Here is a 57,671-nt window from a genome sequence, read left to right on the forward strand (position 1 = left end):
CCACCGTCGTCCCCGCCGCATCCGTGCGCCCGCCACGAGCATGCCCCGACTCGATCCGCCCGATCCCCGCCAGCAAACTCCACGACAACCCACACCCCGGCGTCGAGGACGCCAACGCCAACTCCGCATTCCGATACGCCGCCAACACCACCTCGGGAATCCCCAACGCGCCGCCCGCCGAGGGCAACCTCATCTCCTGCAGCGGGACCGGACCCGCGAACGGCGCCCCCGGAGTCACCGCCCGCAATCGCCGTGGCCCCTCCGCCGTCACCGGCAACAAGCCCACCACCCGCGACTCGGCACTCGCCGCCGCCAGCACCTCCGGTGCCCGCGGCGCCGGCTCACGCACCGGCGTCTGCACCCCCGAACCACTCACCACCGCACCAGCAACAACCAAAGCCGAGACCGTTATCGGAGCAGATACACGCATTCGGCCACACCCAATCCTCGACGTCGTGGGAGCGGCTGTCCGGGACATCCCCTGCCCTGGCCGCTCTGGACAACGTTGTCCAGGTTACCCACCAGTCAGGTCCTTATTCGGCATTTCTGGTTGATCATCGGTTACCGACGGTGAAACCGATGCCGGAGCGGGCTTTCGGCCGGAGCTTTTCTTGCGGGCGCCCTTTCCTCCGCTTTCCGACCGGATCTCGTGATCAGGGGATTCCACGGCCTCCATCCGGTCCAGAATCCCTTTCAGCTCATCCAATTCCCGGCGCAGGTAATCACGCGTGGCCACTTCACCGACCGCGATGCGCAATGCCGCCAGTTCGCGGGCCAGAAACTCGGTGTCCGCCTTGGTCTGAGCGGCCCGCACCCGGTCCTCCTCCAGGGCGACCCGGTCGCGGTTGTCCTGCCGGTTCTGCGCCAGCAGGATCAGCGGCGCCGCGTAGGCCGCCTGGGTGGAGAACGCCAGATTCAGCAGGATGAACGGGTACGGATCCCAGCGCAACGCGACCACGAAGACGTTCAACGCGATCCAAACCAGCACGACGATCGTTTGCACTGCGAGATACCGGCCGGTCCCTAGGAATCGCGCCACCCGCTCGCTGCTGCGGGCCAAGGCCTCGGCGTCCCATTCCAATCGGAACCTGCTCTCCACCGGCGTCTCCAGACGCTGGCGGGCCCTGCTGTGACCGAGCCGCACGCCCGGGTCGTTCTCGCTCACGGTCTGTCCTTTCGGGCGGGTGCGGGGCTCCGCGCGGTCACGCTCCGCCCCGCTCATCGGTCTCTTCCTGGTCGCGCCAGTCCTCCGGCAGCAGATGGTCGAGGACGTCGTCGACGCTGACCGCACCGAGCAGGTGGTTCTCCTCGTCCACCACCGGTCCGCAGACCAGGTTGTAGGTCGCGAAATACCGCGTCACGGCGGCCAAAGGGAGTTCAGGGCGCAGCGGCGAAAGATCGGTGTCGAGAATGCCGCCCACCAGGTGGGCGGGGGGTTCACGCAGCAATTGCTGGATGTGCACCGAACCCAGGTATCGGCCGGTCGGCGTCGCGGTGGGCGGACGGACCACGAACACCATGGAGGCCAGCGCGGGCGTCAGGTCCGGGTTGCGCACCCGCGCCAGGGCTTCGGCCACCGTCGTGGAGGGCGTCAGGATGACCGGTTTCGGCGTCATCAGACCGCCCGCGCTGTAGGGGGAGTGCTCGAGCAGCCTGCGCACCGGCTCGGACTCCTGCGGGTCCATCAGGGCGAGCAACGATTCGGCCTCGCCCTCGGGCAGCTCGCCCAGCAGGTCGGCGGCGTCGTCGGGGTCCATCGCCTCCAGCACGTCGGCGGCCCTGCGCACCTCCAGATGACCGAGCAGCTCGACCTGCTCGTCGTCGGGCAGCTCCTGCACCACGTCGGCCAGACGTTCGTCGTCCAGCGCGACGGCCACCTCGATCCGCCGTTTCTCCGGCAGCTCCCGCAGCTGCTGCGCCACGTCGGCCGCGCGCATGCCCTCGAACCCTTCGAGCAGTTGCGTGACGTCCTGTCCCGGCCTGCCGATCTCGTAGGGCGTCAGGCCGGAGACCCTGGTCCAGTCCACCACGTGCACCGTGCGCCTGCGGCCGAGCCGCCGGTGCCCGCGCACCGCGACCCTGCTGACCAGCCAGTCCCTCGAACGGGTCTGTTCGATACCGAGATCGACCACGTGGACGTCCACGCCCGTCAGATCCGGCAGGTCCGGGTCCTCGACCCGCACCACCGAGTCGACGATCTGCGCCAGCGCGAGCATCTCGCCCGGACGCTGGGTGAACCGCCGCAGGCTGACCGTGCCGGTGTTCAGCGTGACCACGCCGGGTTCGATCGCGGTGATCCGCAGGATCGGCACGAAAATACGCCGCCGGGTGGGCAATTCGACGACCAATCCGTGCACGCGGGGCTGCTGGCGGTCGGAGCGGACGGCCACGACGACGTCACGGATCCGGCCGATAGACTCGCCGTCCGGTCCCAGCACCGCCAAACCGGCCAGCCTGGCGACGTACACCCTGGTAGCTGCCATGCTGCCAGGCTAGATGTTCGCGGGCGGGTGTTCGCACCCCGCCACGATCGACGGGAGTGATCATGAAGCCGCGCCGTTCGGTGCTCGCCTGCCCGGGCAGCAACACGAAGATGATCGAGAAAGCCAAAACCCTGCCCGTCGACGAGGTGTTTCTCGATCTGGAGGACGCGGTCGCCCCGGTAGCGAAGGCCGAGGCGCGGGCGAACATCGTCGCGGCGCTGAACGACTCCGGGTGGGGAACGCAACTGCGCGTGGTCCGGGTCAACGACTGGACCACCGAATGGACCTACGCCGACGTCATTTCCGTGGTCGAAGGCGCGGGCGCGGCGCTGGACGCGATCCTGCTGCCCAAGGTGACCGACGCGGGGCAGGTGCGCGCGCTGGACCTGCTGCTCACCCAGCTGGAGAAGACCTGTGGGTTGGACGTCGGCCGGATCGGGATCGAGCCGCAGATCGAGAACGCGCTGGGGTTGCGCAACATCGACGCCATCGCCACCGCAAGTCCCCGGGTGCAGACCCTGGTCTTCGGCCCGGCGGACTTCATGGCCAGCATCAACATGCGCACCTGGTGGTCGGCGAACAGCCGGAGGGCTACGACACCGGCGACGCCTACCACCACATCCTGATGACCATCCTGCTCACTGCCCGCGCCCACGGTCTGCAGGCGATCGACGGCCCGTACCTGCAGATAAGGGATGTCGAGGGCTTCCGGCGGGCCGCCGCGCGCACGGCCGCGCTGGGTTTCGACGGCAAGTGGGTGCTGCACCCCGGCCAGATCGAGGCGGCGAACGAGATCTTCAGCCCCCGCCAAGCGGACTACGACCGCGCGGAGGAGATCCTCGACGCCTACGCCTTTCACACCTCGTCGGCCGGCGGCGCGCGCGGCGCGGTGATGCTCGGTGAGGAGATGATCGACGAGGCCAGCGCCAAAATGGCCCACGTGATCGCGGAAAAGGGCCGCGCGGCCGGAATGACGCGAACCACGCGTTTCACACCACCGCAGGATGCGCCGGAATAGCAGAATGGAACTATGACGAATCCCTTGGGGAACTCGAGCCGTGCGCGGCCAGGCCTCCCGACGCCACCGTCGGGCTGGCCGGTCGGCTCGTATCCGACCTATGTCGAGGCGCAGAAAGCGGTCGACTATTTGGCCGACAACCAGTTCCCGGTGCAGGACGTGACCATAGTCGGCGTCGACTTGATGCAGGTGGAGCGGGTTCTCTACCGGCTGACCTGGGGCAAGGTGATCGGCGGCGGCGTGGTCTCGGGCGCCTGGCTCGGATTGTTCCTCGGCCTGCTGCTCAGTCTGTTCACCACCAGCGGCGCGCTGGGTCCGCTGCTCGTCGGCCTGGTCGGCGGCGTGATCTTCGGCGTCATCTCGACCTCGATCCCGTACGCCGCGACCAGGGGGCAGCGCGATTTCGCGTCCACCATGCAACTGGTGGCGGGCCGCTACGACGTGCTGTGCGATCCGAAGTCGGCCGAGCAGGCGCGGGACATGCTCGCGCGGCTGGCGATCTGACGCATGGAAGTGCTGGAGACGGTCCGGACCGAGGTGCTGGGCCATTTCGGCGTGGACGCCGCGCAGGTGGACGCCGCGTCGGTCACTTTCCTGGGTCTGGAGCCGATCGAGATCCTGCGCATCGCCGAGGGCGATCTGGTGCACTACGTGACGCTGGGCGGCAGCAGGCATCCGATGGGCGATCCCGCGGCGGTGCACGCCGATCCGGTGCGCGGGCCGCGCGCGGAACTGGTGCTGACGTTGCGCTCCGGGGTCGGCGCCAGCTCGGGCCTGGCCAAGTCGCTCGGCGTGCTGGCCGCGGCGCCGGTCGTGGAAGGCGTTGTGCTGCAAGCGGACGCGCTGCTGGATCTGGGTGAGCCGATGTGGCGCGACGCACCGTTCACCGCGGTTCTGCTCGGCGACAGCGACATTCCGGCGGTGCCGCTGCCCGACCCGGCCGAGCCGGTGCGGTATTTCGCGGTGACGCCGGTGACCGCGACGGAGGCGGCGTGGGTCCGGGTCCGTGGTGCGCAGGCGCTGCGGGAGGCGTGGCAGGAAGCCGGGATCGACGTGCGCGACCCGAGACGCGGCGCCGCCAGTTTGTGATCCGCCGCGCGGCTAGAGCCACTTGTTGCGGCGGAAGGTGAAGAACAGGCCGGTGCAGATGGCGAGGATGAGCGCCCAGACCATGGGATAACCCCAGACCTGGTGCAGTTCGGGCATGTGGTCGAAGTTCATCCCGTAGATGCCCGCGATCATCGTCGGCACGGCGGCGATCGCCACCCACGCCGAAATCTTGCGCATGTCGGTGTTCTGCTGCACGCCGATCCGGGCCAGCGCGGCGCTGATCAGCGCGCTGAGCGCCTCGTCGAAGTCGTTGATCCGTTCCGCCACGGCGGCGTGATGCTCGGCGACGTCGCGCAGATAGCGCCGGACCTCCTTGGGCACCGGCAGATCCGGTTTGTGACCGAGCAGCTCCAGCGGTGCGGCGAGCGGATTCACCGCGCGCCGCAACTCGACCACCTCGCGCTTGAGCTGGTAGATCGACTCCACGGTGACCTTGCTGCGCGGGGTGAAGATCTCCTCTTCCATCTCGTCGATGTCGTTCTCGACGGACTGGGCCACGTCGATGTAGGAGTCCACCACCCGGTCGGCGATCGCGTGCAGGACCGCGCCGGGGCCCAAGGCCAGCTGCGCGGGGTCCTCCTCCAAGGCCTTGCGTACCTCGGCCAGCCCGGAATGCTCACCGTGCCGGACCGCGACCACGAAATCCGGACCGGTGAACACGATGATCTCGCCGGTCTCCACGATCTCGCTAACGCTGTCGATTTCGTGCGGGACGTAGCTGACCGTGCGCAGCACCAGCAGCAACGAGTCGTCGTATCGCTCCAGCTTGGGCCGCTGGTGGCGCTGTAAGGCGTGTTCGGTGGCCAGTTGGTGCAACCCGAACGTCTCGGCGATGTCGGCCATCTGCGCGGCATCCGGATCGTGCAGGCCGAGCCAGACGAAGCCGGTGTCCTCCTCGCGGGCTCGGGCGAGTGCCGCCTGGTGGGTGAACCGGCCGGGCAGGCGTTCGCCGTCCACGTACACCGCGCAGTCGACGATCGCCTGCGCCGTCGGCACCGGGATGAACCGCTGCTCGTGCTGCGCTGGTGACCGGCCGGATCCACGGAGTGAGGAAAGCGGGGAGAAGGACGGCACGGTGTCGATGCTACGTCGCCGCGGGCTGCCGGATGGTCGCCTGCGCGTGCGGGACGATGCCACCGCACTGTAAGACTTGAAAGCGTGCGCATCGACCTGCATACCCACTCGACCGCGTCCGACGGCACCGACACACCGGCCGAACTCGTGCGGAACGCGGCCGCGGCGGGCCTGGACGTCGTCGCGATCACCGATCACGACACCACGGCCGGATGGGCGGAAGCGGTCGACGCGCTGCCGAAGGGGATGACGCTGGTCCGCGGCATGGAGATGTCGTGTGTGGGCCTGGGCGAGGACGGCTGGCCGGTGCCCGTGCATTTGCTGGCGTACTTGTTCGACCCGACCCATCGCGGGTTCGCCGACGAACGCGAGCGGTTGCGCGCCGAACGGGTGGAACGGCTGCGCGCGATGGCCGAGCGGATGGCGGCCGACGGACTGCCGATCGACCCGGATGCGGTGCTGGCCTCGGCGGGTCCTTCGGCGGGACGCCCCCATCTGGCTCGCGCGCTGGTCGCCGCCGGTGTGGTGCCGAGCGTGGACGCGGCGTTCGACGAATTGCTCGCCCCGCACGGCCGCTACTACGCCGAGAAGGCCGACACTCCGCTGCGGCGTGCGGTGCAGATGATCGCCACGGCCGGCGGGGTCAGCGTCCTGGCGCACACCAGGGCCCGCAAGCGGGGCAGGCTGCTCGCCGTCGACGACATCCGGGAGCTGGCCGGCCTCGGGCTCGGCGGCTTGGAGATCGACCATCCCGACCACTCCGCGGCCGACCGCGCGCTGCTCACCGACCTCGCCGCCGAACTCGGCCTGCTCACCACCGGTTCGTCGGACTACCACGGCACCAACAAGACCATCCGGCTCGGCGAATTCACGACCGATCCCGCGCAATTCGAGAAGCTGGCCGGCAAGGCTTCCGGCGTGCCGGTGATCGCCTCGTGAGATTCGTGCGTGGACTCAGCGGCGTGGTCGCCGGGGGGACCGTGGTGGGCATGCTGATCGTGGTCGGCACCGCCGTCCTCGCCGACCGGCGCGGATTCCCCGGTCCGGGCGGCGAATCGGTCGCCTGGCATGTGGGGGCCGCGACGGTCGCCCTCGCGGCGCAGATCTACGCGGATCGGCATCGCGGTGTGGCCGCCTTGACCGCGTCCATAACGGTTTTCGTGGCTGCTGGATTATTGCTCTGGACCCAATGGTGGAGCTGACCCCAGCGCTTTGGTTGCGGGCGGATGAATTGTGCCCCAACATTTTTCTTTGTGACCGAATTCGAGACGGATGTACTGGTAATCGGCGGTGGTCCCGCCGGTGCCTGGGCGGCCGTCTCGGCCGCCGCGGCGGGCGCCACGGTCGTGCTCGTCGACAAGGCGCGCTCCGGGGCCTGCGGCCCGACCGCCTACGGCGCGATCTCGTTGTGGCACCTTCCGCCCGGCCCCGCCCGGGACGAGGCGGTGCGGCGCGGGCACGCGCACGGCGGTGGGCTGGGCGATCCGGACTGGATGCACCGGGTGCTGGAGGAGACCCAGCAGCGGATCGAGCAATCGGCTCGGTGGGGTTATCGCATCGCCGCTGACCCGGCGGGCCCGGCTCGGCGGCGGATCCATCTCGACGGCGCCCGCTACCTGCGGCGGATGCGCCGCTCGGTGCGGGAAGCCGGGGTGCGCGTCCTCGATCACCATCCGGCTCTGCAATTGCTCGTCGACCGTGACGGCGTGGTGGCGGGCGCCACCGGACTACGCCACCACGACGGCTTCCCGCGGTGGACCGTGCGCGCGGGCGCCGTCGTGGTGGCCACCGGGGGCTGCGCGTTCCTGTCCGGCGCCGCGGGCACCGACGTGGACACCGGCGACGGTCTGCTGCTCGCCGCGGAGGCCGGGGCCGAGTTGTCCGGCATGGAGTTCTCCTGCGCCTACAGCCTGATGCCGCCCGGGACGGCGAAGCAGGCCGCGATCCGGAGCCTCGCCTTGCGGTTCGCCCCGCTCTACGACGAATCCGGCGCCGAACTGTCCGGCCACCGCTCGGCGGCGCTCGTGGCCATCGCCGATGGTCGGCGGGTCTTCGCCGCCTTGGACGACGTGCCGGTCGACCGCCTCTCCCGGCCGGCACGCCAGGGCGTGGGCGGCCGCGCCGAGCGGGTGCCGCTGCGCGCCGTGCTGGAGGGCACCGTGCGCGGTACCGGGGGACTGCGTGCCACCGGACCGGATTGCGCCACGACCGTCCCTGGCCTGTTCGCCGCGGGCGATGTCGTCAGCCGCGAGGCGATCAGCGGCGCGGTGAGCGGATCCGGCTGGCTGGGCGGAGCGTGGGCGATCGCCTCCGGCGTCTGGGCGGGCACGGGCGCGGCGAAATTCGCCCGCACGGTGGATCGGCGGGCTCCGGTGCGCGAGGTCCCGGGGGCCGGGCTCAACGCCGTGGCTCGGATCGATCCGCGGGCGGTGATCGGCCTCGTCCAAGAGCACACCTTGCCGTTGCGGCGTAGCTACTGGCGCAGCGCGGGCAGCCTGCGCGACAGCATCGGCGAGCTCGACGGGATGTGGCCGGGCGCCGAATTCGACCTCGGCGGCAGCGGCGCCGACCTGCTGCGCGCTCGGCAGGCCGCGGCGCTGCTGGCGGTGGCGCGCTGGACGAAATACAGTGCGTTGTTGCGTGCGGAGAGTCGCGGCATGCACCGCCGGACCGATCATCCCGGCGCGTCCGACACTTGGCGGATGCGGCTGACGACAGGTGGCATGCGCGAGGTATGGGTGCGGACGGACGCGCCGCATCCGATACCGGAGCAGGCCCGCGATATCGTCGCTTGAGTCGCGGCCACGGCGTCTTGCCGGAGGCTTCCGGCAGCTGCGCCGGACTCACACCCTCGGAGCCCCGAGCAGTGCGATCGCTCACCGGGCCGCGCTCGTGAACGGGGAGTTTCCGCTTACCTGAAGGTAATTCCCGGCCCATACCGTTGGGTGATGGAGCGCGACACGGCCCAGGGGGTTACCGGTTTGGCAACTGGCCTACCGGACTGGCAGAATGTGTCGGATTCCTTACCTCCGCCACCGCCGGGTGAGGGAATCACGGAGGTCTCCGCCTCGCCGACGTACCGTCGCGACCCGCGAGATCGCACCGCATGTTCTGTCCGGGCCCACCCGTCCGGTTCTGTTTCGCGGATCAGTGCCGCGCCGCCCTCGAGATACCGGCAAGTCGTGTTCGCTCGCTCGCAGCCGCCTCGAAACATACCGGTCAGCGTGCCCGATGAGCCCAGTGAAACGACTTATACCCATTACCCAGTGGTAACCGTCCCCCGGTTTAGCCCGACCCGAGCAGGAGTGAAATCGTGTCACCTGTGACTGACGCACCGAATTCCACCGCAAGCCTGTCCGAAATCACCAACGACGAAATCTTCGCGGGACATCTCGGCGGCAAGCTCTCGGTCGAACTCAGTGCGCCGCTGGAGACCCAGCGTGACCTCTCGATCGCCTACACCCCGGGCGTAGCCCAGGTCAGCCGCGCGATCGCCGAGGACGCGGCGCTGGCCAAGCGCTACACCTGGACCGATCGGCTGGTGGTCGTGGTCAGTGACGGCACGGCCGTGCTCGGCCTCGGTGACATCGGCCCGCGTGCCTCGCTGCCGGTGATGGAGGGCAAGGCGGCGCTGTTCAAGAAGTTCGCCGGGCTGGATTCGATCCCGATCGTGTTGGACACCAAAGACGTCGACGCGATCGTCGAGACGCTGATCCGCCTGCGGCCGAGCTTCGGCGCGGTGAACCTGGAGGACATCTCCGCGCCGCGTTGCTTCGAGATCGAGAAGCGCGTCATCGAGGCGCTCGACTGCCCGGTGATGCACGACGACCAGCACGGCACCGCCATCGTGGTGCTCGCGGCGCTCAACGGCGCGGCCAAGGTGCAGGGACGTGGCATCGACGGCCTGAAGGTCGTGGTGTCCGGCGCGGGCGCCGCCGGTGTGGCGTGCACCAACATCCTGCTCGCGGCCGGTGTCCGCGACGTGACCGTGCTCGATTCGAAGGGCATCGTCAACTCCGAGCGTGGCGACCTCAACGAGGTGAAGGCCGAGCTGGCCACCCGCACCAACCCGCGCGGCCTCACCGGCGGCGCGGCCGAGGCACTGGCAGGCGCGGACGTGTTCCTCGGGCTGTCCGCCGGTCTGATCGCCGAGGAGCTCATCGCGTCGATGGCGCCGGAGTCGATCGTGTTCGCCATGTCCAACCCGGACCCGGAGATCCACCCGGAGGTGGCGCGCAAGTACGCGGCGATCGTGGCCACCGGCCGCAGCGATTTCCCGAACCAGATCAACAACGTGCTGGCGTTCCCGGGTGTCTTCAAGGGCGCTCTGGACGCGGGCGCCCGGCGGATCACCGAGGGCATGAAGATCGCCGCCGCCGACGCCATCCTCAGCGTCGTCGCCGACGAACTGGGTCCGGACAAGATCGTCCCCAGCCCGCTGGACCCGCGGGTCGCCCCGGCCGTCGCCGAAGCGGTCGCGGCCGCCGCCCGCGCTGAGGGCGTCGCGTAACGCTGGTTCTCCGCATCGACAGGGCGCTCCGTTCACTGGGAACGGGGCGCCCTTGTCGTGGGAGCGGAGTTCAGTTCGGCGTTGGGTGTCCCTACGGTGCGCGGCGAACGGCGCAACCGGCCCGTGCCCGGCGCACCGGCCCACACCGCGAAGGCCAGCAGCCCGTCCAGCAGCATTGCCAGCAGTGCTACCAGCAGCGCGCCCACCAGCACCCGGTCGTAGCGGTAGAGGCTGATGCCGTCGAAAATGTAGCGGCCGAGCCCGCCGAGGTTGACGTAGGCCGCGATCGTCGCGGTGGCCACCACTTGCAAGGTCGCGCCGCGCAGTCCGGTGAGCAGGATGGGCAGGGCGTTGGGCACTTCCACCCGGAACAGGATCTGCCGCTCGGTCATGCCCATGGCGCGGGAGGCGTCCACGACGTCGGGGGGCACGTTGGCGATTCCGGCGTACGCGCCCGCGAGCAGCGGGGGAATGCCGACGGTGACCAAGGCGAGCAGCGGCGGAATCAGCCCGAGGCCGAGCAGCAATACCAGGAAGGTGAGCAAGCCGAGGGTCGGCAGCGCGCGCATGGCATTGGCGAAACCGACCAGTACCGCCGCCCCGCGCCGGGTGTGGCCGATGAGCAAACCCAGCGGTACCGCGATGACCGCCGAGACGGCCACGGCCAGAAAGCTGTACCAGAGGTGCTGGACGATGCGGGTCCCGATGCCGGACGGACCGCTCCAGTTGGCGGAGTCGGTGAAGTAGTGCCAGGCGTCGAGGAACAGGTTCACGATGCGGCGCCTTTCGCTTGGACGGCCTGGGCGTCCGCGCGCACCCACGGCGTCGACCAGCGGCCCAGCGCGTACACGACCCGGTCGGCGATCAGCGCCAAAGCGAGCGTGACGAGGATGCCCGCGACGATCTCGTCCGGATAGTCGCGCTGGTAGCCCTGGGTGAACAGCTTGCCGAGCCCGCCGACGCCGATCAGCGCGCCCACCGACACCATCGCGATATTGGTGACCACCACCACCCGCAGGCTGGACACGAAGACCGGCACGGCCAGCGGCATGTCCACGGTGAGCGTGCGGCGCAGCGGGCCGTAGCCGACCGCGTCGGCCGCGTCGAGCACGGCGACGGGCACCGAATCGAGTGCGGCCGGGACCGCGATCACCAGCAGTGCCGTGGAATAGACGGTGAGCGCGATGATCACGTTCAGCGGATCGATGGCCGAGATCCCCACCAGCGGAGGAATGATCACGAACAACGCCAGCGAGGGGACGGTGTAGGCCAGGCTCGCGGCGGTCACCGTGATCCGGCGCAGCCACGACACCCGCCGCACCAGCGCACCGACGGGAATCGCGATCACCGCGGCCAGCAGCAGCGGCACCAGCGCGAGGTAGAGATGGGTGGCGGTGAAACCCATGATCTCCGGGAAGTTCTCCACGAGATAGCGCATTGCCGCTCAGCGCACCTGTTCTTCGAAGAAGTGCCGGTTGCGTGCGGCGTCTTCCCGCGTGCGTTGCCGGGCCAACTGCTCGAGCACGTCGGTGGCCAGCACGCCGCCGCGTACGGCGCCGGAGTCGTCCACGGCCACGCCGACTCCGGCGGGTGAGGAGATCGCGGCGTCGAGTGCCTGGCGCAGGTCGCCTGCCGGAGTGAACAGCGAGCCGCCCGCCGACATGCTGTCGGCCAGGGCGCGGCCCGCGCGGAAGCCTTCGACTCCGGTGACGTCCATCCAGCCGACCGGCTTGTTCGCCGCGTCCACCACGAGCACCCACTCGCCCGCGTCCAGCCGCAGCCCCTCGACTTCTTCCGCCACGGCCGTCCGGATCTCGTGCAGTGGAACGTCGGTCGCGGGCCGGAAGGACAACCCGCGGTAACCGCGGTCGCGGCCGACGAAGTCGGCGACGAAATCGGTGGCGGGCTGCGCGAGCACGCGCTGCGGCGGGTCGTACTGCTGGAGCACCCCGCCGCGGCCGAACACCGCCACCCGATCGCCGAGCGTGATCGCCTCGTCGATGTCGTGCGTCACGAACACGATGGTCTTGTGCAATTCCGCTTGCAGTCTTTGCATTTCCACCTGCAATTCGGCGCGCACCACCGGATCGACGGCGCTGAACGGTTCGTCCATCAGCAGGATCGGCGGGTCCGCGGCCAGAGCCCGGGCGACTCCGACGCGTTGCTGCTGGCCGCCCGAAAGCTGTGCCGGGTACCGCCGGGCCAGCGAGCGATCGAGGCCGACTCGGTCGAGCACCTCGAGCGCCGCGGCGCGGGCGGCACGCCGCGAGTCACCGCGCAGCACCGGAACGGTCGCGACGTTGTCCAGCACCGTCCGGTGCGGCAGCAGCCCGCCGCTCTGGATGACGTACCCGATCCCGAGGCGGAGCCGGACCGGATCGACGGTCGAGATGCCCTGTCCGCCAACGGTGATCGTCCCCGAACTCGGCATGATCATGCGGTTGATCATCCGCATCGAAGTCGTCTTCCCGCAGCCGGAAGGACCGACGAAGACGGTGAACGACCCGGATTCGATCCGCAGATCCAGGTCGGTGACGGCATGGGTGCCGTCCGGATAGGTCTTGCTGATACCGGAGAATTCGATATCGGACAATGAATCTCTCCTCTAGCCCACCGGCTTGTTCAGCCCCTTGGCGGCGACCCACGCCGCGGCGGCGGCCTTGGGCTCGGTCTTTCCTGCGCCGGACACGGCCTCGTTCAGCTCGAGCAGCTCGGCGGTGGTCAGCTGCGCCGACACCGCGTTCAGCGCCGCGAGCACCTTGTCCGACTTCTTGCTCGCGTTGAGCAGCGGCACCACGTTCTGGGCGGGGAAATTGTGCTTCGGGTCTTCCAGCACCACGAGGTCGTGCTGCGAGATGGCCGGTGAGGTGGTGAAGATGTCGGCCGCGGTCACCTGGCCCTCGACCAGCGCGCGCACCGTGGCGGGACCGCCGCCGTCGGCGATCGGCACGAAGTTGTTCGCGGCGATGTCCAGGCCGTAGTTCTTCTTCAGGCCGGGCAGGCCGCCGGCCCGCTCCTGGAATTCGGCGGGCGCACCGAATTTCACCTCGGCCGAGTGCGCGGCCAGGTCCGCGATCGTGCGCAGGTTCCAGCGCTGCGCGGTGGCGCGGGTGACCACGACGGCGTCCGAATCCTCGCCGGGCGCGGGCGTGCCGATCAGGAGATCGGCGCCGAGTGCCTTGCCGAGCGCGCTCTCCACATCGGCGGCGCTGGTGGCGGTGGCGTTCTTGTCCAGGTACTGCAGCAGGTTGCCGGTGTAGTCGGGGATCACCGAGATGGCGCATTGCCGCAAGGCGGGAACGTAGGCTTCGCGACTGCCGATGTTCAGCTTGGTCTCGACGCGGAAACCGTTGGCGCGCAACACTTCCGCGTACACCTCGGCGACGGTCTCGGACTCGGGGAAATTCGCCGAACCGACGATCAGCCCGTCCCCCGAGCAACTGCCGCCGGTGGCGAGCGGATCGGAATCGCCACAAGCCGACAGGGCCATCGCGACGGCGAGTGCCGTCGCGACGGCGAGGACACGCGCGGCGCGCAGTGCGACGCGCACGGCGGGCCGCCGCGCGGCGGCATGGGGGGTGCGGGTGGATTTCACGAGAGTCCTTCCGACAGGACGGCGGGCGCGGTCTCGGCACCGAGCGGCCGCCGGTACATTCTGGGTGTCCATACTGCCCGCTTCCGGATTCTTCCGTTGGCCGTGTCGATTCGTCGGAGAGTTGGTGTCGCCGCATGGTGTTGGCCGCGTCACAGCGGGTGCTGGCTCGGTTGCTGGTCGTCGCTTCCGTCGCCCTGGTCGCTTCCTGCGGGAACGACGAGCCGGGGCCGTCTATCACTGTCGGCGCGGGTGACTCGATCGAGTCGTCGGTGCTCGCCGAAATCTACGCGGGGGCACTGGCGCGCACCGGTGCGCGGACCGCCGTCGCCCGGAAGCTGGGCAGCCGTGCGGACTACCTCGCCGCCCTCGACGCGGACCGGGTCCAGGTGGTCGGCGAGCACACCGGCACGTTGCTGGCCCATTTCGACGAACACGCGACGGATCGGCTGCCGAAGAAGGTGGCCGAAGCGGTGAGCGCGGTACTGCCCGAAGGGCTGGTCGTCTCCGATCTCGCCGACGGCGCCGATCTGCGGCCGCGGGTGCTGCTCACCGAGCAGATGGCCGCGCAGGACAAGCTGCGTTCGGTGGGTGATCTCGCGCCACGCTGCGGCGGGCTGACCGCCGGCGTGGCGATCCCGCCCGGCCTGCTGCCGTCGGCCGGGCGCGACCGCGTCGACGGATGCGACTTCGCGGCCGTCGTGGCCTTCCCGGATCCGGCCGCGCTGCGCGCAGCGCTGCTGGAGGGCCGGGTACAGGCCGGTCTGCTCGACGGTCCCCCCGAGCTCGCGCCCGGCGCGACCGATGGATTGACCGTACTGACCGACGACGACTACGCCGTGCGCGCCGAGAACGTGCTGCCGCTGTTCCGCAAGGGGCTGCTCGACCAGCGGCAGATCAAGAAGCTGAACTACGTCGCGGGCGAACTGACGACGGACGAGTTGGCGGCCATGATCCGCAGCGTCCGGGACGAAGGCGCCGCGCCGGGCGAACTCGCGCGCGCCTGGCTGGACAAGCACTCTTTGTAGTCGGCCGACTGGAGCCCGGGCCGAGGGGCGCCGATGTGTCGGGAATCGAGCGATAGATGTCGCATCCGACACTGCCAGGTCTGTGACCTTCGGCATAGTGTGGCAGCTGGGCCCGATTAGGCCCATCGCGGACGTACGCCGTCCTGCGGTTTCGCAGCAGCAACGGCGCTGGAGAAGGTCGCCGACGTCGCCGACCTCCGGCGGGACCGACACCGAGAGGCCATCGAGAACTCACATCTCGATGGCCTCTCGTCGTGTACCGGCCGGCTCCTCGGGAACGCGATTACCGGAGCTCGGCAAATGTGCGGCTCGTCACGGGCCGGTCCACCTTGCCGACCGATCATTCCGCGCCGTATATTCCATACGGAATATTTAGCGTGGAGCATGTCGGCGTCCGGGGATACCGTGCCGGTCGGCGGGAGGCTCCCGGCGTCGATGGCCGAGCGGCCGGGACGATTCGGCAACGGAGGTGATCAAGCAATGGGGCAAGGGCAGGCGCATCCACCGGTGACGCCGTTGGCCATCGCCGTGCTCGCGCTGCTCGAGGAGCGGCCCATGCATCCGTATGAGATGTTCCAAACGCTGATCGCCCGGCGGGAGGACAGGCTGGTGAAGGTGCGGCCCGGCTCCCTGTACCACACCGTGTCACGGCTGGCCGACCAGGAATTGGTGCGCGCCGAGGGTGTCGACCGAGCGGGCAACCGGCCGGAACGCACCACCTACCGGATCACCGGGCGTGGGCGGGACGCGTTACGCAACCGGATCGCGGAGATCGTGCGGCGGCCGGTCCCGGAGTATCCGATCTTCCCGGTCGCGCTGGGCGAATTGCACAACCTGCCGAAGCCGGAGGCGCTCACGCTACTGCGCGAACGAATCGGCGTGCTGGAAACCGAACTGGCCGACACCGACATGCTGAGCGCGTGGGCCGAAGAGCACGTCGTCCCGCGCCGCTATTGGATAGCCCTGCCCTACCTGCGGGCGCTCCTCGCCGCCGAACTCACCTGGGTCAAGGAGTTCACCGCCGAATTGGCCAGCGGCGCACTCGAGTGGGAGGACTTCGACCCCGAGACCGGCGCACGCGCCGGAGCCGAGCCCGGCGCCGGCTCCGCGGTGTCGCCACCGGTGCCGCCCGGCGCCGCGGCGAACCCTATCCCGAGTTTTTCGGATAATCCGAGTTAGGAACGAAAGAGATGTCCACCCAACGTAATCCGTGGCCGGCGCTGCTCGCGCTGGTCGTCGGCTTCTTCATGATCCTGCTGGACATGACGATCGTCGCGGTCGCCAATCCCGCGATCATGACCAGCCTGCACGCCGACATCTCGCAGGTGATCTGGGTGACCAGCGCTTACCTGCTCACGTACGCGGTGCCGCTGCTGGTCACCGGGCGGTTGGGCGACCGGTTCGGCCCCAAGAACATCTATCTGATCGGCTTGGCGGTCTTCACCGCGGCATCGCTGTGGTGCGGCGTGTCGGGCACCATCGGCATGCTGATCGCTGCGCGCGCCGCGCAGGGCGTCGGCGCCGCACTGATGACGCCGCAGACCATGGCCGTGATCACCAGGACCTTCCCGCCGGACCGGCGCGGCGCGGCGATGGGCCTGTGGGGTGGCGTCGCGGGGTTGGCGACGCTGGTCGGCCCGATCCTCGGCGGTGTGCTGGTGGACGGTCTCGGCTGGGAGTGGATCTTCATCGTGAACGTGCCGGTCGGCGTCGTCGCCTTCGCGCTGGCGGTCTGGCTGGTGCCCGCGCTGCCCACCCACGAGCACAAGTTCGACATCCCCGGCGTGCTGCTCAGCGGCATCGGCATGTTCCTGCTGGTGTTCGGCATCCAGGAGGGCAACAGCTACGACTGGTCGTTGCGGATCTGGCTGTTGATCGCCGCGGGCGCGGTGGTGCTGGCGGTGTTCGTGGTCAACCAGGCCAGGAACAAGGGCGAGCCGTTGCTTCCGCTGAGCCTTTTCCGCGACCGCAACTTCGCGCTGTCCAATGCCGCGATCGCCGCGATGGGCGCGGCGGTGACCTCCCTGATGGTGCCGACGTACTTCTACCTGCAGGCGGTGCGGGAGATGTCGCCGACCGAGTCCGCGCTGGTCTTCGCGCCCATGGCGATCGTGACCGGTTTCTCGGCGCCGCTGGTCGGCAAGTTCGCCGACAAGCTGCATCCGCGGATCGTGCCCACCATCGGCTTCGGGCTGTTCGCGCTGTCGGTGTTCTGCTTCGCGGCGCTGATGGAGCCGGACTCGTCGCTGATCTGGTTCCTGCTCGCCGCGGCGCTGGCCGGCTTCGCCAACGCCTGCATCTGGGCTCCGCTGGCGGCGACCGCGACCCACAATCTGCCGGTCCAGCAGGCCGGTGCGGGCGCGGGCGTCTACAACACCACCCGTCAGGTGGGCTCGGTGCTCGGTAGCGCCGCGATCAGCGCACTGGTGGCGGCCCGGATGACGGCGAACGGACTGGGCGGCGGCCCGGTCGCCGAAGGCGGTGCGGGCCAGGGCCCGATCCCGGAGTTCGTCAAGGATTCCTTCAGTACCGCACTGAGCCAGGCCACGGTGCTTCCCGCCGCGATCCTGCTCATCGGCGTCGTCGCCTCGGTGTTGTTCATCCGCCACGGCGCGAGCACCGCGGCGCAACCGGAGAAGGAACGGGTCGAGGCCGACTCCGTAGCGAGCTGACATTCCGAACACTGTGCCCCGCAGAAGCATTCTTCTGCGGGGCATGTTCGCGGCGGAACCGGCTCGGCAGCAAGTGGGTGGCCATCGAAGGACGCGATCCGGCGGTGGTGCGAGGACCGCGCTCAGGCGACCTGCACGGTGACCGAGGGGTAGCCGGTGGCGCCATCGGGGATGACGTCGCGGCGTTCGGCGGTCTGGATTTCGCCCGCGCCGTCGGTGGCGCGGGCGCGGAGCGTGTGCGGGCCGGAGGTGGCGTCCCAGTCGAAGACCCATTGCCGCCAGGTGTCGACGGATTGTTCTTCGGAGAGGCGGGCCTGCTGCCAGGGGCCGTTGTCGATCTGGACTTCCACGGCGCGGATACCACGATGTTGTGCCCACGCGACTCCGGCGACCGGGATGCGGCCGGGCTGGAGGCGGCCGCGGGCGCGGGGAGTGTCGATGCGGGTGCCGGTCTTGATCGGGCCGCGTGCCGACCAGCCGCGGCGGGTCCAGTAGGCGGTGGCGCGGTCGAAGCGGGTGACCTCCAGTTCGGTCACCCACTTGGTCGCCGAGACGTAGCCGTAGAGGCCGGGCACGACCAGCCGGGCCGGGTAACCATGCTGGACCGGAAGAGGTTCGCCGTTCATGCCGATCGCGAGCAGGGCGTCGCGTCCATCGGTCAGCACCGCCAGCGGAGTGCCCGCGGTCCACCCGTCGGCGCTGTGCGAGAGCACCATGTCCGCGTCGGGGTGCGGACCCGCCTCCGCCAGCAGCTGATCGACGCGGTAGCCGAGCCAGCGCGCGTTCCCGATCAGGTCGCCGCCCACCGGATTCGACACGCAGGCCAGCGTGACCAGGTGCTCCTCCACCGGACGGCGGGCCAGTTCGGCCCAGTCGAGCCGGATCTCGCGGTCGACCATGCCGTGGATGCGCAGTGACCAGCCGTCCTTGGACACCTGCGGCACGATCAGCGCGGTATCGATCCGGTAGAAGTCGTCGTTCGGGGTCAGGTACGGCGTCAACCCGGGTACGCGGAGATCCACACCCGGCGCGACCGGCTCGGCGGGGGCGGTCGGTTCCGGCAATTGCACAGCGGCTCGCTCACCGGAGACATCTGTGCGGCGCGCGCCCAGCACGCGTCCGCCGACGCCGGTGACCACGGCCGATCCGCCTGCCACCAACAGCCCCTGCAAGACGCGCCTGCGCTCGGGGGCCGGGGATCGGCTGGTTTCGGCTACTGCCGACGGCGACGCTGCCGGTGCGGTCGCGTCCGTCGTCCCGGCCGAACCGGTTCGATGCTGTGGGTCGACGTCTTTCGTGTTTCCACCGGCTCCGGGCGCATTCGGAGCCGAACCGGCGCCTGCGCCGACCCCCGCATCGGAGGTTTCGCCGATGGGTGAAGCACGCCGGCGCCCACCTCCGTTCCTGCCGCCGGTGGGTGACGCCGATCCATCGGTCAGCGCTGCGGACTCGCCGGTCGACGGAGTCGCGCCGACCGGCGTGTCAGCGACAGATTCTGCTACCGCCGCGTCGATACGGCGGATCAGCGCACGCAGCGCGTAGATGCCGACGGCGACGCCGACGACGGTCGGCAACGCGGCGGTCAGACCGGCGCGTGCCACCGCCACCCATGCCGTGATCACCCCGAACACCGCGAACACCCACGACCCGGCCGCGCGAGTGGTCCGTTCGATCGCTCCCGCCACTCCGGCCACCACCACCGCGAGCACGCCCATGATCAGGTACAGCGCCGCTTTGTCGTTGGTGCCGAAGGTGGTGATGGCCCATTCCCGCAACTCGTCGGGCGTGTGGTCGACGACGGCCGAGCCGAGCAGGTGCAGCGGCGCGCTGTCGGGGCCGAGAAAGGCCGCGAGCAGTTCGGCCACGCCCAGCGTGAGGCCCGCCGAGACGATCCCGGCCACCACGCGCAATCGCAATCCGGCCATGGCAACGAGACTACTGCCGGTCGGTCGCTGACCGGGGCGTTCCCGTCGGCGGCGGGCACGGAACGAGCCGCGATACGCGAAAGGCGCTGTCCGCGAAGGTCCGCGGACAGCGCCTGCAGGCGATCAGCTCAGTTGTAGATGCTCGCCACGTCGTCGGCGTGCTGCTTCATCACGACCGCGCGCTTCAGCGACATCTTCGGGGTGAGCTCGCCGGTCTCCTGGGTCCAGTCGATGGTCAGCAGACGGATCTTCTTGATCTGCTCGGCGTGCGAGACCTTCTTGTTGGTCTCGGCCACCGCGGCGTTCACCTCGGCCAGCAGATCCGGGTGTTCGATCAGCTTCTCGATCGGGGTGTCGGCGGGCAGGCTGTTGCGTTCCTTCCAGCCGGGCAGCGACTCCGGATCCAGCGTGATCAGCGCGCCGATGAACGGCCGGCTGTCGCCCACCACCATCACCTGGCTGATCAGCGGGTGCGCCCGCAGCGAGTCCTCCAGCAGCGCGGGGGAGACGTTCTTGCCGCCGGCGGTGACGATGATCTCCTTCTTGCGGCCGGTGATGGTGATGAATCCATCGGCGTCGATGGCGCCGAGGTCACCGGTCTTGAACCAGCCGTCCTCGAAAGCGTCCTCGGTCGCGTCCGTGTTGCCCCAGTAGCCGTTGAACACGACGGAGCCGCGCAGCAGCAGTTCGCCGTCCTCGGCGATCTTGGCGGCGTGGCCCTCGATCGGCCGCCCGACCGAGCCGACCCGGATGTGCTCCGGGGTGTTGACCGAGATGGCCGCGGTGGTCTCGGTGAGGCCGTAGCCCTCGTAGATGGTCACGCCGACGCCACGGAAGAAGTGACCCAACCGCGCGCCGAGCGGGCCGCCGCCGGAGACGGCCGCCTCGCACTGGCCGCCGAGGGCGGCCCGCAGCTTGCTGTAGACCAGCTTGTCGAACAAAGCGTGCTTCAACTTCAGCCCGATGCCCGGTCCGCCGTTGTCGAGCGCCTCGCTCCACGCGATGGCGGTGTCGGCGGCGGCGTCGAAGATCTTGCCCTTGCCGCCGTCGTGCGCCTTCTGCTTGGCGCTGTTGAACACCTTCTCGAACACCCGGGGTACCGAGAGGATGAAGTGCGGCTGGTAGCTGCCGAACTGCTCGACCAGGGTGGACCAGTCGGCGGTGTGCGCCACGACCACCTTCGCGTCGAACGCGGCCAGCGCGACGGCGCGGGCGAACACGTGCGCCAGCGGCAGGAACATGAGGGTCTTCTTGCCCTCGGTGACGTACTTGTGCAGCGCGATCCGGTCGGACTTGGACTCCGCGTACAGGTTCGCGTGGGTCAGCATGACGCCCTTGGGGCGGCCCGTGGTGCCCGAGGTGTAGATCAGGGTGGCGGGCGACTGCGCGCCCACCTGGGCGCGGCGCTCGTGCACGATCTGGTCGTCCAGGTCGGCGCCGGCCGCGATCAGCTCGTCCAGCGCACCCTTGTCGATCTGCAGGGTCTGCCGCAGGTCCGGCAGCGACCCGGTCTCGATCTCGTCGATCACCTTGCGGTGCTTGTCGCTGTCGAGGATCAGCAGCTTGGTGGCAGAGTCCTGCAGGATCCACTTGGCCTGCTCGGCGGCGGAGCTGTCGTAGATCGCGACGGTGCAGCCGCCCGCAGTCCAGATCGCGAAGTCGAGGACGGCCCACTCGTAGCGAGTGGGAGCCATGATGGCGACGCGATCTCCGAGTTCGAGACCCGATGCGATCAGGCCTTTCGCCACGCCGGTGACGGTTTTCGCGAACTCAGCGGCGGTGACATCCCGCCAGCCGCCACTGCCGTTCGGCACGTTGAACAGCACCGCGTTCGGCGACTGCTCGGCGTGGCGGAAGATGTTGTCGGAATTGTTCGCGTCATCCGGAATGGTGTAGGAAGCCGGGACTTCGAACTCTCGCATCAGTGCCCTTCCACGTGGGTTTACTCGCCAGTAATCTACGACACCTGCGCCAGGGTCGTGAGGTCGACCACCGCCAATCGCCTCCGTACATCACCGCAGGCCGGGGACCCGCTCGAATTTCATCCTAGTTCGCGCAGGTCCGCCGGTTGAATCGCTTCGCGCAGGAACTCGGCGAGTTCGCGCAGCGCGGCCGCCGCGGGCGCCGCCAAGGCGGCCTGCAGCTGAGCGACGTGCCACAAGCCCTTGCTCTCGGAGAAGCGCACGTGTACCCCCGCCTCGCGCAGTGCGGTGACCAGCGCGACGCACTGCCGGTGCAGCAGCTCGCTGACGTCCACCTGCACGTAGGTGGGCGGCAAGCCGCGCAGCTCACCGGTCAGTGGCGCGTAGCCGGGGTCGGCCGGGTCGCCGTCACCCAGGTAGGCGGCCGCGCACGCACGGGACCACGGCTTGTTGATCACCAGATCGCGTTCCCGCTGCGGAATCTCGTTCGGATCGGCCCATGGCGCGATCAAGCCGAGCGCCGCCGGGGTCTGCCCGTGCCGGCCGAGCAGGCGCTGCGCCAGCGCGAGCGACAGACCGCCGCCCGCGGAATCACCGGAGACGGCGATCTGGTCCGGGCGCAGCCCCGAGTTCCCCACGAGTTCCAGGAACGCCGCTTCGGCGTCGTCGAGCGCCGCGGGGAAGGGGTGCTCCGGCGCGAGCCGGTAGTCCAGCACGTAGACCGGGTATCCGGTGTCCAGGGCCAGTCGGGCCGCCAGCGAGCGGTGAGTCGCAGGCGAACCGACCGCGTACCCGCCGCCGTGCAGATAGAGGACTGCGCCGTGCTCGGAGGTGCCCGCGAAACCGATCCGTTCGGCGGGCCTGCCGCCCAGGCGTACGGAGCGCACGACGGCGCCCGCGGGCAGCAGTTGCGCCCGCGAGCTCACGTCGAGCAGCCTGCGCTGCACCGCGAACGGCAGTCGTTTGTTCAGGGTGACCCGGAAGATCGGGTTGAGTACCGCCCGCGCGAGGGGCAGCGGAAGATCGATGTCTCGCACTCGTCGTTCCTCGGCTCAGGGCAGGAAGCGACGTTCGACGTTCGCCGCGATCCGCTGGTAGCCCGACGCGGTGACCCGGACGAACAGGTCGAGCAACTTGGCCTCCCAGCCGATCAGCACGCGGCCCTGCCCCTTGCGCACGCCCTCGACGATGGTCTGCGCCGCCATTTCCGGGGTGTGGATGGCCAGCTTCCGATCGAACATCGACGCGGCGGACTTGGCGTCGATGCCTTCGGCGTAGGTGGCGTTGCGGGCGACGGCGGTCTTGATGCCGCCGGGATGCACGCAGGTGACCTTGACCGGGTGCCGCGCGACCAGCATCTCCTGGCGCAGCGACTCGGTGAAGCCGCGCACCGCGAACTTCGCCGCGTTGTAGGCGCTCTGTCCGGGGATCGCGATCAGGCCGAACAGGCTCGACACGTTGACGATGTGGCCGTCGCCGGACTCGATGACCATCGGCAGGAACGCCTTGGTGCCGTTGACCACGCCCCAGAAATCGACGTCCATCACGCGCTCGAAGTCCTTGTACTCCGAGCGGAGGACCTCGCCGTGGTGGGCGATGCCCGCGTTGTTGTACACCTGGTGCACTGTGCCGAAGTGCGCTTTCACCGCGTCGGCGTAGAGGATCACCGCCTCGCGCTCGACCACGTTCAGGCGGTCGGACTTCACCTGCGCGCCGAGCTGCTCGCAGCGGCGCACGGTCTCGGCCAGGCCCTCGACATCGATGTCCGACAGTGCCAGCTCGGCGCCGCGCCGGGCCAGATTCACCGCCAGCGCCCGGCCGATCCCGGAACCCGCTCCGGTGATCACACATACCTTGTTCTCGAAGTAAGCGTCACTGCTCACGATGCCACTGCTTTCAGATCTTCTCGGGAGATGGAGATGTCGTACGCCGCCACGTCGAAATTTCTGGTGAGCCTACGGAATTCGAAAGTGAAGTCCGGCCACAGCGTGGTGTTGTTGCCGTGCTTGTCCAGGTACCAGCTCGAGCATCCGCCGGTGAGCCAGACGCTCCGGGCCAGCTTCGCCTGCAGGTCGGCGTTGTAGGCATCCTGCACGTCGCGGCGCACTTCCACGGTACGCAGGTCCAAACGGTCGATGGTGGCCAGCGCGTCGGCGATGTAGTTGATCTGCGATTCGATCATGTACACCATCGAGGTGTGCCCGAGCCCGACGTTCGGGCCGAGCAGGAAGAACATGTTGGGGAAGTTCGCGATCGAGGAGCCCTTGTAGCCCTGCTGGCCGATCTCGTCGAACACCTCCGACAGGGTGCGTCCGTCGCGGCCCGCGATCGTGTCGTAAGTCGGCGAGTCGGTGACGTGGAAGCCGGTCGCCACGATCAGCGCGTCGATCTCGCGCTCGGTGCCGTCCGCGGTGACGATCGAGTGCGCGCGCACCTCGGCGATGCCGTCGGTGACCACGTCGACGTTGGGCCGCGACAGTGCGGGGTAGTAGTCGTTGGAGATCAACATGCGCTTGCAGCCGATCCGGAAGTTCGGCGTGACCTTGGCGCGCAGCTGCGGATCGCGGATCTCGTAACGCAGCTTGGCCTTCGCGACGGCCTCGAACACCTGCATGAGGGCGGGCACCTTGGCCAGCCCGACCACCTGGGTCTCGCGCGCGGCGTAGATGGCCGCGCGGGACAGTCGCTGCAGGCCGGGCACGTGCTTGAAGGCGAGCCGCTCCGCCTTGGTGTACGGACGGTCCAGGCGCGGCAGTAGCCACGGCGCGGTGCGCTGGTAGACATCCAGGTGGCCGACCTTCGGGGCGATGGCGGGCACGATCTGGATGGCCGAGGCGCCGGTGCCGATGATGGCGACCCGCTTGCCGGTCAGGTCGGCGTCGTGGTTCCAGCGCGCGGAGTGGAAGATCTCGCCCTCGAACTCGTTGATGCCCTTGATGTCCGGCAGCGCGGGCTCGCACAGCGCGCCGACTGCCGAGACCACCGTGTTCGCGGTGAAGCTGCCCTGGCTGGACTCGATCTCCCACAGGGCGGTCTCGTTGTTCCAGCGCGCGCTGGTCACGTCGCAGTCGAAGATGTGCTTGTCGCGCACGTCGTAGCGCTTCGAGACGTCCTCGATGTAGCGCTGGATCTCGCCCTGCCGGGAGAACGACCGCGACCAGTCCGGGTTCAGCGCGAACGAGTACGAGTACAGGTGCGAGGGGACGTCGCAGGCCGCGCCGGGGTAGGTGTTGTCGCGCCAGGTGCCGCCGACGTCGCTGCCGCGCTCCAGCACGAGGAAATCGTGGCGACCCTGCTGGGTCAGCCGGATGGCCAGACCCAGACCCGCGAACCCGCTGCCGATGATGATCGTCCTGGCGTGGCGCGTGGGTCGGCCGGCGACAGCTTTGTCTGTGACCTTGCGACTCATATAACCGAGCCTACGGCCCTATTGAGCGCTAGTCAACAGTGTATTGACTGGCGTTCAGTAGGATTGGCGGGTGACCAGAACCCAGACAGACGCCCCCAAGCGCACGCGGCTGAGCCCGGACGAGCGCCGCGAGCAACTGATCACCTTGGGCGCGAAGATGCTGGGCGAGCGCTCCATCGAGGACATCTCCGTCAGCGAGATCGCCGCCCAGGCCGGCATCTCGCGCGGCCTGTTGTTCCACTACTTCCCGACCAAGCAGGACTTCCAGCTCGCGATCGTGCACCACGCCAACGCCGAACTGCTCGAGCGCGTCACCCCGGACCGCAGCCTCGGCATGTTCGAGATGCTGCGCGACTCCATCGAGCGCTACATCGAGTACGTCACCGAGAATCGCACGTCCTACCTCGCGCTCCTGCGCGGCCCCACCAGCGTGAGCCCCGAGCTGGCCCCGCTGGTCGATCAGACCCGCGACGCCATCATCGGCATCATCCTCGCCGAGACCCCGGTGCCGATCGCCGAGTCCGGCCACCCCCGCCTCATGCTCGCGATGCGCGGGTGGATCGCGTTCGTCGAGGAATCCACGCTCACGTGGCTGCGCTCCGAACCCATCTCCCGTGACGAGCTGATCGACCTGCTGGTCGAATCGTTGATCGCCATAGCGTTCTCGGTGGACCCGGATCTGGCTGCGGCGCTGCGAGGTTGAGCGGGCTCGCTCGCGTCCGCCGCGCCGGCCGTGTGCCGATCAGCCGTCCGCCGCGTTGTAGCGGACCAGGTGCCCGGCGAGTTCGGCGAGGTCTTCGTCGTCCCAGTCGCGGAACCGTTCGGCGAACGCCTCCCGGCGGCGCAGCTCGGCCTCCCGTGCCATGCGCCGCCCGGCGGGGGTGGCGCGCAGGATGTGGTTGCGGCGATTGGCCGGATCGACCTCCCGGGTGAGATATCCGAGCCGTTCCAGCGCCGCGACCTGCCTGCTCACCGTGGATTTGTCCAGCAGGAAGTGTTCGGCCAGTTCGGTGGCCAGGCAGCCGTCGCGTTCGATGACCAGGTCCAGGATGCTCGACGCGACCAGCGGCAGTTCCGGATGCAGTTCGGCGGCTCGGCCACGGGCTCGGCGGGCGAATGCGGTGAGCTCGCGCTGAATGGTGTGGATCGCGATCGAGCGAGTGGGGAATGCTGGAGATTGCCGCATGGTTGTATAGTACAACGAAGATAGTTGTATTTACCAACCTTTTGGGAGTCGTCTCGTGCACCAACTACGGCATGTCGCCGCGCATCTGCTCACCCCACTGCTGATGTGCCTCGGCATGGCACTGGCGTATCTGGGCGCGTTCCACCAGCCCGAGCCGAACCACCTGAAGGTGGCAATCGTGGGTGACGCACCGCAGGTCAAGGTGCTGGCTCAGACGCTGAAGGACCGGGCCGGAGACGCGCTGGAGGTTGTCACCCTGCCCGGCCGGGAGGAGGCGGTGCGGCAGTTGCGCGAGCGGACACTGGCCGGCGCCTATGTGCCGGAATCGCACGAAGCGCTGGTCGCCAAGGCTGGTTCCGACACCACAGCGATGGCGGCCGAGGCCGTCTTCGACCGGATCGCCGCCCAGCAGGGCGCACCGGTCGAGGTCACCGATATCGCTCCGCCGAGCACCGGTGATCCGACCGCGCAGGGCCTGTTCTTCCTGTTGGTGGCCTTGAGTATCGGCTCCTACGGCAGCGTCGCGGCGATCGGCGCGGCCGGGGCGGGACTGAGCATGGGCGTGCGCGCACTGCTGGGCCTGGTCACGTCGCTGGCGGTGAGCGTTATCGGACTCGGCGTGGCGGGGCCGGTATTCCATGTGGTCGACCACGACTACGCCGCCGTCTGGGCGATGTCGTGGCTGTATTCGGCCGGAATTCTCGCGGTGGGCATCGGGCTGCACACCTTCTTGCGGCGCTGGACCACGCTGACGATGATGGTGCTGTTCGTGATGCTCAACTTCACGACATCGGGCGGCGTGTACGGGCCGTGGCTGCAGAACGATTTCTTCGGCGCGCTGCATTCGTTCTGGAACGGAGCGGGTTTCGTCGAGGGCGCGCGCACCCTGTTGTACTTCGACGGCGGTGCGGGATTCGGCAACCGGGTGTTGAGCTTGGTGCTGTGGCTGGCGGCCGGTGCGGGACTGGTCCTGGTGGCGGGCGGCTACGAGCGCAGGCTGCGCACGGCCGCGCGCACCGAGACGGTCCGCGTCCCGGAACATGCGGCCGAGGAAGAGATCGAAGAAGCGGTCGGGGTCTGATGCACCCGAGTGTGGCGCTGCCCACACGCCGCACTTCGTATGCCCTTGTGCTGCCAATACCGCGCTGTTCCAGTGCCTTTCGATTTTGTGTCGGAAATCCCGGCGCATACCGTTGTGTGGTCGATGGTGTGGGACGGCGATGGAGGCCGCCGATGTTGGTCATCAATGAACGAACGACGGCGCCGCGATCCGAACAGCGCGTGCTCGACTGGATGCGCGCCTGGACCGGCCAGTACGTCATTGTAGGACTCGCGATCTCGGGGTGTTACCTACCCGACCGCGAGCGCAAGGACGAGACGCAAGAAGCCGATCTGGTGGTGATCACCCCCAGGGCCGCGGTCGTGGTCGAGGTCAAGGGCACTGTCCCGGAGGCGACGAGCGGTGTCCTGTCGGTGCAGGCCAACGGCCGCTGGCGGCTGTCCGGCTACGCGGGCGACCCGATCCACGTGCGCGACCACGACAGCAGCCCGTTCGACCAGGTGACGAACAACGTCTTCAACTTGAAGGCGCTGGTGCGCAAGCACAACGCGGAAGCCTTCGTCGACGGCCTGATCGTCGTGGTGCCGCCCAAGGACTCGAATCTCACGCTGAACATCGAGTCGCGCAGGCGCGGTTGCGCAGTGGTGCTGGGAGCCGGGCAGGCCGACCTGCGCGCCTGGTTCCACCGCACCGCGAGCCGCAAGCTCATCTGGACCGCCGAACGCACGCACGCCCTGCTCACCGATTTGAACCTGGGCGATCAGGTCACCGTCGACGACTTGGCGGCGGACGGTTTCCCGCCGGAGCAGAAGTTGCGGGCCGGGACGCTGGCGGCGCTGGAGAGCGTCACGCGGAAGACTCCTGAGCTCGAGGGCAGGACGTCCGCCGGAGCGGTCGACGGGTCCGCTGATACGGACGCATCACCGGTGGGTGCCGTGCCCGAGCCGTCGGACGCCGTTCTGGATGCAGCGCGGGTCACCGCATCGACACCAGCCGCTGGAAAGCCTGACGATGTCGACCACCAGGACTCGGAGGAAGATCGGCGTGTCACGCTGTCCGCGCCGGAGCGGACCGACGCCGCGGACGCTGAGACCGGGGAGCGCGCGGGTTCGGAGTCTGTTCCGCCGATGCGGTCGGGTTCGGCATTCGCTCGCGCGGACGCCGAGCCCGATGTGCCAGAAGATCATCATCCGGAGCCGCCTCGCTTCGAAGGCCGCCTCGCGGCGAGGTTCGCACAGGAAGACGCCGAGTCGAATTCCTCTGTGCCGGAACGCTTCGCGACCGGGTACGTGGCATCGATACCCCCCGCCGCAGCTGAGTCCACTTCACCGGAACGAACTGAACCTGAACTCCCGCCCGCCGAAGAGGATTTCGATCCGGCGGCGCAATCGGCCCCCGCACCGTCGTCGTTCACGGACAGTTGGTCGTCGTGGATCGAGCCCGCCCCCGCCCGCCCGGCCCTGGAACCTCAGCCGGGCCGGTCCCGCCCGCCGCGCCCACGCCCGGCTCCCGAACCTCAGCCGAGCCGGTCCCGCCCGCCGCGCCCACGCCCGGCCCCGGAACCTCAGCCGAGCCGGCCCGCAGCGTGGTCCACACCCACCCCCGAACCGCAGCCACTGCGCCGCCCCGCACCGACAGCGGTGCTAGAGCGTCCACGGACAGCGGTTCGCGACCAGATCACCGCACTGTCCGCACGTATCCCCGGCCGCAATTCCGAGAAGTCGAAGCCACGCGGCCACCGCTCACAACAGATCGCCGCGGTGGCACTGATCGTGCTCGTCATCGGGGTGATCTGGATCCTCGCGGCCTCCTGCTCGACGCCCACGGGCGGCGCTGTGCAACCGTCCCCAGCTCCCGTGCCCACCACCGAGGCAGTTCCGCCACCGCCGCCGGTCACGGAAACCCCAGGCCGCATGAACCTTTTGCCGTTGTGCACTCCGTTCACACCGAAGTGCTGACGACATAGGCGCATGCGGCGGGCCGCGACCGATGGGAGTTGAATTGGGAATCGACATCATTATTCAAAATCAGATCCACGAACGGATCGGCCTGGTATATGGAGACGCGGGAGATACGCTTGTCAAGTATCGAGAGAATGCTCCAGCAGGCTCGATACTCCGGGGTCTTCACGCGCACGCGGACACGATGTTCAACACAACTCAGCTGGCCATGCTGCTAGGTGAGATAGCAAATGACCTACCGAACAACGAACAAGAAGCGGAGATGTTCGCGGTATTGCGCGATGCCGCCGAAACTGCAATCCGCTGGAATGGGTATCTATGGTTCAGTGGGGACTGAAGTCGTGAACTTTCGGCACTGCTGCGGCCGGTCCTGCGCGAGCGCGTGGCTGCGAATTCGCGCATCCGGATACCCGGCATAACGGCAGGTAGTTTGCCGGCAGCAATTGCCGTCTCGACCAGGTGTAGGTGCATCCATACAGCCAGTCCGGCAGGCCAGCACCGCTGAACGAGCATGCCCTGGTGACGTTGTCCATGTCGAATGCGGCATTGTGCGCAGCCACCGGCAGGTCGCCGATCGCGGCGAGCACGTCGGGCAGTCGCTGTGCGAGGCCGGGCTGACCGGCGACGTCGTCTGGCGTGATCTTGTGGACGCGAACGATATACGGCGAGAATTCGTCGATCGGCGCCGGGGACCTGCACAGCCACGTTTGGGTGGCCGTATGCGGCCCCCGGCAGGTACGACTGGCGTAATCACGACGCGCCGGACAGCCATTTTCGAACGCGAGGGAACGCGGATTTCTTGCGTCGTGTTCGAAGGGGCGGGTTGAACCAGCCGGGCAACGGTTCTCGGGCGGCAAGCCAGGCCTGCGGCACCCCGGCGATCGGATCGGGGCGGGTACCGATGCCCGTGTAGGCGGCGACGATCCCGCCGACGATGGCGCTCGTGGTGTCGATATCTCCATCCGCCGCGATACAGGTGGCGATTGCGGCCGGGTAATCGGCCAAATGCGTTGCCGCGACCCACATCGTGAACGGGACCGTGTTCTGTGCGGTGACCAACGACCCGTTGCCGAGTTCCTGCGCCACCTCCTCAGCCGAGGCGCCGAGCAGGGTACGAGCACGGCGGATCAGTCGGCTGGTCTCACCGTCGTCGAGGCGGTCGAGGACGGTGGTGAGGAATTCCTCTGGTGTCGGCCGACTCCCGAGCAGACGGGCACGAGCGGCCTGACCGGCCGCGAGTGCCCTCGCGACCGCGCCGAGGACACCTTCGGGATGCAGATGTGTCACCTGCGCCGATCGCGCCGCTTCGGCGGTGATCTTCTCCGGATCGTCGGCGTAGAAGGCGCCCAGTGGGGCAACACGCATAGCCGCACCGTTGCCACAGGATCCCTGGCGATCGAACGCGGCTCCCGCTGCCTCCCGCCAGTGCACGCCGTTGCGGATTCGACGCAAGGTGTCGACCGCCAGGAAGCCGTAGTCGCGTCGCGGGTCGAACCGTCGCGCGAAGGCGGCGGCAAGTCGATCCTGGTCGATCCCACCGTGACTGGAGAGATGAGCAATTACCGTGCAGGCCATTTCGGTGTCGTCGGTCCACCCCTACTGTCGCGTAGGGAGTTTGCCTGGGCGGAGATCCGGAAATGACCGGCCCATGATGGGGAACTCCGCACCCAGCGCATCCCCTACGGACACGCCATCAAGAGAATCGAGCATCAAGTCGACGTGCATCGCGTCCGATGGTAGTCATGCCAGAGTGGGCGCGAACCATTGCGGCGGATGGGTTGAGCTTCGACCTGGCCGTGCGGAGATCGAGATCAGCGCACAATGCCGCAGTGCTGTACCGGTTCATCGCAGAAGAGGGGGTAGTCGGGTACGTCCGAATGGATTTCACACTCGGCTGCGCTCCTATCCGAGCGCGACGAGCCGTGCGCCGGGAACAAGCTATGCGCCGTCGTTGTCATCGCGCAGCGAATGGATCATGCTCCGCAGTATCCGGAACGCGTCTGCCTGCTCGGTTTCGGTCAGGCCGGCCAGCATTCTGACCTCGACGGACCGGACCGCTACGGTCGCCTTCTGGAGACTCCGTCGTCCGCGAGGCGTCAGCCGCGTGGGAAGAACCTTGCCCACAGGTGCCTCCGCGGGCCTGGTCACGTAGCCCTCGCGTTCCAGGGTCTGGAGCAGCACGTTCATCGTCTGCCGAGTCACGAACGCGCCGCGCGCGAGTTCGGAGTTCGACAAGCCCGGTCGTTGCGCCAGCAGTTCGAGGCAGGAGTAGTGCGTCACGCTCATCCCGAGCGGCCGCAGCACCTCCTCCATGGCTGCGCGGAGGGCGCTCGACGCCTCTTTCAGCAGGTAGCCCAGTGACGTCTCGAGGTCGACGCCGACACCGTCTTGACTCATGTCAGTATCCTGACATAGCTTGATCTGTGTCAGAAAACTGACACGTAAGGAAGGAGTATCGTCATGCCCGCCACCGGCCCCGACTTCATCTCGCTGCAAGCGCGCGACCTCGACGCCTCGCAGGCGTTCTACGAGCAGTACCTCGGCCTCGTCCGCTCGCAGACCGGACCTCCGCACGCCGTCGTCTTCGAGACGAAGCCGATCGCGTTCGCGCTCCGTGCCGTCGTTCCCGGCACTGATCTCGCATCCGCCGCTCAGCCCGGCATCGGCGCCGCGATCTGGCTCCACGCCACAGACGTCCAGGCCATTCACGATGCTCTCGTCGCCGACGGTCACACCATCGTCTCCGCGCCGATCGACGGCCCCTTCGGCCGGACATTCACCTTCGCCGACCCCGACAGCTACCAGATCACTCTCCACGACCGCGCCTGACAGGCCGAACGCCACCGGGCGATCACCTGCTTCGAAGACCGCGGTTGCGACCGTTGCTCGAGATGCTGCTCGGACCGGCGGCTTCGGATCGCGACCGCCCTCGTCTGCGGAAAGCCGCTTCACCTTGGGGTATTTGCGAATCTGCGCTGCTCATCGACGACGGCGGGAATGGTGTCGCTCTGTCACATCGTTGCTACCACTGGTAGCATGTAGGGTATGGGTGGTAGTAAGAAGTACTCGATCAGCCTCCCGGAGGAGCTCGCTGAGCAGGCCCGAGCCCATGTCGGTCCCGGCGGCTTCTCCGCCTATGTCGCCGAAGCGTTGGAGCAGCGTGTCGCGATGGACAAACTGGGGGAGTTGGTGGCCGACTTCGAGAAGGACGACGAGCCGTTGACTCGTGCGGAGATCGATCAGGCGCGGGTGGAGTTGGGCTTCGAGCGGCGGCGTCGGGGTTCGCGCGGATCGGCCGCCTGATGCCGGATGTGCTGTTCCTCGACAGCGAGGGGCTGTCCATGCTGTATCGGAAGGATCGCCGCATGCTCGCGTGGGTGCAGGCTGCGAAAGAGGACGGCGTACGAGTGGCCACCACGGCTATGACGACGGTGGAAGCCGACTACAGCAAGGTGCATGCTGCCCGCATCGCATGGACGTTGTCACAGATCGATGTTCACGCCGTGACGCGAGAGTTGGCCGCGCAGGCCGCTGCGCTGTTGCGCGAGCATGGCCTTGGTGGGCACAAATACGCGATCGACGCCGTTCTGGCTGCGTCGGCCCGCTCGGTTCGTGGGCTGGCGACGGTGGTGACGTCGGACCCCGAGGACATGACCTTGCTGTGTGGACCGGAGATCGAGATCGTCAAGGTCTGAGCTTGTGCGAGGCGTGAGCAGCGATCGGGAGAGCCAACGACGTGTCCCGCGGCCCTGAAACCTTGTTCGAACGTCCTAGAACTCAATCCCGCAGATACGAAACCGGCCCGGATCGCTCAAAGGAATGAGCGATCCGGGCCGGCGTCACAGCAGGAAACTAGCTCGTCGGTTCGAACGACTCCGCGATGATCTCCGCCTGTTCCACCGCGTGCACCTTGCTGGACCCCGAGGACGGGGCCGACATGGCTCGGCGGGAGATGCGGCGCAGCTTCGTGTTGGCGAAGCGGGCGGGGAGGGTTTCGGGGAGGTTGAGGCCGAAGAAGGGCCAGGCGCCCTGGTTGGCCGGTTCCTCCTGGACCCACGCCAGATCGGTGGCGTTGGGGTAGCCCTCCAGGGCCTCGTTCAGGCGGCGGACGGGCAGCGGGTAGAGCTGCTCGATCCGCACGATGGCCACGTCTTCGCGCTTCTGCTTGGCCTTTTCGGCGGCCAGCTCGTAGTAGAGCTTGCCGCTGGTCAGCAGGACGCGCTTGACCTTGCCGCGATCGCCGATGCCCTGCTCGTAGGCGGGTTCGTCGAAGACGGAGCGGAACTTGCTCTCGGTGAAGTCCTTCAGATCCGAGACCACGGCCTTGTTGCGCAGCATCGACTTCGGGGTGAAGACGATCAGCGGACGGCGGATGCCGTCGAGCGCGTGGCGGCGCAGCAGGTGGAAGTAGTTTGCCGGGGTGGACGGCACCGCGACGGTCATCGAGCCCTCCGCGCACAGCTGGAGGAAGCGCTCGATGCGGCCGGAGGTGTGGTCCGGGCCCTGGCCCTCGTGGCCGTGCGGCAGCAGCAGCACGACGTCGGAGAGCTGGCCCCACTTGGCCTCACCGGAGGAGATGAACTCGTCGATGATCGACTGCGCGCCGTTGACGAAGTCACCGAACTGCGCCTCCCACAACACCAGCGCGTTGGGGTTGCCCAGCGAGTAGCCGTATTCGAAGCCGACGGCGGCGAACTCGCTCAGCGCCGAGTCGTGCACCGCGAACCAGCCCGGGTTCTCACTGCCGATGTTGTGCAGCGGGGTGTACTCGTCGGCGGTCTTGCGGTCGATGATCACCGCATGCCGCTGGGTGAAGGTGCCGCGGCGGGAGTCCTGACCGGTCAGGCGCACCGCGCGGCCCTCGTCGATCAGCGTGCCGAACGCGAGCAACTCGGCGAAGGCCCAGTCGACCTTGCCCTCGTAGGCCATCTCGCGGCGCTTCTCCAGCACCGGCTTGACGCGCGGGTGCACGTTGAAGCCGTCGGGCACGTTGAGGAACGCGTCGCCGATGCGCTGCAGGATGGACTTGTCCACGGCCGTCACGACGGACGCGGGCACCGGCTGGTCGCCCTCGACCGATTCGCTCGGCCCCGGCGAGTACTTCTCCAGCTCACGGACCTCGTTGAACACCCGCTCCAGCTGGCCCTGGTAGTCGCGCAGGGCGTCCTCGGCCTCTTTCAGCGAGATGTCGCCACGGCCGATCAGGCTCTCGGTGTACGCCTTGCGGACCGAACGCTTGGTGTCGATGACGTCGTACATGTACGGCTGGGTCATCGACGGGTCGTCGCCCTCGTTGTGGCCGCGACGGCGGTAGCAGATCATGTCGATGACGACGTCCTTGCGGAACTTCTGCCGGAAGTCGACCGCCAGACGCGCCACCCAGTCGCACGCCTCCGGGTCGTCGCCGTTGACATGGAAGATCGGCGCGCCGATGAACTTCGCGATGTCGGTCGAGTACTCGGTGGAGCGGCTGTTCTCCGGAGCGGTGGTGAAGCCGATCTGGTTGTTCACCACGATGTGGATCGTGCCGCCGACCCGGTAGCCGCGCAGGCCGCCCAGGTTCAGCGTCTCGGCGACCACGCCCTGACCCGCGAACGCGGCGTCGCCGTGCAGCATGAGCGGCACGACGGAGAAGCCCTCCGGGCCGTCGCCCTTGTCCAGCAGATCCTGCTTGGCGCGGACCAGGCCCTCGAGGACCGGGTCCACCGCCTCCAAGTGCGAGGGGTTGGCGGTGAGCGAGACCTCGATCTCGTTGTCGCCGAACATCTGCAAGTAGGTGCCCTGCGCGCCGAGGTGGTACTTCACGTCACCGGAGCCGTGGGTGGCGGCCGGGTTCATGTTGCCCTCGAACTCGGTGAAGATCTTCGAGTAGGGCTTGCCCACGATATTGGCCAGCACGTTGAGCCGGCCGCGGTGCGGCATGCCGATGATGACCTCGTCGAGGCTGTGCTCGGCGCACTGGTCGATGACGGCGTCCATCATCGGGATGACGGCCTCGGCGCCCTCCAGCGAGAAGCGCTTCTGCCCGACGTACTTGGTCTGCAGGAAGGTCTCGAACGCTTCGGCCGCGTTGAGCCGGTTCAGGATGTACTTCTGCTGAGCGACCGTCGGCTTCGCGTGCTTCTGCTCGACCCGATCCTGGATCCAGCGCAGCTGCTCCACGTCCAGGATGTGGGTGTACTCCACGCCGACGTGGCGGCAGTAGGCGTCGCGCAGGACCGACAGCACGTCGCGCAGCTTCATCCGCTCCTGGCCGTGGAACCCCGCGACGTTGAACGTGCGGTCCAGGTCCCAGAGCGTCAGTCCGTGCTGGGTGACGTCCAGATCCGGGTGGCTGCGGAACTTGTCCTTGACCAGGCGCAGCGGATCGGTATCGGCCATCAGGTGGCCGCGGTTGCGGTAGGCCGCGATCATCTCCAGCACGCGCGCGCTCTTGTCGACGCCGCGCTCGCGGACGTCCTTGCGCCAGCGGACCGGCTCGTACGGCACGCCGAGACCGTGGAAGATCTCGTCGTAGAACTCGTCGGCGATCAGCAGCTGGTGGATGGTGCGCAGGAAGTCGCCCGACTCCGCGCCCTGGATGATGCGGTGGTCATAGGTGGAGGTGAGCGTCATCAGCTTGCCGACGCCCAGATCGGCGATGCGCTCGTCGCTCATGCCCTGGAACTCGGCGGGGTACTCCATCGCGCCGGCGCCGATGATCGCGCCCTGACCGTTCATCAGGCGCGGCACCGAGTGCACGGTGCCGATGGTGCCCGGGTTGGTCAGCGAGATGGTGACGCCGGAGAAGTCCTCGGCGGTGAGCTTGCCGTCGCGGGCGCGGCGGACGATGTCCTCGTAAGCGGTGTGGAACTGCCCGAAGGTCATCGCCTCGCAGCCTTTGATGGCCGCGACGACCAGCGACCGGCTGCCGTCCTTGCCGGGCAGGTCGATGGCCAGGCCGAGGTTGGTGTGCGCGGGGGTGACCGCGTTCGGCTTGCCGTCGATCTCGGCGTAGTGCCGGTTCATGTTCGGGAACGCCTTGACCGCCTGCACGATGGCGTAGCCGAGCAGGTGGGTGAAGGAGATCTTGCCGCCCCGGGTGCGGGCGAGATGGTTGTTGATGACCAAGCGGTTGTCGATCATCAGCTTGGCCGGGATGGCGCGCACGCTGGTCGCGGTGGGGATGCTCAGCGAGGCGGACATGTTCTTCGCCACCGCGGCGGCGGCGCCGCGCAGCACCTTGGACTCGTCGGCGGCGGTGTCGGCCTGCTTCGGGCCGGAGGTCGGCGCGGCGTTCGACGTAGGCGCCGGGGTGGTCTGGGGAGCGCGGGTGGTCACCGCGGCCGGCTTGGCGGCGGCCGGAGCGGGCTTGGCGGCGGCCGGGGCGGGCTTGGCGGCGGCCGGGGCGGGCTTGGCGGCGGCCGGGGCGGGCGCTTTCGGGGCCGCGGGAGTGGCGTCGTTGCGCTTGGCGTCGGCGGGCTTGGCAGCCGCTGGAGCCGGTGCGGGAGCGGCGGCCTGCGCGGGCGCGGGCTGGCTGTTGCCGGTGTCGCCGCTCGTGTCAGGCGTGTAGTCGGCCAGGAACTCGTGCCAGCTCTCGTCGACCGAGGATGGATCCTGTTTGAACTTCTGATACATCTCGTCGACTAACCACTGGTTCTGTCCGAACTGGGAAGTTGAGCTGCTCACAGCAGGTGTTCGCCTCATTTCGTTCTTCGCGCTGCGACGTTTGTGACGTGCCCGGCACGGGGATCAGCGGATTGCGCGCCGATGCGCCCTATCTGAGGATAGGCCCAGCAGCAAATCGGCGGATTCACTGACCACCCGACACCCCCGACCCTATTGTTGACGACCCGTCGTCACCCGAGAATATTCCCTCCGACGCCGCTGCCACTGCCCATAGCCGGGCATACGGTCCGCCCGCCGCGAGCAGTTCGGCGTGCGGGCCGAATTCCACGATCCGCCCGTGGTCGACCACGGCGATCCGGTCGGCGCGAGCGGCCGTGCCGAGCCGGTGCGCGACGATCACCGTGGTGCGGTCCCGGCTCAGCGATCGGCTCGCTGCCAGCACCGACGCCTCGGTGTCCGGGTCGAGGGTCGCGGTGGCCTCGTCGAGTAGCAGCAAGTCCGGAGCGACCAGTTCGGCGCGGGCGAGCGCGATCAGTTGCCGCTGCCCGGCCGACAGGCCGCGGCCGCGCTCGCCGACCGGGTGGTTCATCCCGAGCGGGAGCGCGGCGATCATCTCCGTCGCACCCACCGCCGCGGCCGCCGCGGCGATCTCCTCCGGAGTCGCGAATGGTTTCCCGAATGCAATGTTGCTCGCCACGTCCCCGGTGAACAGGTGAGCTTCCTGGGGGACGATGCCCAGCCGGGCTCGGTATTCGGCCAGCCGGTAGTCGCGCACGTCGGCGCCGTCCACCCGGATCGCGCCGGGCACCTGCGGGACCACCGAGGCTCCGTTCTTCGCCGCGGCGGCGGGCGCCGGCTGCGTGCGATCGCCCGGATCCGGCGGCAGGTCGTACAACCGGGCCAGCAGCTTGACCACGGTCGACTTGCCCGCGCCGGTCGGCCCGACCAGGGCGAGGGTGGAGCCCGCCGGTATGTGCAGCGAGACGCCGTCCAGCGCCGGAACGGGACTGCCCGCGTAGTGGAAGCGAACGTTGTCGAACGCCACCTCGCCGCGCAGCCCCGGTCCGATGGGCACCGGGTCGGCCGGATCGGCGGCGATCGAGGAGGGCGTGCGCAGCAGGTCACCGATGCGGCGCAGGCCGACCCTGGCCTGCTGGTAGCTGTCGAAGACCTGGGACAACTGCAGAATCGGCACGAACAGCAGCTCCAGATACAGCACGAAAGCGATCAAGGTTCCCGCGCTGGTCGCGCCGGAGGCGACGCCGCGCGCGCCGAAGAACACCACCACCGCCAACGCCACGTCGGCCCATCCCACGACGAACGCGAAGTACAGCGCGATCGCCCGCTGGGCGCGCAACCGGCTGTTGCGGTAGCGCTGCGAGTATTCGGCGAAGCGACGGGCGGCGCGCGGCTCGTGCCGGTTGGCCTGCACCGCCCGCAAGCCGGTGACGTTCTCCTGGAAGTCGGCGTTGACCACGGACACGTGCTCGCGCGACACGGTGTAGGCGGTGGAGGAGACCCGCCGGAACAGCACCGTCGCGATCAGCAGGGCGGGGACCGTCGCCAGCACGACGAGCGCCAGGGAGATGTCGATGACCAGCAACGCGACCGTGATGCCGACCAGCGTCAGCAGGCCGACGAGGGTGGTGGCGACTCCGGTCTGCAGGAAGGTCGACAGCGCGTCGACGTCGGTGGTCATCCGCGTCATGATCCGCCCGGACAGTTCGCGTTCGTAGTAGTCCAGGCCGAGTCGTTGCAAGTGCGCGAAGCTGCGGACGCGCAGGGCGAACAGCACCTGTTCCCCGGTGCGCGCGGTGAGCAGCGTGGTGGCCGCGCCGACTGCCCAGCCCGCCGCGGCCAGGACCGCGCCGAGCAGCGTCGCGCGCACCAGCGCTGCCGCATCGCCGCCGAGCACGCCGCCGTCGATCGCGTAGCGCACCAGCGGCGGGAAGGCGATTGCGATGGCCGCGTCCGCGGCGAGCAGCGCCATCACGGTCAGCACCAGCCGACGGACGGGGCGCAGCAGGCGGGCGAGCCGGAAACGCGGATCCGGCCGGCGCAGCCGCTGCGCGTCCATGCCCGGCTGCTCGGTGGCGGGTGGCAGGAGTTCGATGGTGCGGCGCAGCTCGGGTGTCTCGCTGATATCGGCCGCCGCGCTGCCGAAGCGGCGACCGGCGGACCTGTCGAGCGCTCGCCCGTCGGCGGCGGGGGTCGCGTCCACGTGCGGCTCGGGCGGCGTGAGGTGCCCGGCCGGCGCGGGCAGCCGGATCACACGGTCGGCGTGGGCCAGCGTGGATTCCCGATGCGCGAGGATCAGCGTCGTCCGGCCGCCGCGGTCGGGCAGCGCGTCGAAGATCGCGGCCTCGGTCACCGCGTCCACGGCGGAGGTGGCGTCGTCGAGCACCAGGATGCGCGGGCGGGCCAACAGCGTCCTGGCCAGCGCGATCCGCTGGCGCTGGCCGCCGGAGAGGGTGAGGCCGCGCTCGCCGACCACCGTGTCGTAGCCGTCGGGCAGTTCGGTGATGAACTCGTCGGCCGCGGCCTGGACGGCGGCCTGCCTGATCTCCTCGTCGGTGGCCTCCGGCCGGCCCAGTGCGATATTGGCCGCGATGGTGTCGGAGAACAGGAAAGGATCGTCGAAGACGACGCCGATCGCGGCCCGCAGGTCGGCGGCGCGCACGTCGGCGATGTCGACGCCGGTGGTTTCGGCGGACCTGGTCCCGGCGGGGGAACTCGCGCGCGCGAACGCGTCGCTCGCGCCCGCGTGCGCTGGGGCGTCGGTGAACAGCCGGATGCTGCCCGCGTCCGGCGCGTAGAACCGGGGGAGCAGCAGGGCGAGTGTGGACTTGCCCGAACCCGCCGGGCCGATGACCGCCACCGTCTCGCCGGGCCGTACGCGCAGGTCCAGTTCGTGTAGCACCGGACGGTCGGGATCGAAACCGAACGTCACGGCGTCGATCTCGATGCCGAGCGGTCCGTCCGGCAGCTCCACGGGCCGCTCGGGGTCGGCGATGACCGGCGCGGTGTCGATCACTTGGAAGACCCGCTCGGCCGCCGCCCTGGTCAGCTGGGCCATGACGATCACCGAGGAGAGGATCCGCGCGGTGCCGGTCATCACGGCGACATAGGCGGCGAACGCCACGAAGGTGCCGATGCCGATGCTGCCGTGCAGCGCGAGCAGGCCGCCGAGCGCGATCACCGCGACCATCCCCACCTGCGGAATCGTCGCGACGGTCGGCGCGAACCCGGCGTCGATCCGCGCGGCGCGCATCCGCTCCGCGAACAGCTTGCGACCGTGCCGCTCCAGCAGATCGACCATCCGCGCTTCTTGACCGAAGCCCTTGACCACCCGCACGCCGGTGACCGTCTCCTCGACGTGCTGAGCGAGATCGGCGGCGCGCTGCTGCGCCGACCAGGTCGCCGCGTGCAGGCGCGGGCGCATCCGGTAGACCACCAGGCCGATCGCGGGCACCACCAACAGCGCTACTGCGGCCAGCGGCGGGGAGAGCCAGATCATGACCGCGGCGGCGAGCCCGAACTCCAGCAGCGCCATGCCGGACAGGGGGACCATCGCGAGCAGACCTTGGACCAACTGGAGATCGGTGATCGATCGGGACACGACCTGCCCGGTGCGCAGGGTGTCCTGTCCCACCCCGTCGAGCCGCTGCAATGCGCCGAGCAGGTGCACCCGCAGCGCGTGCTGTACGTCCAGCGACAGCCGTCCGGCCAGCCAGCGCCGCCCGAATCCGGCCGCGGACCGGCTGACGGCCAAGACGAGGATCAGCCAGGCGACGGCGGTGATCGCCGCCGTGTCACCGATCCCCGCCGCGTCGACGGCCCGTTTGGTCAGCAGCGGTCCCGCGGTTTCGACGATCGCCCCGCCGAGTACCGCCGCCGCGAGCCCGGCCAGCACGGCGCGGTGCGGTAGGCATTCGGCCCACAGCCTGCGTATCCAGCCCGGTCTGCTTCCCCCGTCCACGTCGTGCGCTCGCCCCCTTTGTCGTACCGCGTTCGTCATCGACGGTACCGACACCGACCGACAAGCCGTTGTTCCCTATCGGCTCTTCATCACAGGTCGCTGGTGCGCAGGCTCCACCAGCTCGCGGCGCCCAGACCGATGGTCCACAGCAACAGGACCACGACGGCGGCCGGGGCCGGAGCGAGCACGTCGCTGTCGGGATAGGAGCCGACCGCTACCGTGCCGACGGTGGCGGAAAGGGGCAGCACGGTGACCACGCCCGGGATGCCGAGACCGCGCGCGATCAGCCAGATCAGCGGTTCGGCCAGCACGATCCAGCCCAGCAGCAGCGACACCGCCCTGGTCGAGGACCGCAGCAGGATGCCCGCGCTCGCGCCGATCAGCGACCAGCAGCCCGCGGCGAGCAGCCCGCCGCCGAGCACCGCGAAGAACTCCCCGGTGACGGCGAATTCGCCATGCCCGGCAGCGAACAGCGCGGCGACCGACACCAGTTCCACGGCGACCGCCGCCGCCAGGGCGCAGCACCCGATGACCAGGAATTTCGCGGCCGCGATCCGGTCGCGGTCGCCGCTGAACAGTGTGGTCACGGCCATGCTGTGATACCGGTACTCCGCCCCGGTCGCCACCGCGCCGAAGACGGCGGCCGCCAGCACGACCAGCGCCAGGCCGACGTAGAGCCCGATCGTCGCAGCGCCCGTGGCCGGCTGGCCGCGCGGATCCGGCGGCCCGGCCAGGCTCGCCGACACGAGGCTCGCGAACAGTGCCACGGCGAGCAGCGCGGCGGCGAGCGCCCGGCCGCGCGGCATCGCGACGACCTTGCGCACCTCGGAGTTGACGTTCGGCACCAGGACCGCGGGCAGGATGGCGATCATCGTGGGATTCCGTAGGGCATCGGCGAGGGTGGCTGGGCGCCGGGCGCGGCGAGGCCCGGATAGTGCGGCGCGGGCGCGGCGGTGGGTTTGGTCAGCGACGCCAGCACGCGGTCGGGATGGATGGGGTCGGGCACGATGCTGTCGATCCGCACCTGCGCCGCGGTGGCCGCCGTCCTGATCTCTGCTTCGGTCGCCTCGGCGACGGCGAGGCGACCGTCCGGCCGGATCACCGCGTCGGTGAATCCTCGGGCCGCGAGCATGGTGGCCAATGCGATGGGGGTGGACGCGGCGACGACCAGCCGGTCCGGATGCCCGCGGCGCAACCGCGCCGGCGTGCCCTGGTACACCACCGCGCCTTCGTTCAGCACGACCAGCTGGTCCGCGGCGGGCAGTACGGCGCCGAGGCTCTCGCTGGTCAGCAGGACGCTGCCGCCGCGACGGGTATGCCTGCGCAGGAAGTCCTGCAACCAGCCGCGTTCGGCGGCGTCCAGCCCCTCCATCGGCTCATCGAGCACCAGCAGCGGGGGATCGCCGAGCAACGCGGTGGCCAGGGCCAGCCTGGTCTGCTGCCCGATCGATAGAACGTCGATCTTCGCCGAGGCGTGTTCGTCCAGGCCCACCAGTTCGAGCACCTCGGTCACCCGGCTGTCGCCGACGTGCGCCGCGGCGGCGTAGATCCAGAGATGATCCCGTGCGGTGTGGGCCGGATGCAGGCCGCGTGGCGCGAGAACGCCGCCGATCACAGCCGCGGAGCCCGCGCCGTCCCGCCGGGAACCGGACCCGCCGACGGACGCGGTTCCGCCGGTGGGGGCGACCAGTCCGAGCAGCACTCGCAGGATCGTGGTCTTGCCCGCGCCGCGCGGACCCACCAGCGCGGCGATGGCGCCCGAGGGGACGGTGAAGCTGACGTCCGTCAGCGCGGTCGCCAGCTCGTACCGCTTGGTCAGGCCACGGACCGCGAACGCGATCGGCCGCGTCCCGCTCATTGTGGCGTGGCCGGCGGGCGCGGCTTCGCCGGGTCGATCGCGGTGAGCGGATCGGCGTCGATGACCAAGTGCCCGGGCCAGGTGGCGGGCGGGGGCCCGAATGCCTTGCGCGCGTTGGTGATCGTGGCCTTGCCCAGCGCCCGGTTGCCCGCGCCGCCGATCACGGCGCCGATGCCTGCGGGCAGCACCTTGCCCGCCATCAGCGCGGCGCGCTTGGTGATGAACCGGACGATGAACCGTTTCAGCAGCGAGTCGTTCATGCTGGACAGTCCGGGGATGCGGTTGGCGAAAGCCGTGCCCCAGTTCTTCGCGGAGCTGCCGACGCTCTTCTGCACGATCTGCATGCCGCTCTCGCCCAGCACGACCGCCAGCACCAGCGCCCTGCGCTGCTCCTGGTCCTCCGGGGTGATGCCGTGCACCGAGGCCACCGCCAGGGTGAACACGGCGGAGGCCTCCATGAAGAAGGTGGTCTCCGCGCTCACCGCCGCGATGGCCGCCACGGTGCCGACGCCGGGGAGGGCGGCGGTCGCGCCCACCGCGCTGCCGCTGCCGGTCACCGCTAGCAGGTACTGCTTCTCCAGCCGGTCGATGATCTGCGCTGGGCTTTCCTCCGGATGGGAGCGGCGGATTCGGTCCACGTATTTGGCGACCGCGGGGGCCTGCAGGCGGGACCCGGTGTCGAGCAGTTCGACCACCGTCTTCTCGAACGCGCCTTTGAGCATCGGCGGCATCCTCCTCTTCCGGTCTGCTGGGTAGAACTGTATGGCACCGGTTGCCGTCAGCTCGTCATGACAACGAAGTACCCAGCCGCATCGGTTCCACCGGCGGCTGCCCGGCTTTCGACTCGGACGGGTGCGCCCCTACTCGGGGGTGTGGATGGCGGGCACGCGTTCGCCCAGCGGCGGCGGGGGCGGCGGGGTTCCGTCGCCGAACGGACTGCCGCCCAGCGCCTCCCGGCCGTGCGGGGTCAGCCAGTTCGACAGATCGGGGCCCTTGGGAACTATCCCGGTGGGATTGATGTCCCGGTGCACGACGTAGTAGTGCGTCTTGATCTGCCCGAAGTCGATGGTGTCGCCGAACCCGGGGGTCTGGTACAGATCGCGCACGTACGCCCACAGCACCGGCATCTCGCTGAGCTTGGACCGGTTGCACTTGAAGTGGCCGTGGTACACCGCGTCGAACCGGACCAGCGTGGTGAACAGCCGCACGTCGGCCTCGGTGATCGTGTCGCCGACCAGATACCGTTGCGCGGCAAGGCGTTCGGACAGCCAGTCCAAGCGGCGGAAGAGCCGGTCGTAGGCGGTGTCGTAGGCGTCCTGCGCCCCGGCGAACCCGCAGCGGTACACGCCGTTGTTGACGTCGCGGAACACCGCGAGGTTCACCTCGTCGATCTCCGCGCGCAGCGGCTCGGGGTACAGCTGTGGCGCGCCGGGCCGGTGATGCTCGGTCCATTCGGTGGAGAAGTCGAGGGTGATCTGCGCGTAGTCGTTGGTGACGACCTGCCCGGTGGGCACGTCCACGACAGCGGGCACGGTGATGCCCCGCGGGTAGTCCGGGAATCGGGCCAGGTAGGCGTCGCGCAGCCGGGGGATGCCGAGCACCGGGTCGACGCCGCCGGGGTCCAGATCGAAGGTCCAGCTGAGCTTGTCGTGCGTGGGTCCGCACAGGCCGAGTGAGAGCACCGGTTCGAGCCCGAGCAGACGACGCACGATCAGCGTCCGGTTGGCCCACGGGCAGGCGCGGGCCGCGACCAGCCGATAGCGCCCCGGCTCGACCGGGTAGCCGTCGCGGCCGTCGGCCGTGATCCGGGTGGTGATGTAGTTCGTGTCCCTCTTGAACTCGCCGGGCTCGACGTAGGAACCGCTTTCACTGGCCGACTTGGTCACATCGACAGTCTTCCAGATCCACCTCGTACGCTGACCGGATGAGTGAAACGAAGGCCACCCGCCTGGAACGCGACTTCACCGACGGCGGGGCGGAGGTGGCGACCCTCACGCTGGACCACCCGCCGCTCAACCTCTTCGACCGGTCGATGCTGGACGCGCTGATCGCCGACGTCGCCGAGCTGTCGGCGCGGCCGCCGCGCGCCCTGCTGCTGCGCGCCGAGGGCAAAGTGGTGTCCGGCGGCGTCGACGTGCACGTCTTCGACGGCCTGACCCCGGAGCAGGGCGCCGAATTGTGGCGCACGTTGTTCGCGCAGATCATCCACCCGCTGGAGGCGCTGCCGTGCCCGGTGGTGTTCGCCGCGCACGGGTTGACCCTGACCGCCGCCTTCGAGATCGCCCTCGCCTGCGACATCCTGCTCGCGGCGCCGAAGGCGAAGTTCGGGTTGGTGGAGATCGTGGTCGGGCTGACCCCGTCGATGGGCGGTCCGCAGCGTCTGGCCGAACGCGCAGGCTCGGGCCGGGCCCGCGAGTTCGTGATGACCGGCGACCTCTACGACGCGGCGACCATGGCCGAGTGGGGCGTGGTCAACGCCGTGCACGAGGACCTCGACGCCGCGGCGCGCGCGCTGACCCACCGGCTGGCCGAGGGCCCAACGCAGGCCAACGCGGCGACCAAGAAGATCATCGGGGCCTGGCGTTCCGGCGGTGTGGCACATGCCGATTCGGTGACGCCCGAGGTGTCCGGGGTGCTGTTCGACACCGAGGATCTGAAGGGCGGGGTGCGCAGTTTCCTCGAGCAGGGTCCGGGGAAAGCTCGCTACGCGGGCCGGTGACAGCTGGGACACGTTCATCGCCTATTCCAGCGAAGTTGTGACATGCGTCATATAGTCGCAGTGCCTGATACCTCGAGGCACGCGGAGGACGAATGTCGCAGTTGCTCGTCGAATATCCCCTCACCGGCCCGCACGTCTGGGACAACCCGCTAGCCCGGGGCGCCGACGGAGTGCTGCGCTACGGAAACCTCACGCCCGCGCTGACCGAACTCCTGGATCTGCAAGTGCACGCGTTCGGTACCCGCGAAGCCGTGGTCGAGATCGGCGGCCCGCGCCTGACCTACCGGGAGCTGTGGCACTCGGCCTCGCGGATCGCGGGCGGCTTGCAGGAGCACGGGATCGGATACGGCGACCGGGTCGCCGTCCACATGCCCTCCGGCGCCCGGTGGGTGCAGGCATTCCTCGGCGCCTTGCTCAGCGGCGCGGTCCCGGTGCTGGTGCACGACGGGCTGCCCGAGGCGGTGGCCGAGCGCGTGATCGCCGACAGCCGTGCCGATTTCGTGCTCGGCCACCAGGGCGCGGAGACCGAGTTGCCCGACGGCGCCGCCTACATCGATGACGGAGCGGCGCTGGGCGACATGGCGCTGCTGTCCTACACGAGCGGGACGTGCACTCCCAAAGGGGTGGAGCTGACCAACGAGAATCTGCTCTCCGCCGTGCGCTCGGTGGTCGCGGCGCTCGACCTGCCGACTGACGGCCTGCGCAACCTGGTGCTGCTGCCGTTGGCGCACGCCAGCGGCTGCGTCGACCAGCTGTTGCCGACCTTCGCCGTCGGCGGCACCGTGGTCCTCACCCGGGACATCCGCGGCATGGCCGAGGCCATCACCGCCGAGCGGATCGACATGGTCTCCGCGACTCCGCGGATCTTCGCGGGCCTGCTGCCCGCGCTCGCGGAATTGCGCGCCGAGGGGCTGTGCACCGAGGGCATCGCGCGGATCAGCAAGGCCGGTCATCGGGCCGAGCGCGCCGCGTCGCCGGTCGCTCCGGTCGACCTCACGGCCGAACTGCGCGGCGTGTTCCCCGCGGCCCGGCAATGGTCGGTGTGGGGCGCGACCGAGACCAGCGGGATCGGCCTGGCGGTGGACGACGCCGAGCAGGCGGACTCGTCCGATGCTGCCGCGGTGCTCGGTTTTCCGTTCGGCGGAACGGAATTGGCGCTGTGGGGTCCGCGCGCGCGGGCGGGGCACGGCGAGTTGCTGTGTCGCGGTCCGAATGTCACTCCGCGCTACTGGAACGACCCCACCACGACCGCGGAGCGATTCACCGGAACGTGGTTCCACACCGGCGATCAGGTGACGATCGACGCCGACGGTTTGGTGCGCAGGGGCGCGGTGCCCGCCGAATGACGCGGGCTCACTCCAGCATTCGTTCGCGCAGTCGCGCGAGGAGAGCGGGCGTCAGCCCGATGGCGGCGAGATAGCCGTCCAGACCGCCGTGCAGCTCGCGCATCGACGCGGTGGCGATGTCCAGGTATTCGTCACGCACGCCGAGCAGGTCGATCGAAAGTTCCTCGCCGGCCAGCAGTTTCGTCGTCATAAGGGCGCGCAGCGCGGGGACGGCGCCGTTGCTGAGCAGGTAGTCGGCCTGGACGTCGGCCTCGATGACGCCCACCGCGCGCAGCAGCGTCGCGACGGCCCAGCCGGTGCGGTCCTTGCCCGCCGCGCAGTGCACCAGCACGGCGCCTTCGCCCCGCAGCACGGACTCGGCGAGCGAAGCGATGGCGGCGTGCGCCTCCGGCAGCGCCGGGAACATCCGGTAGACCTCGAGCATGTGCGCGTAGGCGGTCCGCGCGGTCGCCTCGTGCGGCGGGGCCTCGGCCATCCTGGAGTCGAACGGCGTGATGGCCAGCCGGACGTCCGCGGGCAGCCGGTCGGCTCCGATGTGGTCGATCTCGCGCTGTCCGCGCAGGTCGTGGACCGCGCTGACGCCCAGTTCGCGCAGCGCGGCATGGCCGGCGTCATCCAGGCCGCTGAGCTGAGCCGAGCGCAGCAGGACGCCGGGACGCACCTTGGCGCCGTCGTCGGTGCGCAGCCCGCCGGTGTCGCGGAAGTTGAACGTGCCGGAGAGGAAGTACTGGTCGGCGGGGGGCGAGAGAGTCACCGATCCAGGCTATCCGCCGCGCGGAACGAAGAGGTGTCGATACTGGATCGGACCTCACACGATAGGCTGACCGATTTGGGCGGTTTCCCTGTGGTATTTGCCACAGGATTTGGGTTGCCGGCCGACTGGACCGTACCGTTGTCCATGGTCTGCCGAGCGGCGACGGGACGCCGAGATCCACCGTCATAGCGGGATTTCCGGGCGACACGGCAGGATTTCATACCGGTCCCGGTTGGGTAACAAAACATTCTTCCAGTCTGGAATTACCCATCGAACCCGTTCTCAAACCCCGAAAACGCACTACCATTGATGAACGTTGGACCGGGCAGCCGAGGTGTTTCCCGATGTTGCCCGCCCTGTTCAGCGAGTCGCGCCATCGGAGGTGCGCGAGTTCTTTCGCCGAGGGAGTCGTCGTTGAGCGCACGTGGAGAAGTAATAACAGAGATCCGGCTACGACCCGCCGTCACGGACGCGGTCGAAGCGGCGGCCGCCACGCTCGACTACAAGGGCCTGCGCGCGCTGCGGGTGTTGCTGCACGCCGGGGTCAGTGCCTACTGGCCGCTGGTCAAGGCCACCCCGGATAAGCAGATCAGATCGTACGAGATGACCTTGGAGGCGCTGCGCGCCCGCTGGGAGGTCAGAAGCGGTTGCTTCCCCGATCCGATCGCGACGGAGTTCTACCGTGAGAAGGACGCGGAGGTCACCGCGTTCTTGAAGCTGTGCGCCGAGCGATCGGGGACGCAGTGGCTGGAGCCGGTGGAGGCGATCGCCTGCAACGTCGTCTCGATCGTGCAGGGCACGGTGCTGCGCTGGCTGGCCGATTGCAACGACGAGACCATGCTGGTGGTGCTCGACGAGATGGTCAGCGGACTGGCCACGAAGGCCGCGGAGATCTGACAAGTACTGGACGTTTGACCAACTTGGTGGTTGAGTTGTCCTGGTGACCGAGACGTCGCCGATCGCGGGGCTGCACGCGGCCACCGCCGACCTGGATCCGCCGCTGGCCGCCCTCGACCTGCCCACGCTGCGCGCGAACGCCGCCGACCTGGTGCGTCGCGCCGCAGGCACTCCGGTGCGTGTGGCCAGCAAATCCGTGCGCTGCCGCGCCGTGCTCGCCGAAGTCCTCGGCGCCGATCTCACCGCCTCCGGCGGTTTCGCCGGCATCATGTCCTACTCCCTGCGAGAAGCCCTCTGGCTCGTGCGCCACGGGGCGCGCGACGTGCTGCTCGGCTATCCCAGCGTGGACCGCGCGGCGCTGGCGGAACTGGCCGGCGACGACATCGCCCTGCGCTCGATCACGCTGATGATCGACGATGCCGCGCAACTCGACCTGATCCGCGCCGCCGTCGGCACCGACCGGGTGCGACCACGGGTCTGCCTGGACGTGGACGCGTCGCTGCGCATCGGCCCGCTGCACCTCGGTGTGCGCCGTTCGCCGATCCGCACGCCGCAGGAGGCCGCCGCCCTGGCGGGCGAGGCGTCGCGGCGTGGTTTCGACGTGGTGGGCGTGATGACCTACGAGGCGCAGATCGCGGGACTGCCCGACACCAACCTCGCGGTCCGCTTGGTGAAGCGGGCGTCCGCAGCGGAGATCCGCAAGCGCCGGGCCGAGGTGCTCGACGCGGTCCGATCCGTGACCGGCAAGCCGGCGATCGTCAACAGCGGCGGCAGCGGATCCATCGAAGTCAGCGTCGCCGATCCGGACGTCACCGAGGTGACCGCCGGGTCCGGTCTGTACGTGCCCACACTGTTCGACGGCTACCGGTCGTTCACCCCGCGGCCCGCGCTGTATTTCGCGATGCCTGTGCTGCGCAGGCCCGCGTCCGATATCGCCACCGTCTTCGCGGGCGGCTACATCGCGTCCGGCCCCACCGGATCGTCGCGCGTACCCAAGCCGGTGTGGCCGCGCGGGCTGAAGCTGCTCGGCACCGAGGGCGCGGGCGAAGTACAGACCCCCTTGTCGGGCGGCGCGGAACTCCGGGTCGGCGACCGGGTGTGGTTCCGGCACGCGAAGGCCGGCGAATTGTGCGAGCGGTTCGACACCGTGCATTTGGTCGACGAGGACGGTTCCCGCGTCGGCGTGCCGACCTATCGCGGCGAGGGCGTCTGCTTCGGCTGAGAGGCGTCGGTCAGCCGCAGGAAGGCGCCGAGATCGGCGAGTTCGTCCGTGGTCGCGGGCAGATATTCGGTGAGCAGTGGTGAGCGGATGACGATCGCCTTCCACATGGCGCGGCACAGCGCGTGCACCACCCCGCGCGACAGCAGTGACGGCATGCCGTAAGGAGCGTCGGCGGGGCTCGAGGTCGTCATGGACAGCAACACCACGGCCGCCTCCCGGCCGCGGAAGCGATCCGGGGTGCCCACCAGGACGTCTTCGATCTTGGCGCGGGCCAGCAGCGTCCGGATGCGCCCTACCTGGGCCGCGTACGGCGCGACCACGAAGATGTCGTGCGGGTGCAGTCTGCGGGTGGTCGCGCCGATCGTCCAGGACATACCGAGCAGGGCGCGGACCCGGCGCACCACCTCGCGCGCCTCCGCGGGCGAGGTGGTGGCGTTGCCGTAATGGTCCACCAGGACGGTGTCGACTCCGGGCTGCTCGCCGTCCAGCCGCCGGGCCAGCGTGACCGTCTCGTTGGCCCGCAGGCGGCCGTCGTAGTACAGGCGGGAGACCGGTGCGCAGACCGCCGGGTGCATCCGCCAGGTGCGGTCCAGGAAGTAGCCGCGCTCGGTGGGCAGCGTCTGACGTCCCTCGGCCAGCCAGCCGAGCACCGATTCACCGACCGGAGCCGGGTGGACGCCGCGGGCGCTCGTGGCCACCGGATCGCCGAGCAGCAGCAGATTGCGCGCGCTCGCCGCGACGGACACGGTCTCGGCCAGCGGGAAGCGGCCGGCGTCGGCGATCACGAGCAGGTCCAGGCCCACACGCGGCACCGTACTCTCGTCCGCGAAATCGGCCGGGCCACCGCCGAGGACGCACCCGCTGATCGCGTTGTCCAGGAATCGCGGGTAGCGGGCGGCATCGATCACCACCCACTCCGGGGCGACCGTCGCCGCGTCCTTCTTGGCGACCAGTTCCGGCAGGACGCCCGCCCGCACGACCGCGTCGAGCAGGTTCTCCACGGTGGCGGATTCGTAAGCGACGACGCCGATCCGCCACTTGTTCCGCGTGATGAGCCGCTCCAGCACGCGGGCGGCGGTCGCGGTCTTCCCGGTGCCCGGTGGGCCCTGCACGGCGACGTAGGAGTGGTCGAGGGCGCACAGCGCGGCCGTGATCGCCGCGGCGTAGTCGCCGTGCACCTCGGGCAACCGGGCGTCGCCGTGCAGCCGGGGCGGGCGGCGCGCCAGGATGTCGAAGACGGCCGCGCGCGGCGTGTCCGGCAAGGTCATCAGCAATTGCTGCGCCGCGAGCTCGATGGCCGATGCGGCGTTCTCATCCCATTCCGGCAGTCCGGGCGCGATCGCCGAGGGCAATTCGTCGTACGGTTCGCACCCCTCGGGCAGCGATTCCTCCAGCCGGACGGTGTCGTCGAACTCGGCGTCCACCGAGCAGCCGAGAACCGTGGCCGTCGCGGTGGCCCGCAGGCCCGGAGCGGTGACCATGCCTGCCGGCATCGGCTGGTCGTAGAAGGTGTAGACGGTGGTACCGGGAGTGAGCGCGCTCGCGCCCGGCGCGCCGCTCGAACCGGTGCCGATCCGGCCGTTCAGGGTCAGGTAGCGCCGCATCGCCGGACGATCGGGGCGGCGATGCCACTTGGTGTCGACGGTGCCCCAGTCGGCGACCAGGACTCCCGGCGCGTCGGCCCATTCGTCCACCGGATGGCTGAGCCGGTCGGCGTGCGCCCACCACAACGGCTGCCGTTCGCGGCGGTGGTAGCCGAGCGCGGCGGCCGTCAGCGCGGCGGGATGCAGCCGATCCCCTTGCGCGGCGGCGTATTCCGCGAGCGCGGCCTCCAGTGACGACGGCCGGGACGACGGCGGCGGTGCGGCCGCGCCGGGGATCGCCGCGGTGTGCCCGGACTCGGCGGGCAGGGTCCGCGGGGCGACACGCTGCTCGGCCGCACGATCGAGCAGCCAATCGCGCAGCCGCAGCACGGTGCGGCAATCGCGTTCGTCGGACGTATCGGCCGGGCCGGGAAGCAGTCGGCGCAACCCGCTGAGCCGGTAGGACGACTCGCCGACGAGCAGCGCGCCGCGCACGATCGGATACAGATCGACCAGAACACCCCCGCCCAGCAGTTCGTCCACCAGTTCCTCGTTGACGCCGTGGCGTCCGGTGCACCGCAGCAGCGCCGTGCGCACCGCGGCGGAGTAGTGGTACACGTGCAGGTCCGGCGAGATCCGGCGACGCTGGGTCAGATAGTCCAGCACCTGCTCGAGCACCCGGCGCTCCGCGGCCGCGGCCTGCCGGGGGTCGGTCGAATCGCTCGGCCCGCGCAGCGAGAGATGCACCGTGTCGGGGCCGCCGACCTCCACGACGAGCGGAGCCCGGCCGCCGCCGGCGATGGTGAGCGAGAGGTCATCGGGGGACGGCGCGGGCAGCGCCCCGAGCGCGGCCGCGTCGAGCAGCGTGTGCGTGGGCGTTCCCGAAAGCTCCCGTCGCAGCTGGATTTCCGCCTGGCGGCGCAACGCGGAGACCGTCCGCGGCGGCACGCCGGGCACCGCGGCATCGGTGGTGGCCAGCCGGTCGATGGTGGTCACCCCCGCTTCGCGCAGGCGGGCGCGGGCGGCGGACGGCATGCCTGCCACGAGCAGCAGGTCACGCGCGGCGGACAGGGCGTCGGTGCAGGTACGGCAGCGGCCGCAGGCCGGATAGCGGGGATCGCCCCACTGCACGGGCAGTAGTTCGCCGAGCTTCTCGTCCACGATCCGTTCCACCCGCCGCCTGCGCGCCCGATACAACGGAAGAAGTTCGCTCAGCGCCCGGGCGCTGCTCTCCGCGCCCCGATGCAGCCGGACCAGCGGCGCGGTGAGCGCGCCCGAGCGGTCGAGGGCTTCGGCGCAGGCGGCGAGCTCGAGCGCGGCGGCGACCCGGTCCGCCGTCGTGGGCGCGATGCCGTGCACGGTGTAGCGGACCCGATGTTCCGCCCGCACCAGGAACTCGGCGGCACAGTGGAATCGGCCGTCGAAGAAGGCCGCGCCGTGCACCACGTGGGCGCCGGAGCGCAAAGCGGTGACCGTGTCGGCGTGCGCGGCGGTCAGGGCCGCGACATACCGGCCGGGATCGCTCGGATCGTCCGGGGGCCGGTCGATCTCGACCACAGCGCCGCCGAACCGCGTGCGGTAGTCGTCGAGCAGGCGTTGGCGGACGTCATCGGTTCCCGGCGCGGGCTCGTCTCCCGGTGCGGCGCTGCGGGGTTCGGCCGGGATGGTGCCGAGTTCGGCGTCGAGGGCGCGCAACAGCGCGAACTCGCAGTGCGCCGCGCGGACGAGATCGACGGTGGTGCAGACGACACGATCACCGAACACGAACAAACGCGGCCCTCCTGTGTCTTCGCGGGACACCCGCTGCCGGCGTGCGCCGAATTACACACGGACCGCAACACTGTAGCTAGCGCGCCTGACCTCGGCATACCCTCCCCGGCTCAGGACCGTGGCTTACGGCGCTCCGGCCGCTTGCCGCCTTCGCGCTCCCGGCGATGGCCGCGGCTGAACGTGCGAGTCTGCGGCGGGCCCTGATCCAGTTGCAACTGGATGAGCACACCACTGATCCGGGTGCGCCGCAACGCCTCCAGCGTCTCCTCCGGCAGCTGGGCCGGCAGTTCCACCAGGCTGTGGTCGGGACGGATGCTGATGTGCCCGAAGTCGCTGCGGCGCAAGCCGCCTTCGTTGGCGATCGCGCCGACGATCGCGCCGGGCACCACGCGGTGCCGCTTGCCCACGCTGATCCGGTAGGTCGCCAGCTCGGTTCCGGTGGCGCGGTGGTGGGAACCGCCGACCGGCTCGTCGAAGCGCCGGGCAGGCCGCTCGCGCGGGGTACGGTCGCGCTGCGGGCGCTCCACCGGCTCCGGTTCGGGCTCCATGAAGAAGTTGTCGCCGTCGTAGGAGCCCACCGCCAGCGCAGCGGCGATGTCGGCCAGCGGGATGTTGTGCTCGCGCTCGTAGTCCTCGATCAGCTTGCGGAACAGCGGCAGGTTCGCCGAGGTGAGGTTCTCGGTGATGGCGTCGCCGAACTTCGTCACGCGCTGGGCGTTGACGTCCTCCACGCTGGGCAACTGCATCTCGGTCAGCGGGTGGCGGGTGGCCCGCTCGATCGACTTGAGCAGATGCCGCTCGCGCGGCGCGACGAACAGCAGCGCCTCGCCGCTGCGTCCGGCCCGGCCGGTGCGGCCGATGCGGTGCACGTAGGACTCGGTGTCGTGCGGGATGTCGTAGTTGACCACGTGCGAGATGCGGTCCACGTCCAGCCCTCGGGCGGCCACGTCGGTGGCGACCAGGATGTCCAAGGCACCGGACTTGAGCTGTCCGATGGTGCGTTCGCGCTGATTCTGCGCGATGTCGCCGTTGATCGCGGCGGCGGAGAAACCCCTGGCGCGCAGCTTCTCGGCGAGCTCCTCGGTGGCCTGCTTGGTGCGGACGAAGATGATCATCGCCTCGAACGACTCCACCTCCAGCACCCGGGTGAGCGCGTCCAGCTTGCGCTGATGCGAGACCAGCACCCAGCGCTGGGAGATGTTGGTGGCCGTCGAGGTCTTGGCCTTGACCGTGATCTCCACCGGATCGTGCAGGTACTGCTTGGAGATCTTGCGGATCGCGGCGGGCATGGTGGCGGAGAACAGCGCCACCTGCTTGTCCGACGGAGTATCGGCGAGGATGCGCTCGACGTCCTCCTGGAAGCCCATCTTGAGCATCTCGTCGGCCTCGTCGAGCACCAGGTACTGCAGCTGCGACAGGTCGAGCGTGCCCTTCTCCAGGTGATCGATCACCCGGCCCGGAGTGCCGACCACGACGTGCGCGCCGCGGCGCAGGCCCGACAGCTGCACGCCATAGCTCTGCCCGCCGTAGATCGGCAGCACATGCAGGCCCGGGATGTGCGCGGCGTAGCGGCCGAACGCCTCGGCGACCTGGATCGCGAGCTCTCGGGTCGGGGCGAGCACGAGGGCGCGCGGAGTGCGGCCGGTGGCTTCGAGCCCCATCAGGATCGGAATGGCGAACGCGGCGGTCTTGCCGGTGCCGGTCTGCGCGAGGCCGACGACGTCGGCGCCGGAGAGCAACGGGGGAATCGTCGCGGCCTGGATAGGCGACGGCGATTCGTAACCGACATCGGCGATGGCCGCCAGAATGCGGTCATCGATGCCCAGATCGGCGAAAGACGGGCCGTCGGTGTCCCTGTCGTCGTCGCCAGAAACGCTGTCGACCTGATTGGTGCTCATTGACCAGGAGTTTACTGCCTCGTACTGGTCGTCCCGGCCACCGCCCCAATACGGTGAGACCTATGCAACTGGACAACTCGCCCGCGCATCGGGATGCGACGCCGGATCGGCTGGACGTGGCGGTCGTCCAGTTCGCCCCCTCGACCGACCCCGCGGCGAACCTCGCGACGGTGCGCGAGCACGTCCGCACGGCCCGCGAGCGCGGCGCGCGGGTGGTCGTCGCACCGGAATACTCGATGTTCGCCGTGACCCGGCTCGACGAGCGGGTCGTCGCCGTCGCCGAGCCGCTGACCGGCCCATTCGTCACCGGCCTCGGGGCGATCGCGCGCGAGTTCGGCGTGTTCCTGGTCGCCGGAACGGTGGAGCAGGTCGCTCCCGGCGGCGACCGCATCCGCAACACCCTGGTCGTGCTCGGTCCCGACGGGGCCCTCGTCACGCGCTATCGGAAGGTCCACCTCTACGACGCCTTCGGCCACCTCGAATCCGACGTGGTCGAGCCGGGTGTGATCGAAGCCCCCGCGACCTTCGCGGTCGGCGATGTGACATTCGGCATGCAGACCTGTTTCGATCTGCGCTTCCCGGAAGGTGTGCGCCGGGTCGCCGCGGCAGGCGCGCACGTGCTGCTGCTGCCCGCCCAGTGGATCCCCGGCCCGGCCAAAGTCGACCAGTGGACCACGCTGGTGCGGGCGCGCGCCATCGAGAACACCGTCTACGTCGCCGCCGCCGATCAGGCCGCTCCCCGGGGCGCGGGCGCGTCGATGATCGTGGATCCGGCAGGCGCGGTGCTCGCCGACCTCGGCGACGAGCCGGGTGTGCTGACCGCCGGAATCGACCTGGCCTACCTGAGCAAGGTGCGCACCGCCAACCCGAGTCTCGCGTTACGTCGATTCTCGATCACCGAGCGCGGACCGGAGTAGCGTTCGGAATCGATGGTCTACACCGATCGGACCACGGCCGGTCACGCGCTGGGTGCGCATCTGGAACACCTACGCGCGGCGAACCCGCTGGTGCTCGGACTGCCGCGCGGTGGAGTGCCGGTCGCCGCCGCGGTGCGCGAGGTGATCGGCGGTGACCTCGACATCCTCCTGGTCCGCAAACTGGGCGTGCCCTGGCAGCCGGAACTGGCGCTGGGCGCCGTCGGCGAGGACGGGGTTCGGGTGCTGAATCCGGATGTACTGGCGCACACCGGATTGACGCCGAAGAAGGTCGACTCGATCGAGGCACGCGAGCGCGCCGAGCTGGAGCGGCGCAGGCAGGTGTTGCGCGGTTCGGCGCGGCCGATTCCGCTGGAAGGGCGCACCGTGGTGATCGTGGACGACGGCATGGCGACCGGCGCCACGGTCGTGGTGGCCTGCCGGGTCGCGCGTCTGCACCGGCCCGCGCGCGTCGTCGTCGCCGTCCCGGTCTCCTCCACGGAGGCGATGCGCCGGGTCGCCGACGAGGCCGACGAGGCGGTCTGCCCGTGGGTGCCGCGCTCGCTCGGCGGCGTAGGCGGCGCGTACCGGGACTTCCACCAGTTGGAGGACGCCGAGGTGACCGCGCTGCTGTGCTGACCGCGCTCAGATCTCGGTGATGCCCTTGCGGTGGCGCTGGGCCAGCTCGGCGTAGAAGCCCGGGTTGAGCTGCACCCACATCTGCGCCTGGGTGCCCTCGATCGGCCTTTTCACCTCGGCGGGAGAGCCGGCGGCGAGCACGCCGTCGGGAATCTCGGCCCCGGGCGGCACCAGCGAGTGGGCGGCGATCATGCTGCCCGCACCGATCTCGGCCAGGTCCAGCACCGTGGTCCCGTTGCCGACGATGGCCTCGGCGCCGACCGCCGCGCCGTGGAAGACCACGCTGTGCGCGATCGTCGCGCCGGGTCCGATCTCCATCGGCACGTCCGGTGGCACGTGCAGCACCGCGTTGTCCTGGATGTTGGCGCGTTCGCGGATGACGATCGGCGCGAGGTCCGTGCGTAGCACCGCGCCGTACCAGATCGAGGCGCCCGCCTCGACCCGGACGTCACCGATCAGGGTCGCGGTCGGCGCGACGAACGCTGTCGGATCGACCTGCGGCCGTTTGCCTTCGAATTCGTAAAGTGGCACTCGTACACCGTAAACGGTGGTGTCGGGTCGTCGCCGGAGCGGCGTCGGGAACCGCCGAGCGGCTCGGCGCCGGTCTGGACCCGCAACGGGCGGCCGAGTGTTCAGCGCCCGGCGTAGGCGGTGGACGTGCGCGCGGCCGCGGTGACGAGCGGGCGGAGGTGGGCGGCGAAACGTTCCGCGGTCACCGCGACGATGTCGACATCCGCACCCGTACGCACCGCGTACCGGCCGTCGGCGGCCACGTCGATCCAGCACAGCACGCCGAACGGGCGTAGTTCACCCGCGCCGCGACGGGCGGAGACGACCATCTGCCCGATGCCTTCGCGCGGTTGCCGGAGCAGCTTGCGGATCCGGGATGGCGTGGACGGCCCGGCGACGGGAACGGTGACCAGGTTGCGGCTGTCCTCGCCGACTTGGGTCAGGGGAGCGGTCAGCCGCGGGACGGCGCCGGGAGTGTTCTCCGGAAGCATGGAAACGATACGCGCGCACAAGCTTTTGGAGCTGCCCGCGAACAATCGCACCTCGCCGCCGCGGTCGGGCGTCGCGCCGGGGCGTTGCGCCGCGACCACCGCGATGTTCCCGGCGGCGGCTCCGAGGATGCGCACCGGCCGCGCCGCGGGTTCCGGCCCGGTCTCGGTCATCGGTCGCGCTCCGCCGTCCTCGCGCGCAACGTCCCGCTGACCGAACACCTCGACGCGCAGGTCCGGCTGGGCGAGAACGCGCAGCGCCGCCTCCAGATCCGCGTCCAGGACCTGATCGCACCAGCGTTCGAGCGCCGGAAGCTGCGCGGCGCGTTCGCCGATGTCGCGGGCCGACAAGCGCACGGCGAGTGGGTAGGGGATGCGATCACCGTCGGTGCGTGACCAGGCCAGCGCGAACTGGTCCGGGGTCAGCGTCCAGTTCACTCGTACTCGGACCATTCCCCGAGCACGGGCGGCGTGGTCGGATCGAGCGATCCGATGAGTTCGCCGCCGTCGTCGGAGGGCTCGAGGAAGGTGGGCAG

48 protein-coding genes and 3 pseudogenes (1 of these 51 running past the window's edge) are annotated in these 57,671 nt (G+C 69.4%); 23 read left to right on the top strand and 28 right to left on the bottom strand.

The window, feature by feature from the left end; all coding sequences use genetic code 11:
- The 3 genes and pseudogenes from GVY64_RS37335 to GVY64_RS26695 all read right to left on the bottom strand — a co-directional run.
- Positions 1-430, bottom strand: a pseudogene (locus GVY64_RS37335) (lytic transglycosylase); the annotation flags it as partial.
- Between the two features lie 84 nt (positions 431-514).
- Positions 515-1,165, bottom strand: a complete 651-nt coding sequence (locus tag GVY64_RS26690) for a DUF1003 domain-containing protein (protein ID WP_442939633.1) — start codon at positions 1,163-1,165, stop codon at positions 515-517.
- A gap of 37 nt (positions 1,166-1,202) precedes the next feature.
- Positions 1,203-2,483, bottom strand: a complete 1,281-nt coding sequence (locus GVY64_RS26695; protein WP_159847046.1) for a magnesium transporter MgtE N-terminal domain-containing protein — start codon at positions 2,481-2,483, stop codon at positions 1,203-1,205.
- Between the two features lie 62 nt (positions 2,484-2,545).
- Here GVY64_RS26695 and GVY64_RS26700 point away from each other — a divergent pair.
- From GVY64_RS26700 to GVY64_RS26710, 3 genes and pseudogenes are all read left to right on the top strand, one after another.
- Positions 2,546-3,501: pseudogene (locus tag GVY64_RS26700) on the top strand (HpcH/HpaI aldolase/citrate lyase family protein).
- Positions 3,502-3,513: 12 nt separating this feature from the next.
- Entirely contained in the window at positions 3,514-4,005 is a 492-nt protein-coding gene (locus tag GVY64_RS26705; protein WP_159847049.1) for a general stress protein, read from the top strand.
- 3 nt (positions 4,006-4,008) lie between these two features.
- Positions 4,009-4,590 (top strand): suppressor of fused domain protein, encoded by a 582-nt coding sequence (locus GVY64_RS26710; RefSeq protein WP_159847052.1) that lies wholly within the window; start codon positions 4,009-4,011, stop codon positions 4,588-4,590.
- A 12-nt stretch (positions 4,591-4,602) separates the two neighbouring features.
- Here GVY64_RS26710 and GVY64_RS26715 read toward each other — a convergent pair whose 3' ends face one another.
- A complete protein-coding gene (locus GVY64_RS26715; RefSeq protein WP_201298169.1) occupies positions 4,603-5,694 on the bottom strand; it encodes a magnesium and cobalt transport protein CorA in 1,092 nt (363 codons plus the stop codon).
- A gap of 75 nt (positions 5,695-5,769) precedes the next feature.
- On the opposite strand from GVY64_RS26715, the gene GVY64_RS26720 reads away from it, so the two are divergent.
- The 4 genes from GVY64_RS26720 to GVY64_RS26735 all read left to right on the top strand — a co-directional run bounded on the left by GVY64_RS26720 (position 5,770) and on the right by GVY64_RS26735 (position 10,195).
- Entirely contained in the window at positions 5,770-6,624 is an 855-nt protein-coding gene (locus GVY64_RS26720) for a PHP domain-containing protein (protein ID WP_159847058.1), read from the top strand.
- Positions 6,621-6,887 (top strand): hypothetical protein, encoded by a 267-nt coding sequence (locus tag GVY64_RS26725; RefSeq protein WP_159847061.1) that lies wholly within the window; start codon positions 6,621-6,623, stop codon positions 6,885-6,887. The genes GVY64_RS26720 and GVY64_RS26725 overlap by 4 nt, the downstream gene beginning before the upstream one ends.
- 51 nt (positions 6,888-6,938) lie before the next feature.
- Complete coding sequence (locus tag GVY64_RS26730) at positions 6,939-8,480, top strand: FAD-dependent oxidoreductase (RefSeq protein ID WP_236567230.1); 1,542 nt, start codon at positions 6,939-6,941, stop codon at positions 8,478-8,480.
- A gap of 518 nt (positions 8,481-8,998) precedes the next feature.
- Complete coding sequence (locus GVY64_RS26735) at positions 8,999-10,195, top strand: NAD(P)-dependent malic enzyme (protein ID WP_416382558.1); 1,197 nt, start codon at positions 8,999-9,001, stop codon at positions 10,193-10,195.
- Positions 10,196-10,227: 32 nt separating this feature from the next.
- Here the strand turns inward: GVY64_RS26735 and GVY64_RS26740 are convergent, their stop codons facing one another.
- From GVY64_RS26740 to GVY64_RS26755, 4 genes are read right to left on the bottom strand one after another with little or no spacing between them, the layout of a single operon-like run.
- Positions 10,228-10,968, bottom strand: coding sequence for an ABC transporter permease (locus GVY64_RS26740; protein ID WP_236567232.1), 741 nt, complete (start codon positions 10,966-10,968; stop codon positions 10,228-10,230).
- On the bottom strand, positions 10,965-11,633 hold the full coding sequence (locus tag GVY64_RS26745; RefSeq protein WP_159847067.1) for an ABC transporter permease: 669 nt from the start codon (positions 11,631-11,633) through the stop codon (positions 10,965-10,967). The genes GVY64_RS26740 and GVY64_RS26745 overlap by 4 nt, the downstream gene beginning before the upstream one ends.
- A 6-nt stretch (positions 11,634-11,639) precedes the next feature.
- Positions 11,640-12,788, bottom strand: a complete 1,149-nt coding sequence (locus GVY64_RS26750) for an ABC transporter ATP-binding protein (RefSeq protein ID WP_159847070.1) — start codon at positions 12,786-12,788, stop codon at positions 11,640-11,642.
- A 12-nt stretch (positions 12,789-12,800) separates the two neighbouring features.
- Positions 12,801-13,685: an ABC transporter substrate-binding protein gene (locus GVY64_RS26755; RefSeq protein WP_159847438.1), complete on the bottom strand. Its 885-nt coding sequence runs from the start codon at positions 13,683-13,685 to the stop codon at positions 12,801-12,803.
- A gap of 239 nt (positions 13,686-13,924) precedes the next feature.
- On the opposite strand from GVY64_RS26755, the gene GVY64_RS26760 reads away from it, so the two are divergent.
- The 3 genes from GVY64_RS26760 to GVY64_RS26770 all read left to right on the top strand — a co-directional run bounded on the left by GVY64_RS26760 (position 13,925) and on the right by GVY64_RS26770 (position 17,487).
- Complete coding sequence (locus GVY64_RS26760) at positions 13,925-14,815, top strand: glycine betaine ABC transporter substrate-binding protein (protein WP_159847073.1); 891 nt, start codon at positions 13,925-13,927, stop codon at positions 14,813-14,815.
- A gap of 480 nt (positions 14,816-15,295) precedes the next feature.
- A complete protein-coding gene (locus GVY64_RS26765) occupies positions 15,296-15,994 on the top strand; it encodes a PadR family transcriptional regulator (RefSeq protein WP_159847076.1) in 699 nt (232 codons plus the stop codon).
- Positions 15,995-16,005: 11 nt separating this feature from the next.
- On the top strand, positions 16,006-17,487 hold the full coding sequence (locus tag GVY64_RS26770) for a DHA2 family efflux MFS transporter permease subunit (protein WP_159847079.1): 1,482 nt from the start codon (positions 16,006-16,008) through the stop codon (positions 17,485-17,487).
- A gap of 122 nt (positions 17,488-17,609) precedes the next feature.
- Here GVY64_RS26770 and GVY64_RS26775 read toward each other — a convergent pair whose 3' ends face one another.
- The 5 genes from GVY64_RS26775 to GVY64_RS26795 all read right to left on the bottom strand — a co-directional run bounded on the left by GVY64_RS26775 (position 17,610) and on the right by GVY64_RS26795 (position 24,743).
- Positions 17,610-19,412: a molybdopterin-dependent oxidoreductase gene (locus GVY64_RS26775; RefSeq protein WP_159847082.1), complete on the bottom strand. Its 1,803-nt coding sequence runs from the start codon at positions 19,410-19,412 to the stop codon at positions 17,610-17,612.
- A 128-nt stretch (positions 19,413-19,540) separates the two neighbouring features.
- A complete protein-coding gene (locus tag GVY64_RS26780) occupies positions 19,541-21,334 on the bottom strand; it encodes an AMP-dependent synthetase/ligase (RefSeq protein WP_159847085.1) in 1,794 nt (597 codons plus the stop codon).
- Between the two features lie 119 nt (positions 21,335-21,453).
- Positions 21,454-22,371 (bottom strand): alpha/beta hydrolase, encoded by a 918-nt coding sequence (locus tag GVY64_RS26785; RefSeq protein ID WP_159847088.1) that lies wholly within the window; start codon positions 22,369-22,371, stop codon positions 21,454-21,456.
- 15 nt (positions 22,372-22,386) lie between these two features.
- Positions 22,387-23,217 (bottom strand): SDR family NAD(P)-dependent oxidoreductase, encoded by an 831-nt coding sequence (locus GVY64_RS26790; protein ID WP_159847091.1) that lies wholly within the window; start codon positions 23,215-23,217, stop codon positions 22,387-22,389.
- A complete protein-coding gene (locus tag GVY64_RS26795; protein WP_159847094.1) occupies positions 23,214-24,743 on the bottom strand; it encodes a flavin-containing monooxygenase in 1,530 nt (509 codons plus the stop codon). Before GVY64_RS26795 ends, GVY64_RS26790 begins: the two co-directional genes overlap by 4 nt.
- Positions 24,744-24,813: 70 nt before the next feature.
- On the opposite strand from GVY64_RS26795, the gene GVY64_RS26800 reads away from it, so the two are divergent.
- A complete protein-coding gene (locus GVY64_RS26800; protein ID WP_159847097.1) occupies positions 24,814-25,446 on the top strand; it encodes a TetR/AcrR family transcriptional regulator in 633 nt (210 codons plus the stop codon).
- Positions 25,447-25,485: 39 nt separating this feature from the next.
- Here GVY64_RS26800 and GVY64_RS26805 read toward each other — a convergent pair whose 3' ends face one another.
- On the bottom strand, positions 25,486-25,929 hold the full coding sequence (locus GVY64_RS26805; protein WP_159847100.1) for a MarR family winged helix-turn-helix transcriptional regulator: 444 nt from the start codon (positions 25,927-25,929) through the stop codon (positions 25,486-25,488).
- Positions 25,930-25,984: 55 nt separating this feature from the next.
- On the opposite strand from GVY64_RS26805, the gene GVY64_RS26810 reads away from it, so the two are divergent.
- The 3 genes from GVY64_RS26810 (at position 25,985) to GVY64_RS26820 (ending at position 29,287) form a co-directional block, all read left to right on the top strand.
- A complete protein-coding gene (locus GVY64_RS26810) occupies positions 25,985-27,010 on the top strand; it encodes a hypothetical protein (RefSeq protein ID WP_201298167.1) in 1,026 nt (341 codons plus the stop codon).
- 152 nt (positions 27,011-27,162) lie between these two features.
- Positions 27,163-28,947 (top strand): NERD domain-containing protein, encoded by a 1,785-nt coding sequence (locus GVY64_RS26815; protein WP_159847103.1) that lies wholly within the window; start codon positions 27,163-27,165, stop codon positions 28,945-28,947.
- Between the two features lie 43 nt (positions 28,948-28,990).
- Entirely contained in the window at positions 28,991-29,287 is a 297-nt protein-coding gene (locus tag GVY64_RS26820) for a hypothetical protein (protein WP_159847106.1), read from the top strand.
- A gap of 413 nt (positions 29,288-29,700) precedes the next feature.
- Here the strand turns inward: GVY64_RS26820 and GVY64_RS26825 are convergent.
- Together GVY64_RS26825 and GVY64_RS26830 are read right to left on the bottom strand one after the other, a co-directional pair.
- Positions 29,701-30,531, bottom strand: a pseudogene (locus GVY64_RS26825) (ADP-ribosylglycohydrolase family protein); the annotation flags it as partial.
- 357 nt (positions 30,532-30,888) lie between these two features.
- Positions 30,889-31,347: a MarR family winged helix-turn-helix transcriptional regulator gene (locus GVY64_RS26830; protein WP_159847109.1), complete on the bottom strand. Its 459-nt coding sequence runs from the start codon at positions 31,345-31,347 to the stop codon at positions 30,889-30,891.
- Positions 31,348-31,410: 63 nt separating this feature from the next.
- Between GVY64_RS26830 and GVY64_RS26835 the strand changes: the two genes are divergently transcribed.
- The 3 genes from GVY64_RS26835 to GVY64_RS26845 all read left to right on the top strand — a co-directional run bounded on the left by GVY64_RS26835 (position 31,411) and on the right by GVY64_RS26845 (position 32,645).
- Complete coding sequence (locus GVY64_RS26835; RefSeq protein ID WP_159847112.1) at positions 31,411-31,779, top strand: VOC family protein; 369 nt, start codon at positions 31,411-31,413, stop codon at positions 31,777-31,779.
- Positions 31,780-31,995: 216 nt separating this feature from the next.
- Entirely contained in the window at positions 31,996-32,253 is a 258-nt protein-coding gene (locus GVY64_RS26840; RefSeq protein WP_159847115.1) for a hypothetical protein, read from the top strand.
- Complete coding sequence (locus GVY64_RS26845; RefSeq protein ID WP_159847118.1) at positions 32,253-32,645, top strand: DNA-binding protein; 393 nt, start codon at positions 32,253-32,255, stop codon at positions 32,643-32,645. The genes GVY64_RS26840 and GVY64_RS26845 overlap by 1 nt, the downstream gene beginning before the upstream one ends.
- Before the next feature lie 157 nt (positions 32,646-32,802).
- On the opposite strand, the gene GVY64_RS26850 is transcribed toward GVY64_RS26845, so the two are convergent.
- The 6 genes from GVY64_RS26850 to GVY64_RS26875 all read right to left on the bottom strand — a co-directional run bounded on the left by GVY64_RS26850 (position 32,803) and on the right by GVY64_RS26875 (position 44,281).
- The gene (locus GVY64_RS26850; protein WP_159847121.1) at positions 32,803-36,636 is read right to left on the bottom strand and encodes a multifunctional oxoglutarate decarboxylase/oxoglutarate dehydrogenase thiamine pyrophosphate-binding subunit/dihydrolipoyllysine-residue succinyltransferase subunit; all 3,834 of its coding nucleotides are present in this window, start codon (positions 36,634-36,636) and stop codon (positions 32,803-32,805) included.
- Positions 36,637-36,742: 106 nt separating this feature from the next.
- Positions 36,743-40,576 (bottom strand): ABC transporter ATP-binding protein, encoded by a 3,834-nt coding sequence (locus GVY64_RS26855; RefSeq protein WP_159847124.1) that lies wholly within the window; start codon positions 40,574-40,576, stop codon positions 36,743-36,745.
- Between the two features lie 50 nt (positions 40,577-40,626).
- A complete protein-coding gene (locus GVY64_RS26860; RefSeq protein WP_159847126.1) occupies positions 40,627-41,409 on the bottom strand; it encodes an ABC transporter permease in 783 nt (260 codons plus the stop codon).
- On the bottom strand, positions 41,406-42,395 hold the full coding sequence (locus GVY64_RS26865; RefSeq protein WP_159847129.1) for an ABC transporter ATP-binding protein: 990 nt from the start codon (positions 42,393-42,395) through the stop codon (positions 41,406-41,408). The genes GVY64_RS26860 and GVY64_RS26865 overlap by 4 nt, the downstream gene beginning before the upstream one ends.
- Positions 42,392-43,117: a hypothetical protein gene (locus tag GVY64_RS26870; RefSeq protein ID WP_159847132.1), complete on the bottom strand. Its 726-nt coding sequence runs from the start codon at positions 43,115-43,117 to the stop codon at positions 42,392-42,394. Before GVY64_RS26870 ends, GVY64_RS26865 begins: the two co-directional genes overlap by 4 nt.
- A 138-nt stretch (positions 43,118-43,255) precedes the next feature.
- Positions 43,256-44,281, bottom strand: coding sequence for a glutathione S-transferase family protein (locus GVY64_RS26875; protein ID WP_159847135.1), 1,026 nt, complete (start codon positions 44,279-44,281; stop codon positions 43,256-43,258).
- Between the two features lie 38 nt (positions 44,282-44,319).
- Here GVY64_RS26875 and GVY64_RS26880 point away from each other — a divergent pair, with 38 nt between their 5' ends.
- Both GVY64_RS26880 and GVY64_RS26885 read left to right on the top strand, forming a co-directional pair.
- Positions 44,320-45,114 carry an enoyl-CoA hydratase/isomerase family protein gene (locus tag GVY64_RS26880; RefSeq protein ID WP_159847138.1) on the top strand — a complete coding sequence of 265 codons (795 nt, stop codon included), beginning with the start codon at positions 44,320-44,322 and terminating at the stop codon, positions 45,112-45,114.
- Positions 45,115-45,206: 92 nt separating this feature from the next.
- Positions 45,207-46,460 carry a class I adenylate-forming enzyme family protein gene (locus GVY64_RS26885; RefSeq protein WP_159847140.1) on the top strand — a complete coding sequence of 418 codons (1,254 nt, stop codon included), beginning with the start codon at positions 45,207-45,209 and terminating at the stop codon, positions 46,458-46,460.
- Between the two features lie 7 nt (positions 46,461-46,467).
- Here GVY64_RS26885 and GVY64_RS26890 read toward each other — a convergent pair whose 3' ends face one another.
- Entirely contained in the window at positions 46,468-47,214 is a 747-nt protein-coding gene (locus GVY64_RS26890; protein WP_159847143.1) for a tyrosine-protein phosphatase, read from the bottom strand.
- Between the two features lie 414 nt (positions 47,215-47,628).
- On the opposite strand from GVY64_RS26890, the gene GVY64_RS26895 reads away from it, so the two are divergent.
- Both GVY64_RS26895 and GVY64_RS26900 read left to right on the top strand, forming a co-directional pair.
- On the top strand, positions 47,629-48,111 hold the full coding sequence (locus tag GVY64_RS26895) for a TetR family transcriptional regulator (protein WP_159847146.1): 483 nt from the start codon (positions 47,629-47,631) through the stop codon (positions 48,109-48,111).
- Between the two features lie 43 nt (positions 48,112-48,154).
- Positions 48,155-49,333 carry an amino acid deaminase/aldolase gene (locus GVY64_RS26900; protein ID WP_159847149.1) on the top strand — a complete coding sequence of 393 codons (1,179 nt, stop codon included), beginning with the start codon at positions 48,155-48,157 and terminating at the stop codon, positions 49,331-49,333.
- Here the strand turns inward: GVY64_RS26900 and GVY64_RS26905 are convergent.
- Together GVY64_RS26905 and GVY64_RS26910 are read right to left on the bottom strand one after the other, a co-directional pair.
- Entirely contained in the window at positions 49,303-52,680 is a 3,378-nt protein-coding gene (locus GVY64_RS26905; protein WP_236567236.1) for an AAA domain-containing protein, read from the bottom strand. The genes GVY64_RS26900 and GVY64_RS26905 overlap by 31 nt on opposite strands.
- Before the next feature lie 116 nt (positions 52,681-52,796).
- Complete coding sequence (locus tag GVY64_RS26910; RefSeq protein WP_159847155.1) at positions 52,797-54,584, bottom strand: DEAD/DEAH box helicase; 1,788 nt, start codon at positions 54,582-54,584, stop codon at positions 52,797-52,799.
- A gap of 62 nt (positions 54,585-54,646) precedes the next feature.
- Here GVY64_RS26910 and GVY64_RS26915 point away from each other — a divergent pair, with 62 nt between their 5' ends.
- Together GVY64_RS26915 and GVY64_RS26920 are read left to right on the top strand one after the other, a co-directional pair.
- Complete coding sequence (locus GVY64_RS26915) at positions 54,647-55,501, top strand: carbon-nitrogen hydrolase family protein (protein ID WP_159847158.1); 855 nt, start codon at positions 54,647-54,649, stop codon at positions 55,499-55,501.
- A 12-nt stretch (positions 55,502-55,513) separates the two neighbouring features.
- Positions 55,514-56,137, top strand: coding sequence for a phosphoribosyltransferase (locus GVY64_RS26920; RefSeq protein WP_159847161.1), 624 nt, complete (start codon positions 55,514-55,516; stop codon positions 56,135-56,137).
- 6 nt (positions 56,138-56,143) lie between these two features.
- On the opposite strand, the gene GVY64_RS26925 is transcribed toward GVY64_RS26920, so the two are convergent.
- The 3 genes from GVY64_RS26925 to GVY64_RS26935 form a co-directional block, all read right to left on the bottom strand.
- Entirely contained in the window at positions 56,144-56,668 is a 525-nt protein-coding gene (locus GVY64_RS26925) for a gamma carbonic anhydrase family protein (RefSeq protein ID WP_159847164.1), read from the bottom strand.
- A gap of 101 nt (positions 56,669-56,769) precedes the next feature.
- Positions 56,770-57,573 (bottom strand): ESX secretion-associated protein EspG, encoded by an 804-nt coding sequence (locus GVY64_RS26930; protein ID WP_159847167.1) that lies wholly within the window; start codon positions 57,571-57,573, stop codon positions 56,770-56,772.
- Positions 57,570-57,671: the end of a PPE domain-containing protein gene (locus GVY64_RS26935; protein WP_159847170.1), read on the bottom strand. The gene runs 1,203 nt beyond the window's last position; 102 of the gene's 1,305 nt are visible here — the last part of the coding sequence; its start codon lies off the right edge, out of view — the gene reads right to left on this strand; its stop codon occupies positions 57,570-57,572. Before GVY64_RS26935 ends, GVY64_RS26930 begins: the two co-directional genes overlap by 4 nt.

This window comes from Nocardia sp. CY41 (assembly GCF_009829325.1).
Taxonomy (GTDB): Bacteria; Actinomycetota; Actinomycetes; order Mycobacteriales; family Mycobacteriaceae; genus Nocardia.

Coding starts and splice junctions, on each gene's coding strand:
- GVY64_RS26705 (WP_159847049.1), top strand. CDS start 3,514: ATGACGAATCCCTTGGGGAACTCGAGCCGTGCGCGGCCAGGCCTCCCG.
- GVY64_RS26835 (WP_159847112.1), top strand. CDS start 31,411: ATGCCCGCCACCGGCCCCGACTTCATCTCGCTGCAAGCGCGCGACCTC.
- GVY64_RS26870 (WP_159847132.1), bottom strand. CDS start 43,117: ATGCTCAAAGGCGCGTTCGAGAAGACGGTGGTCGAACTGCTCGACACC.
- GVY64_RS26745 (WP_159847067.1), bottom strand. CDS start 11,633: ATGCGCTATCTCGTGGAGAACTTCCCGGAGATCATGGGTTTCACCGCC.
- GVY64_RS26885 (WP_159847140.1), top strand. CDS start 45,207: ATGTCGCAGTTGCTCGTCGAATATCCCCTCACCGGCCCGCACGTCTGG.
- GVY64_RS26920 (WP_159847161.1), top strand. CDS start 55,514: ATGGTCTACACCGATCGGACCACGGCCGGTCACGCGCTGGGTGCGCAT.
- GVY64_RS26765 (WP_159847076.1), top strand. CDS start 15,296: ATGGGGCAAGGGCAGGCGCATCCACCGGTGACGCCGTTGGCCATCGCC.
- GVY64_RS26695 (WP_159847046.1), bottom strand. CDS start 2,483: ATGGCAGCTACCAGGGTGTACGTCGCCAGGCTGGCCGGTTTGGCGGTG.
- GVY64_RS26815 (WP_159847103.1), top strand. CDS start 27,163: ATGTTGGTCATCAATGAACGAACGACGGCGCCGCGATCCGAACAGCGC.
- GVY64_RS26830 (WP_159847109.1), bottom strand. CDS start 31,347: ATGAGTCAAGACGGTGTCGGCGTCGACCTCGAGACGTCACTGGGCTAC.
- GVY64_RS26840 (WP_159847115.1), top strand. CDS start 31,996: ATGGGTGGTAGTAAGAAGTACTCGATCAGCCTCCCGGAGGAGCTCGCT.
- GVY64_RS26775 (WP_159847082.1), bottom strand. CDS start 19,412: ATGGCCGGATTGCGATTGCGCGTGGTGGCCGGGATCGTCTCGGCGGGC.
- GVY64_RS26760 (WP_159847073.1), top strand. CDS start 13,925: ATGGTGTTGGCCGCGTCACAGCGGGTGCTGGCTCGGTTGCTGGTCGTC.
- GVY64_RS26865 (WP_159847129.1), bottom strand. CDS start 42,395: ATGAGCGGGACGCGGCCGATCGCGTTCGCGGTCCGTGGCCTGACCAAG.
- GVY64_RS26780 (WP_159847085.1), bottom strand. CDS start 21,334: ATGCGAGAGTTCGAAGTCCCGGCTTCCTACACCATTCCGGATGACGCG.
- GVY64_RS26910 (WP_159847155.1), bottom strand. CDS start 54,584: ATGAGCACCAATCAGGTCGACAGCGTTTCTGGCGACGACGACAGGGAC.
- GVY64_RS26710 (WP_159847052.1), top strand. CDS start 4,009: ATGGAAGTGCTGGAGACGGTCCGGACCGAGGTGCTGGGCCATTTCGGC.
- GVY64_RS26755 (WP_159847438.1), bottom strand. CDS start 13,685: ATGGCCCTGTCGGCTTGTGGCGATTCCGATCCGCTCGCCACCGGCGGC.
- GVY64_RS26845 (WP_159847118.1), top strand. CDS start 32,253: ATGCCGGATGTGCTGTTCCTCGACAGCGAGGGGCTGTCCATGCTGTAT.
- GVY64_RS26860 (WP_159847126.1), bottom strand. CDS start 41,409: ATGATCGCCATCCTGCCCGCGGTCCTGGTGCCGAACGTCAACTCCGAG.
- GVY64_RS26805 (WP_159847100.1), bottom strand. CDS start 25,929: ATGCGGCAATCTCCAGCATTCCCCACTCGCTCGATCGCGATCCACACC.
- GVY64_RS26850 (WP_159847121.1), bottom strand. CDS start 36,636: ATGAGGCGAACACCTGCTGTGAGCAGCTCAACTTCCCAGTTCGGACAG.
- GVY64_RS26880 (WP_159847138.1), top strand. CDS start 44,320: ATGAGTGAAACGAAGGCCACCCGCCTGGAACGCGACTTCACCGACGGC.
- GVY64_RS26915 (WP_159847158.1), top strand. CDS start 54,647: ATGCAACTGGACAACTCGCCCGCGCATCGGGATGCGACGCCGGATCGG.
- GVY64_RS26795 (WP_159847094.1), bottom strand. CDS start 24,743: ATGAGTCGCAAGGTCACAGACAAAGCTGTCGCCGGCCGACCCACGCGC.
- GVY64_RS26855 (WP_159847124.1), bottom strand. CDS start 40,576: ATGACGAACGCGGTACGACAAAGGGGGCGAGCGCACGACGTGGACGGG.
- GVY64_RS26770 (WP_159847079.1), top strand. CDS start 16,006: ATGTCCACCCAACGTAATCCGTGGCCGGCGCTGCTCGCGCTGGTCGTC.